We start from the raw sequence: 42,136 nt of genomic DNA, 5'->3' as shown, positions 1-42,136 counted from the left end.
ATCCGGCAACAACTGCCTGATGCGACGCAGATGCGTCTTATCAGGCCTACATACGTTTCGGCTTCGTAGGCCGGATAAGGCGTTTACGCCGCATCCGGCAATCAATGCCTGATGCGACGCAGGTGCGTCTTATCAGGCCTACATACGTTTCGTTTTCGTAGGCAGATAAGGCGTTTACGCCGCATCCGGCATTTCAAGCATTACTTAGTGATACGACCCTGTGCATCTTTCAGCGCGGCATCAACGGTCTGACGACCACTGGCTGCGTTGATTACTGCGGTACGCACGGCATACCAGAAGGCGGACATCTGCGGGATGTTCGGCATGATTTCACCGTTCTTGGCGTTATCCATAGTGGCGGCGATACGTTGATCTTTCGCCAGCTGATCCTGGTAAGACTTCAGCGCCACGGCACCCAGCGGTTTGTCTTTATTCACCGCTTCCAGACCTTCGTCGGTCAGCAGGTAGTTTTCGAGGAACTCTTTCGCCAGCTCTTTGTTCGGACTGGCCGCGTTAATGCCTGCGCTCAGCACGCCAACGAACGGTTTGGACGGTTGTCCCTTGAAGGTTGGCAGCATCGTCACACCGTAGTTCACTTTGCTGGTGTCGATGTTAGACCATGCCCACGGACCATTAATGGTCATCGCAGTTTCACCTTTGTTAAAGGCTGCCTCTGCAATGGAGTAGTCAGTATCCGCATTCATGTGTTTGTTTTTAATCAGATCAACCAGGAAGGTCAGACCCGCTTTCGCGCCAGCGTTATCCACGCCAACGTCTTTCACGTTGTATTTGTCGTTTTCATACTTGAACGCATAACCACCGTCGGCAGCAATCAGCGGCCAGGTAAAGTACGGTTCTTGCAGGTTGAACATCAGCGCGCTCTTACCTTTCGCTTTTAGTTCTTTATCCAGCGCTGGGATCTCTTCCCAGGTTTTTGGCGGGTTCGGCAGCAGATCTTTGTTATAAATCAGCGATAACGCTTCAACTGCAACCGGGTAAGCAATGAGTTTGCCGTTAAAACGCACTGCATCCCAGGTGAATGGATAAATCTTGTCCTGGAGCGCTTTGTCCGGAGAGATTTCAGCTAACAGACCAGACTGGGCATAGCCGCCAAAGCGGTCGTGCGCCCAGAAGATGATGTCCGGACCATCGCCAGTTGCCGCAACCTGGGGGAATTTCTCTTCCAGCTTATCCGGATGCTCAACGGTGACTTTAATTCCGGTATCTTTCTCGAATTTCTTACCGACTTCAGCAAGGCCGTTGTAGCCTTTATCGCCGTTGATCCAGATTACCAGCTTACCTTCTTCGATTTTGGCGAGAGCCGAGGCGGAAAACATCATCGTCGTTAAAACAGATAATGCGAGGATGCGTGCACCTGTTTTTATTTTCATAATCTCTGGTCCTTGTTGGTGAAGTGCTTGTGAAAACGCCTAAACGGACTCTAGTTTCTTTATACGGCAACCTCTTTCCATCCTCCTTGCCCCTACGCCCCACCTTCGTTTTGTGTGATCCATGTCGCAGAAACGGCAGTATTGCGGGAGGGCGCACACAAAATCGCCATGTTTTTTGCAAGCAACATCACGAATTTCCTTACTTTCCTTCGGATTAGTACGCAGACACCACCTTCTCATCCTCCCGCCTCCTCCCCCATAAAAAAGCCTGGGGGTGGAGGATTTAAGCTATCTGTCGATCAAGCATAGTCACCGCATCATGAATGTTGCTGTCGATGACAGGTTGTAACGAAGGGAGAAGGGCATGGCGAGCGTACAGCTGCAAAATGTAACGAAGGCCTGGGGTGAGGTCGTGGTATCGAAAGATATCAATCTCGAGATCCACGAAGGCGAATTTGTGGTGTTTGTCGGGCCATCTGGCTGCGGTAAATCAACGTTACTGCGCATGATTGCCGGCCTTGAGACAATTACCAGCGGCGACCTGTTCATCGGTGAGAAACGAATGAACGACACCCCGCCAGCCGAACGCGGCGTCGGCATGGTGTTCCAGTCCTATGCGCTCTATCCCCATCTGTCAGTGGCAGAAAACATGTCCTTTGGCCTGAAACTGGCGGGCGCGAAGAAAGAGGTGATCAACCAGCGCGTTAACCAGGTGGCGGAAGTACTGCAACTGGCGCATTTGCTGGATCGCAAACCGAAGGCGCTCTCCGGCGGGCAGCGTCAGCGAGTGGCGATTGGTCGAACGCTGGTGGCAGAGCCAAGCGTGTTTTTACTTGATGAACCGCTATCCAACCTTGACGCTGCGCTGCGTGTGCAGATGCGTATCGAAATCTCCCGCCTGCATAAACGTCTGGGCCGCACGATGATTTACGTCACCCACGATCAGGTCGAGGCGATGACGCTGGCCGATAAAATCGTGGTGCTGGATGCCGGGCGCGTGGCGCAGGTCGGGAAACCCCTCGAACTGTATCACTATCCGGCGGACCGCTTTGTCGCCGGTTTTATTGGTTCGCCGAAAATGAACTTCTTGCCGGTAAAAGTGACCGCCGTTGCAATCGATCAAGTTCAGGTTGAGCTGCCGATGCCAAACCTCCAGCAAGTCTGGCTTCCGGTTGAAAGCCACAACGTTCAGGTCGGAGCCAACATGTCACTGGGCATTCGCCCGGAACATCTACTGCCAAGTGATATCGCCGACGTCATCCTTGAAGGTGAAGTTCAGGTCGTCGAGCAACTCGGCAACGAAACCCAAATTCATATCCAGATCCCTTCCATTCGTCAAAACCTGGTGTACCGCCAGTCTGACGTGGTGTTGGTAGAAGAAGGTGCCACATTCGCTATCGGCCTGCCGCCAGAGCGTTGCCATCTGTTCCGTGAGGATGGCACTGCATGTCGTCGACTGCATCAGGAGCCGGGCGTTTAAGCACCCTACAAAAGACACAAAACCTGTGACAGGTGATGTGAAAAAAGAAAAGCAATGACTCAGGAGATAGAATGATGATTACTCTGCGCAAACTTCCTCTGGCGGTTGCCGTCGCAGCGGGCGTAATGTCTGCTCAGGCAATGGCTGTGGATTTCCACGGTTACGCTCGTTCCGGTATCGGCTGGACAGGGAGTGGCGGTGAACAACAGTGTTTCCAGACCACTGGTGCTCAAAGTAAATACCGTCTTGGCAACGAATGTGAAACTTATGCTGAATTAAAATTGGGTCAGGAAGTGTGGAAAGAGGGCGATAAGAGCTTCTATTTCGACACTAACGTGGCCTATTCCGTAGCACAACAGAATGACTGGGAAGCCACCGATCCGGCCTTCCGTGAAGCGAACGTGCAGGGTAAAAACCTGATTGAATGGCTGCCAGGTTCCACCATCTGGGCGGGTAAGCGTTTCTATCAACGTCATGACGTTCATATGATCGACTTCTACTACTGGGATATTTCTGGTCCTGGTGCCGGTCTGGAAAACATCGATGTTGGCTTCGGTAAGCTCTCTCTGGCAGCAACCCGCTCTTCTGAAGCTGGTGGTTCTTCTTCTTTCGCCAGCAACAATATCTATGACTACACCAACGAAACCGCGAACGATGTCTTCGACGTGCGTTTAGCGCAGATGGAAATCAACCCAGGCGGAACCTTAGAACTGGGTGTCGACTACGGTCGCGCTAACCTGCGTGATAACTATCGTCTGGTTGATGGCGCATCGAAAGACGGTTGGTTATTCACTGCTGAACATACTCAGAGCATCCTGAAGGGCTTCAACAAGTTTGTTGTTCAGTACGCAACTGATTCGATGACCTCGCAGGGTAAAGGTCTGTCGCAGGGCTCTGGCGTCGCGTTTGATAACGAACACTTTGCCTACAACATCAACAACAACGGTCACATGCTGCGTATTCTTGATCACGGTGCGATCTCGATGGGCGACAACTGGGACATGATGTACGTGGGTATGTATCAGGACATCAACTGGGATAACGATAACGGCACCAAGTGGTGGACCGTCGGTATTCGCCCGATGTACAAGTGGACGCCAATCATGAGCACCTTGATGGAGATCGGCTACGACAACGTCGAATCCCAGCGCACTGGCGACAAGAACAATCAGTACAAAATTACCCTCGCACAACAATGGCAGGCTGGCGACAGCATCTGGTCACGTCCGGCTATTCGTCTCTTCGCGACCTACGCCAAGTGGGATGAGAAATGGGGCTATGACTACAACGGTAGTTCCTCTTCCAACCCGAACTACGGTAAAGCCGTTCCGGCGAACTTCGAAGGCGGTAGCTTCGGTCGTGGTGATAGCGACGAGTGGACCTTCGGCGCCCAGATGGAAATCTGGTGGTAATAGCAATGTGTAGGCCGGATAAGGCGTTTACGCCGCATCCGGCATAAAAACACGTTGTCATTATCTATAAGGGGCGCAAGCCCCTCTGATTATCGGTTTAGCGCGCTATTGCCTGGCTACCGCTGAACTCCAGATTTTGAGGTGAAAACAATGAAAATGAATAAAAGTCTCATCGCCCTCTGTTTATCAGCAGGGTTGCTGGCGAGCGCGCCTGGAATTAGCCTCGCCGACGTCAACTACGTACCGCAAAACACCAGTGACGCACCAGCTATTCCATCTGCCGCGCTACAACAATTAACCTGGACACCAGTCGATCAATCCAAAACTCAGACTACCCAGTTAGCGACTGGCGGCCAGCGGTTGAACGTTCCTGGTATCAGTGGCCCGGTTGCGGCATACAGCGTTCCGGCAAACATTGGCGAACTGACCCTTACGCTGACCAGCGAAGTGAACAAACAAACCAGTGTATTTGCGCCAAATGTGCTGATTCTTGATCAGAGCATGACCCCATCAGCCTTCTTCCCCAGCAGTTATTTCACCTACCAGGAACCAGGCGTCATGAGCGCAGATCGTCTGGAAGGAGTGATGCGTCTGACACCAGCGTTGGGGCAGCAAAAACTGTATGTTCTGGTCTTTACCACGGAAAAAGATCTCCAGCAGACGACGCAACTACTCGACCCGGCAAAAGCCTATGCAAAAGGTGTCGGTAACTCGATCCCTGATATTCCAGACCCGGTTGCTCGTCATACCACCGATGGCTTACTGAAACTGAAAGTGAAAACGAACTCCAGCTCCAGTGTGCTGGTGGGACCGCTATTTGGTTCATCCGCTCCAGCTCCGGTTACGGTAGGCAACACGGCGGCACCAGCCGTGGCTGCACCTGCTCCGGCACCGGTGAAGAAAAGCGAACCGATGCTCAACGACACGGAAAGTTATTTTAATACCGCGATCAAAAACGCTGTCGCGAAAGGTGATGTTGATAAGGCGTTAAAACTGCTTGATGAAGCTGAACGTCTGGGATCGACATCTGCCCGTTCCACCTTTATCAGCAGTGTAAAAGGCAAGGGGTAATTACGCCCCACAGTGCTGATTTTGCAACAACTGGTGCGTCTTCGGGCGCACCTTTTTTTCTCCCCCCAGTGATTGTTGCGTGATTGTTGCGTATTAGATCACTTAATATGCTTTACATCTCCCGTTATCGCTTTTCTGCGATACAATGCCTTTACGTTATGTAACGGAGAGTTCGGCATGTCACACCCCGCGTTAACGCAACTGCGTGCGCTGCGCTATTTTGCAGAGATCCCTGCGCTGGAACCGCAACTGCTCGACTGGTTGTTGCTGGAAGATTCCATGACTAAACGTTTTGAACAGCAGGGAAAAACGGTGAGCGTGACGATGATCCGCGAAGGATTTGTCGAACAGAATGAAATCCCCGAAGAATTACCGCTGCTGCCGAAAGAATCCCGTTACTGGTTACGTGAAATTTTGCTATGTGCCGATGGGGAACCCTGGCTTGCCGGGCGTACCGTCGTCCCTGTATCAACATTAAGTGGCCCTGAGCTGGCGTTACAAAAATTGGGTAAAACGCCATTAGGACGTTATCTGTTCACATCATCGACATTAACCCGGGACTTTATTGAGATAGGCCGTGATGCCGGACTTTGGGGGCGCCGTTCCCGCCTGCGATTAAGCGGTAAGCCGCTGTTGCTGACTGAACTGTTTTTACCGGCGTCACCGTTGTACTAAGAGGAAAAAAATATGGAGTGGAGTCTGACGCAGAATAAGCTGCTGGCGTTTCATCGCTTAATGCGTACGGATAAGCCAATAGGCGCGTTACTGCTGCTCTGGCCAACGTTGTGGGCGCTGTGGGTGGCGACCCCAGGTGTTCCCCAACTCTGGATTCTGGCGGTGTTCGTCGCTGGCGTCTGGCTGATGCGCGCCGCCGGGTGCGTGGTGAATGACTATGCTGACCGTAAATTTGATGGCCATGTGAAGCGCACAGCAAACCGACCGCTTCCCAGTGGTGCGGTTACGGAGAAAGAGGCGCGAACGCTATTTGTGGTGCTGGTGCTGATTTCGTTCTTACTGGTATTGACACTGAACACGATGACCATTCTGTTGTCGATTGCCGGACTGGCGTTGGCGTGGGTGTACCCGTTTATGAAGCGGTATACCCATTTACCACAAGTGGTGCTGGGTGCGGCGTTTGGTTGGTCGATTCCAATGGCTTTTGCCGCTGTGAGTGAATCGGTGCCGTTAAGCTGCTGGCTGATGTTCCTTGCCAATATTCTGTGGGCGGTGGCTTACGACACGCAATATGCGATGGTCGACCGTGACGATGACGTGAAGATTGGCATTAAGTCCACCGCTATCTTGTTCGGTCAATACGATAAGTTGATTATTGGCATTTTGCAGGTTGGTGTGCTGGCGCTGATGGCGATCATCGGTGAGTTAAATGGCTTAGGCTGGGGATATTACTGGTCAATTCTGGTGGCTGGCGCGCTGTTTGTTTATCAACAAAAACTGATTGCCAACCGCGAGCGCGAAGCCTGCTTTAAAGCATTTATGAATAATAACTATGTTGGCCTGGTGCTGTTTTTAGGGCTGGCAATGAGTTACTGGCATTTCTGATGATGTAAAAAAGCCGGATGATCATGGTCATCCGGCTTTTTTTCTGGGAAAAGCTGCCTGATGCGCTGCGCTTATCAGGCCTACATAACACATCGCAATTTATTGAATTTGCAAGTCATTGTAGGCCGGATAAGGCGTTTTCGCCGCATCCGGCAACTCTCACCGATTACCCTTCACCCTGCGTCGCACTCTCAATTGTCAAACGTACATCTGACGTAATCAACTCCGCCAGCAACTGATAGACCTTCATCGTCTCTGCCGGTTCGGCGTCGCCGCTGTCGCTGATATACCCTTCATCACGCAGCGTCAGTACCAGGGAACTGAATACCGCCTTGTCGAAGAACTCCGGTGCGTTGATGCCGTGAAGCACGGAGAGACGTTGCGCCACGGTGCGGCTCTCTTTCTCCAGCGTACCGCGGTTGATCGACGGGTTGGCGCTCAGCAGCCAGAAAGTGATGGCATAACGTTGCAGCGTTTCGCGCGCGCCTGCGGCCAGCAGCTGAAGCGTGCGGGAATGTGCCGGATTGATATGCAGCTCGTCATTTTGCAGTGTAATCAGCCCCTGACGTTGCATCTCATTTGCCAGCGCATCAATAACGTCCGGCAACTCGTCGCGATCCCAGCGCAGGAACAGCTCCGCTTTCAGCATTGGGTAAAGCACATTGACGTGCTCCATCAATACGTCGCGGGAGATGTGGCGATGCTGGGTGACAATTGCCGCCATCAGCGAAGGCAGCACCAACATATGCGCAATGTTGTTGCGATAGTAGGTCATCAGCACTGCTTGCTCGCGCGGCAGAATGATGATGTCGCCGATAGTATCCTTCTCAACTTCAAACTTGTTCATTTGCAGCGCGTGATCGATAAGCTCGCTGGCGCTGGCTGAAGGAACGGTAGAGTCCGTGGAGTAAGGCACGTTGCGCATCAAATCCAGATAGCAGTTGAGTTGCTCGGTTAACTGCTCGCGGGTGAGTGAGCGCTGACGTGACGCCAGAAGCGCAGTACAGCACAGGTTCATGGCGTTTGCCGCGCCTGCGTTGTTAATGCGTACCATCAGATCGGCAGCAATGTTATTGACCGTCGGTGTTAACCAGGCCGGACGCACCGCTTCGATTGGGTCGATAGATTCACGCCAGTCTGGCACGTGCTGGTTAAGGTAGGTCATCAACGGCATTGGTTCACCGAAGTTGACATAGCCCTGACCGAGATTACGCAGCTTGCTTAAACCGCGCAGCATCTGCAGCAGGCTCTCTTTCTCTTTCGTCGCGCCGCGCAGTTCTTTGGCGTAAGTACCCACTTCCATGACGTGCTCATAACCGATGTAGATCGGAATCAGCGTAATCGGACGAGTGCCGCCACGCAGCATCGCCTGAATGGTCATCGACAGCGTACCGGTTTTCGGGTCCAGCAAACGGCCTGTACGCGAACGACCGCCTTCCACAAAGTACTCGACGGAATAACCACGGCTGAACAGTTCGCCGAGATACTCACGGAAAACCGTAGAATAGAGCTTATTGCCTTTAAACGTGCGGCGAATAAAGAACGCCCCCAGACGGCGGAAAATCGGCCCGGCAGGCCAGAAATTCAGGTTGATCCCGGCGGCGATATGCGGCGGCACCAGCCCCTGGTGATACAGCACGTAAGAAAGCAGCAGGTAGTCCATGTGACTGCGGTGGCAAGGCACATACACCAGCTCATGACCGTCGTGGGCCAACTGGCGAACGCGCTCGGCGTTATGGACGTTGATGCCCTGATAAAGTCGGTTCCAGGTGAAGCCCAGAATACGGTCAGTCAGGCGGATCATCTCGTAAGAGAAGTTCGCAGCAATCTCTTCCATCAGTGCAATAGCATTCTGCTGCGCTTTTTCATGGGAGATTTTTTTGCTGCGCGCTTCGTCTTCTACCGCTTTGGCAATGGCGCGGGAGGCGAGCAGTTTGTTAAACAGATCCTGACGAGCTGGCAGGCGCGGCCCTACGGCAGCCAGACGCTGGCGGGCAAAGTGCATACGCGCCACGCGTGCCAGTTTTTGGGCGATGGTTTTATCCGTGCCGTGTTCATCCGCCATACGGCGCAGCGAAACTGACGGAGAGAAGCGCACAAAACTGTCGCGACCGAGCCATAGCACGGCGAAAAATTTCTGTACGCCGTTGAGCATGCGCAGTGGCGGGTTAACTTCACCTTTTTCGCGCCCCGGCGCACGACCAAACATCACCGATACCGGCACCATCTGCACATCCAGATTTGGGTTGCTGCGGTGCAGATCGAGATAGTCGTGGAACAGCTTAATAGACTCTTCTTTCGGTGTGTAATAGGTGAAAACACGCGGCCCGCCATGAATAAACACATAGCGCGGTAGTAACGTGCCGTCTATTTCCAGCGGCTCTAATGGGTCAGGCAGGTCGTGCGCCAGGCACTGGGCGCGCAACGTCAGCAAATCCGCTTTTGAGTTGTACGGTAAAACGTACATAATTGGACGAGAGGTATCCAGTCCCAGTTCCGGGGCAGGATCTGCCGGAATAGACTTGCTTTTTACCAGGATGCTTAATGGTAAATTCAGTAATTTGTAGTAAATTCGTGGCCAGCCGGACATAAACGATGTAAAGCCTCTGGTTAATAATGCAAATGCGCGGGAAGGATAGCAGAAAGTCATGGGAAATTCTGTGGTATCCGCTCATGTTTCGCGCGACGTTACGCTAACCGTAATCTTCGGATTCAACGGTACACTGATATTGACGCTCATAATGTAAAAAGGTTCTTTCGATGGCCAATAATACCACTGGATTCACCCGAATTATCAAAGCTGCTGGCTATTCCTGGAAAGGTTTACGTGCCGCATGGATCAACGAAGCGGCATTCCGTCAGGAAGGTGTCGCGGTATTGTTGGCAGTGGTTATTGCCTGTTGGCTGGATGTAGATGCAATAACCCGAGTATTGCTTATTAGTTCTGTCATGCTGGTGATGATTGTGGAAATTCTCAATAGTGCCATCGAAGCGGTGGTTGACCGTATTGGCTCTGAATACCATGAGCTTTCCGGGCGGGCGAAAGATATGGGCTCTGCCGCGGTGCTGATCGCCATTATCGTCGCCGTGATTACCTGGTGCATTCTGTTATGGTCGCATTTTGGATAACCCTTCCAGAATTCGATAAATCTCTGGTTTATTGTGTAGTTTATGGTTCCAAAATCACCTTTTGCTGTATATACTCACAGCATAACTGTATATACACCCAGGGGGCGGAATGAAAGCGTTAACGGCCAGGCAACAAGAGGTGTTTGATCTCATCCGTGATCACATCAGCCAGACAGGTATGCCGCCGACGCGTGCGGAAATCGCGCAGCGTTTGGGGTTCCGTTCCCCAAATGCGGCAGAAGAACATCTGAAGGCGCTGGCACGCAAAGGCGTTATTGAAATTGTTTCCGGCGCATCGCGCGGGATTCGTCTGTTGCAGGAAGAGGAAGAAGGGTTACCGTTGGTGGGCCGTGTGGCTGCCGGTGAACCGCTTCTGGCGCAGCAGCATATTGAAGGTCATTATCAGGTCGATCCTTCCCTGTTCAAACCGAATGCCGATTTCCTGCTGCGCGTCAGTGGGATGTCGATGAAAGATATCGGCATTATGGACGGCGACTTGCTGGCAGTGCATAAAACCCAGGATGTGCGTAATGGTCAGGTCGTTGTCGCGCGTATAGATGACGAAGTTACCGTTAAGCGTCTGAAAAAACAGGGTAATAAAGTCGAACTTCTGCCAGAAAATAGCGAGTTTAAACCCATTGTCGTTGACCTTCGTCAGCAGAGCTTCAGCATTGAAGGGCTGGCGGTTGGTGTTATTCGCAACGGCGACTGGCTGTAATCTATCTCTGATACCGCGATGCCGCCTGGCATCGCGGTTTGTTTTTAATCTCTCTTCATCAGGCTTGTCTGCATGGCATTCCTCACTTCATCTGATAAAGCACTCTGGCATCTGGCTTTACCCATGATTTTCTCCAATATCACCGTTCCGTTGTTGGGGCTGGTCGATACGGCGGTCATTGGTCATCTTGATAGTCCGGTTTATTTGGGCGGCGTGGCGGTTGGTGCAACGGCGACCAGTTTTCTCTTTATGCTGTTGCTGTTTTTGCGTATGAGCACTACCGGGCTTACTGCACAGGCTTATGGTGCCAAAAATCCTCAGGCATTAGCGCGTGCGCTGGTGCAGCCGTTGCTGTTGGCTCTGGGGGCCGGAGCGTTGATTGCGTTACTGCGTACGCCGATTATCGAGCTGGCGCTGCATATTGTTGGTGGTAGCGAAGCGGTTCTGGAACAGGCGCGGCGCTTTCTTTCAATCCGCTGGTTAAGCGCACCGGCGTCGCTGGCGAATCTGGTGCTGCTCGGCTGGTTGCTCGGCGTGCAATATGCCCGCGCGCCAGTGATTTTGTTAGTGGTTGGCAATATCCTCAACATTGTGCTGGATGTCTGGCTGGTGATGGGGCTGCATATGAACGTGCAGGGCGCGGCGCTGGCGACGGTTATTGCGGAATATGCAACATTGCTGATTGGTCTGCTCATGGTGCGTAAAATACTCAAACTACGTGGCATCTCCGGCGAAATGCTGAAAACTGCCTGGCGAGGAAACTTCCGTCGCTTGCTGGCGCTTAACCGCGACATTATGCTGCGCTCACTGCTGCTACAACTCTGTTTTGGCGCAATAACGGTTCTTGGTGCGCGGCTGGGGAGCGATATTATCGCCGTCAACGCGGTCCTGATGACGCTACTCACCTTTACTGCCTATGCGCTGGATGGTTTTGCCTACGCGGTTGAAGCACATTCCGGTCAGGCGTATGGTGCGCGTGACGGTAGCCAGTTGCTGGATGTCTGGCGGGCAGCGTGCCGCCAGTCGGGCATCGTAGCGTTACTGTTTTCGGTGGTTTATTTGCTGGCAGGGGAACACATCATTGCGTTGCTGACGTCGTTAACCCAGATTCAGCAGCTGGCTGACCGCTATCTTATCTGGCAGGTGATTTTGCCGCTGGTGGGCGTCTGGTGTTATCTGCTGGACGGTATGTTTATTGGCGCAACGCGCGCCGCCGAAATGCGCAATAGTATGGCAGTCGCAGCAGCAGGGTTTGCTTTGACGCTACTGACGTTGCCGTGGTTGGGTAACCAAGGTTTATGGCTGGCGTTAACCGTCTTTCTGGCGCTGCGCGGGCTTTCACTGGCGGTTATCTGGCGTCGTCACTGGCGTAATGGAACCTGGTTTTCAGCAACATGACGGTTAAAAGTTCTGAATAAATAATCCTAAGCCAAATTCCTGACTACACTTAATCCCACGTTCAGAAGAAAAGTGAGCGTACACTCATTCACCACCTAACGATGAGGATTTGAATATGAATAAAGACGAAGTCGGCGGTAACTGGAAACAGTTCAAAGGTAAAGTGAAAGAGCAATGGGGCAAACTGACCGATGATGATATGACGGTCATTGAAGGTAAGCGTGACCAGTTAGTGGGTAAAATCCAGGAACGTTACGGTTACCAGAAAGATCAGGCAGAAAAAGAGGTTGATAGCTGGGAAAAACGCCATGATTACCGCTGGTAATTAATCCCTCCTGCCCGACGTGTACAAGGATGTACGCCCTCTTAGCGAGGTTTCTTTTTCACCTGAAGAGAGTGGTCATGCTGGCACTGTTCAGGATGACGACACGCTTCAACTTCCACACATGCCGCACAGAGTCCATGTGCTTCAATTACATTATGCCGCAGGGCAAAACCCATTTTTGCCGCCAGCGTATGCATGATGTCTTCCACACCTTCCGCACACTCTTCTTTCACCGCGCCGCAGCGATCGCAAATAAACATGGCTGAAGTATGGGTAGGCTGATCGAACAGATGGCAGAGCACATAGCTGTTGGTGGATTCAACCTTATGCACAAAACCTTGTTCAAGTAGAAAATCGAGCGCGCGATAAACCGTCGGCGGCTTGGCTTGCGGCTCGGCTTCGCGCAGCAAATCAAGTAGATCGTAGGCGCTGATAGCCCCTTCTTGCAGGCTCATAAGGCGCAGCACTTCGAGACGTTGCGGAGTCAGGCGCACATTACGCTGTGCGCAGAGTTTTTCAGCCTGCGCCAATAACTCCTGCGTTGTGGTCTTTTCCATTGTGCACCTCGAAAGTGGGGTTAAGAATGTCCTTACTTTACCATAATTCTCATTTAAACGCCGACAACCGGGCGTCGAAGCTGCCACATTGCCTGATCGCATATTCGTTATGCTATAGTAGCGCCCCCAATTCACCAGATGCTTAAAAAATCGCCATGTCAGCAGAATCACCAACCGCTTATCCCGCATACCGTTTCTCTATTGCTCCTATGCTCGACTGGACGGACAGACACTGCCGTTATTTCCTGCGTCTGCTTTCCCGCAATACGTTGCTCTATACCGAAATGGTGACCACAGGGGCGATTATTCACGGTAAAGGTGATTACCTGGCATACAGTGAAGAAGAGCATCCGGTGGCGTTACAGTTGGGCGGTAGCGATCCGGCGGCGCTGGCGCAGTGTGCGAAGCTGGCAGAAGCGCGCGGATATGATGAGATCAACCTGAATGTCGGCTGCCCGTCAGACCGGGTACAGAACGGCATGTTTGGCGCGTGCCTGATGGGGAATGCGCAACTGGTGGCTGACTGCGTAAAAGCGATGCGCGACGTCGTGTCGATTCCAGTGACGGTGAAAACGCGTATTGGCATTGACGACCAGGATAGCTATGAATTTCTCTGTGATTTTATCGACACTGTTTCCGGCAAAGGCGAATGCGAGATGTTTATTATCCATGCGCGCAAAGCCTGGCTTTCTGGTTTAAGTCCGAAAGAAAACCGTGAGATCCCGCCGCTCGATTACCCGCGTGTCTATCAACTGAAGCGTGATTTCCCGCATCTGACTATGTCGATTAACGGCGGCATCAAGTCACTGGAAGAGGCTAAAGCACACCTGCAACATATGGATGGCGTGATGGTCGGGCGTGAAGCGTATCAAAACCCAGGCATTCTGGCGGCGGTGGATCGAGAGATATTTGGTTCCTCGGATACCGATGCCGATCCGGTGGCGGTGGTACGAGCTATGTATCCGTACATTGAGCGTGAACTCAGCCAGGGGACGTATCTCGGTCATATCACCCGGCATATGCTGGGGCTGTTCCAGGGGATTCCTGGTGCGCGGCAGTGGCGGCGGTATTTAAGTGAAAATGCCCATAAAGCGGGCGCTGACATTAACGTGCTGGAACATGCGCTCAAACTGGTAGCGGATAAGCGTTAATTTTTCACCACAAAGTAGTCAAATTCACCACGCCCTGCGCTTCGACGCGGGGCGTTTTGTTGATAAATCAATATGTTATTTCTGGCATGATTCTTGTAAAGCCAGCAAGAGATTTCATTTTTGGGAGAACATCATGCTGGAACTACTTTTTGTGATTGGCTTTTTTGTCATGTTGATGGTCACCGGCGTTTCATTGCTGGGCATTATCGCTGCGCTGGTTGTGGCGACGGCCATTATGTTCCTCGGTGGGATGCTGGCATTGATGATTAAGTTGCTGCCGTGGCTGCTGTTGGCGATTGCGGTAGTGTGGGTGATCAAGGCGATTAAAGCACCAAAAGTGCCGAAATATCAGCGTTATGACCGCTGGCGTTACTAAGGGATTGTGCGGATGATCACAACCTCAGGTTTTATCCTTAGAACAAAATAGGAATTGATAATCAAATCTGTCACTATTGCGCGTCAAACAAATTCATCGAGCTGTACCCTACATACAGCCGAACTATAAAAGAAAGGGCTTCCCAGGTGGAAGCCCAATTTCTTTATGGAATCAGTAAGCTGGAACCCTGCGTCGCCCGGCTTTCCAGAATCTCATGCGCACGCCGCGCATCCTTCAGCGGGTATTTCTGATGTTCTGCGACATCCACTTTAATTACACCGCTGGCAATCAAAGAAAACAGTTCATTACTGGCTTCGGTTAACTCATCCCGCGTAGTGATATAGCCTTGCAGGGAAGGGCGTGTCACATACAGCGAGCCTTTCTGATTGAGAATGCCTAAGTTCACACCCGTCACTGCGCCTGATGAGTTGCCAAAACTGACCATTAAACCGCGACGTTGCAGGCAATCCAGCGACCGTTCCCAGGTGTCTCTACCCACGGAATCGTATACCACGCGCACTTTCTTGCCGTCGGTGATCTCTTTTAATCGTTCGACCAGATTTTCGTCGCGATAGTTAATCACCTGCCATGCACCCGCTTTTAATGCACTTTGCGCTTTTTGCGCGGAGCCCACAGTGCCGATAAGTTTTGCCCCTAAGGCTTTTGCCCACTGACAGGCAATTAAGCCCACGCCGCCAGCAGCCGCATGGAACAGGAACTGTTCGTCAGGTTTGATTTCATACGTTTTGCGTAGCAGATAATAAACCGTTAAGCCTTTCAGGAATGATGCAGCGGCTTGCTCAAAAGAGATCGCCGCGGGAAGAATTGCGGCTTTATCGGCATTGACGTTATGCACAGAGCTGTAAGCCCCTAACGTTGACTGTGCATAAACCACGCGATCGCCTGCTTTAATATGCTTCACGCCGCTACCGACTTTGCTTACTATGCCAGCCGCTTCTGTGCCTAATCCACTGGGCAGCGAGGGCGGCGGATAAAGGCCGCTGCGGATATACGTGTCGATAAAATTAATGCCAATGGCTTTATTTTCGACCTGGATTTCATTCTCTGCCGGATCGACAGGAATAAACTCCACGGCTTGCAGAACTTCCGGGCCACCGTGCTTGTGAAATTCGATGCGTGTTGCCATTTAAACTCCTTTACTGAGCGACATATCTGTTTTAAGCCTAACAGTAGTCGCCGGGCCGCGCGGGGATTTTTTCCGGGCAGTGGTCACAACCCGGAATATCTCTGGTCAGTATTGAAACAGCGTCGCCGCAATCCAGTTTTGCCACTGGCGCTCAAAGTTGGTTAGCGTTGATACGCCCCGCTCACGGCACAAGCGAATCCAGGCATGGCAATCATTAGCTTCCAGACAAACACAAATCATGTATTGCCGGGCATCCTGATTTTCTGGTCGAAAACGCCAGGTCAGGAGTGGCCCACCTGGCGTTTGCGGTGCGATACCGGCTTCGCCATCATAGACAGCCCTGGCACCACGGCTCCCGCCACCATTTTCGATATAGCATTGTAAAGAGCGCAGTACAGCCAGCGCCAGTTGCGCACTTTGCCGCCACTGGAAAGATTGGGCGAGGCTGTTTTCATCGCTTTGAATGCCTTCCCGGCGAATATCTTCACAAAGTGTTGCTATGGTTTGCGCGGCAGTGTTGATCCCCTGCGTATGACACAAAATTGCAGCATGGTGGCTCATGGTATTTTGTATCGTTTCTCGCACGACGTCGCGCAGCAGCCCCTGATTCAGGAACTGTTGCGCCTCATTAATCGTGCTGAGAATTTGTTGCCTCTCGAGAGGGTGGTCCTGACTTTTCTGATGAGCAATATGCAATGCACAGCGGCGGGCGAAAACTTGCCCGGCATTGAGCGCCGACCCACCAGGACGCGTCACACCATGTGTTCCGGCATTTTCTCCGGCAGCATAACAACCAGTTAGCGATGTACGCCCCCAAATATCAACATCAATTCCGCCATTAAGATGTTGATTATTTAGCGTAAATTTTAGCGGTGAGGCTGTGAGATCATAACCATGCATCTGATACAAGCGAATAGCCAGAGGATTCATCTGTGTTAATCGCGCCAGCGGTTGCGCCAGCAAGGCGTGATTTTGTTGCAGATAGTCGATGACATCATCATCCAGCTCTCGCAGGTTGAATGGCGTTCCGTCCGCTGCGGGTTCGGGTTCCCGCAGAAAATCGAGAAAAACATCGCGCCCTTTTTGTGTTTCCTCATACACCGCGACATCCAGCAGGCTGGAGCCATATTCCAGCATTCGTTCCGCGTGAAACGGCCACTGGTAACCTTTGCGAAATATCGCGGAGGCCAGCATACGAGTCGTAGGGTAATAAGCTGCCAGAAAATTATACTGACGTCCGGAGTGGTCCTGCGAGTAGATACGCGGCATCGCTTGCATGTAAGTACCGGAAAGATTCCACGGAAACTGGCTGCGCGGTGTACCGATACCAAACTGACTCTCCGTAAGATTCACCAGCCTTATACCTGCTTCCAACGCCATGCCCAACGCACTAAAACAGTTCACCGGATAGACACTGTCACGATAAAGTTCACCTGGCCCGCCCGTGGCTAAAACCAGATGTTGGCAGCGAATCACTATCATTCGCCAGGGATTATCCCGACAGGCTTTATCGATAGCGATCACCCCTACGACTCGTCTGTTTTCTCCTTCACCGCGAGTCAGGATACGAATCGCCGTTGTGTGATCGCGCAGAGGAATATTAAGGCGCATTGCCTCCAGAGCCAGAACTTTAACCATCAGGCGAGAAGTTCGTGGGCCGCAACTGGTGGCGCGACCAAACTCATCGTGATCGGTTTGATAACGCAACGTTGCGCCAAAGAGATCTTCTGGCAGATCCAGACCCAGATATTTCAGTACTTCACAGGTGTTCACTGAGCCGACGGCTTCAACATAGGCAGTGTCATGATCCATCGAACCGCCCGCCGCCAGAGTGTCACTTAATGCCAGAAAATGGTCACCATTTGCACGGGTATTGGCGGTGTGAAGAGTTTGTTTATCAGAACCAGAACAGGCGGAAGTGCCCCAGAAGGCTTTGCTGGAAGCGACCATGACATCGACATTTTGCCGTTTCAGCTCGACGGCAGCTCGCCATCCGGCAGCACCACTGCCTAGCACCAGCGTGTTGCAGCGGTACTCAGGTAAAATGGCGCCGTTAAGGTCGATACTACCGCTGGCTTGAGCCAGCGGTGCGTAATGGGGCATTTTCACGTCTGTCAGGGAATCGATAATAGATTCAGAGACATTATGCGTCATGGTAGGTGCCCGTAGTCTGGTTATGTTGGGAAACGCTGATCACTCCAGCATCAGCAAGATCATCAAGATCACGATCGCGTGTTTCCGGAGCAAAGAAAGTCGCAATGACCGTACCAACAGTCAGTAGACTAAGGTAAATCGCGATTGGCATCCAGGCAGCAATACCACTGGGATCGTTAGTGTGGATCACCCAGGAAATGATTGCGGAACCAACCAGCGGCGCGATCCCACCGGCAATAACGGCAGAAACTTCCCTTGCCAGTGCGACACCAATATAACGATGGCGAGCACCAAAGAGTTCAGGCAGAAAAGCACCTTGCGCACCGAACATACCCCAGGCACCAATCCCTAAGGCCAGAGAAAGAGAGACAATAGTGACAGGAACATTGCCGTGGCTGAAAGACCACCACACCGGAAAGGTAATCAACAGCTGAAAAATCGCCAGACTACGATAGACGAGAACCCTACCGAAGCGATCGGTCAACCAACCGGCAATAGGCACCATAATTGCACCGACTACCACCGCAGACATCAGGCATAGCGTACCAACTGATTTGTCCAGCCCAACCACACCAACGATATAACTGATAGCTAAAGCCTGGTAAATCGACGAGCCGCCGTTTTCTGCCAGGCGTAAGCCAATCCCGACGAAGACATTACGGCGTGATGTTTTCAGCAAATTTCGTAAAGGTGATTCTGTAACTTGTTGACGAGCTTCTAGTTTTGCGAATGAGGGTGACTCTTTAAGATGCAGGCGAATATAAATAGCTACCGCGATAATCACCACGCTGGAGAGGAAGGGCAAGCGCCACCACCAGGTTTCGGCAAGATTTGTCACATTATGCAGCAGGATGAAATAAACGGCGGATGCCATAAACGTACCAATCTGGATTCCGAGGAACGGCAGCGCGGCGTAATAACCCCGTTTGCCATCAGGAGCATATTCGGTCATCAGTACAGCGGCGCCCGCCTGTTCAGCCCCGGCACCAAGCCCCTGTAGCAGACGTAATGCGATAAGCATAATTGGCGCCCAGATCCCCGCCGTTTCGTAAGTGGGTAATACCCCGATCAACGTGCTGGCGATTCCCATTAACAATACCGTTGCCAACAGGACGAATTTACGGCCCAAACGATCACCTAATGAGCCGAAGAGAATGCCGCCTACTGGTCTGACGGCAAATCCGAGAAAGTAGGTACCGAAACTGGCGATCAGCGCCATTCCCGGTTCCTGATTAGGAAAAAAGAGCGGACCAAAAATAATGGCGGATGCCAGGCTGTAAAGTGCGAAATCGTAGTATTCCAGGGCACTGCCGAGAGAGCAGGTCCACGCCGCGCGACGCAGATCTGCCGATGAAACATTCGCTTTCTCAGCTGGTTGTGAAGGTTGCATGATGTGTCTCCTTTCAGACGGATAAAAGAAGTCCGCCCAAAATCAATGGGATTCTTGCGTTATTGTTAAAATCCAAAATGAAACGCTAAGTTATCGGGCACGAAAGTGCGGTTGACGCTTCTCGGCAAATGCCTGGCTGCCTTCACGAGCATCTTCAGTCGTGGCGGAAAAAGCGCCAGCCAGTGCTTCAAGCGTCGAGGCCACAGCAATACCTTCTCCGGCATCAATAACCTGCTTGGCGATCTGCACAGCAACGGGAGCACGCTGGGCGATACGTTGTGCCAGTTGCAGCCCGGCGTCGTGTAATGCTTCCCTGGCGACAACACGATTCACCAGCCCGCAGGACAATGCCCGCTGTGCATCCAGTGGTTCGCCGGTAAATACCAGTTCTTTCACCAGTGAGCGCCCAAGCAGTGCCGTCAGCCGCTGCGTACCTGACCAACCAGGCACTGTCGCCAGTCCGGTTTCTGGTAGCGCCATCCGTGCCTCGGCGCTACAAATACGGATATCGGCGGTAGCAGCCAGTTCCAGACCACCGCCATAAGCCAGTCCGTGCACCAGGGCGATTACGGGTTGTGGCAGTTGTGCCAGAGCGTCAAATGCCTGATGACCGCGGCGGATCCAGTTACGCCACATATCAAGTGCAGAAAGAGAGGTCCAGCGATGAATATCCGCACCGACACAAAACGCTTTTTCACTGGCACTGGTCAGAAGTACTACGCGGATCTCCGAATCCGTTTCCAGCGCGTGGCAATGTGTCAGCAGCTGTTCAAGCATCTCTGGGGTTAATGCGTTGAGTTTCGCCGGACGATTAATCACCAGAGTGGCAATGAAACCGTTGCGCTGGAGGTCAATGGTGCCGTTATTCATAGTGACGTCCTTGTTGAAAATAGAGGGGATTCATTAGATTGAGATCGTCCGCCAGACGGAGTGGGGCATCGCTTTGGGCGAGAATGTCGCGTTCAGGATCAATACCTGGGGCAATTTCTGTGACCAGTAGCCCGTCTGGTGTTAATTCCAGAACGCAGCGTTCAGTGATGTACTGCACTTGTTGCCCGAGTCTTATTGCGCGTTTGCCGGAGAACGTCACGTGGGCGACGTCCTGTACCAGTTTTTTGGCTTTGCCTTCTTTAATGATACGCAGCTGACCCTCTTCCAGTTGCAGCTGGGCACCAGCATTGAAAAAGCCAGAGAAAATAATTCGCTTCGCATGTGAAGTGATATCAATAAACCCACCGCATCCGGCAGTGACATGTGGACGGGCAGGCAGATGCGAGACGTTTACTGAGCCATCTGCGCCGATTTGTAAAAATGACATCAGAGTGAGATCAAAACCCCCGCCCTGGAAATAGGTGAACTGCTGGGGAGAGGGCAAAAATGCTTCTGCATTAGAGGCGCAGCCGAACTGAAATTCCAGTAGTGGAACTCCGCCAATTGCGCCCTGTTCCAGCAGCCAGGTGACATCACCGTGGCGACCTTGTTCCAGTAAAATACGCGGTACATTGGCAGAAATACCAAAGCCAATATTTACCGCATCTCCACTTTGTAGTTCTTGCGCGACTCGCTGGGCAATAACCCGCGCCGGGCCATGTTCCATATAACGAAAGGCGGACAGCGGACGACTGATTTCGCCGGAAATGGCAGGTTCGTATTGTGTTTGCGTGGTTTGTGTTTGTTCCGGTGCAATTACGATGTAATCCACCAGTACACCGGGAATACGCACCTCTTTTGGTTTCAGACTTCCGGCGGCAACCTGCCGTTTTACCTGCGCAATTACGATGCCACCGTTATTGCGAACGGCGGTGGCCTGTTCCAGTGGCCCAAGATAAGCCCCTTCATGTTCATAAGTCAGGTTGCCGCGTTCATCAGCAGTGGTAGCGCGAATGATTGCCACCTGCGGCACGATACTGGGGAAAAACAGCCAGTCGTCGTTGGCAAATCGAACGCGTTCAACCAGAGATTGTTGCGCCGCTTTTTCATTCATTGCGCCGCCTTGCAACAGGGGATCCACATAGGTATCCATGCCTGTTTGTGTCAGCACGCCAGGACGATGAGCCGCCGCTTCCCGGTGCATATCAAATAAGATCCCGGAAGGCAGATTCCAGGCGGGGATCGCGTTGTCATTGATCATTTGCCAGATTAACGGAGGCGTCATTGATGATGGCCCGGAGGGGTAGGAGCCAGCGATCACTTTTGCCAGTAAACCCGATTGCGCCAGATGATCGATGCCTTTTACGCCATACATATCACCTGCGGCGATAGGGTGGATGCTGGTGATGTTTTGCGGATGTCCGGCACGTTGAAAGCGTTCACCTATTGCTGCCAGCACGGCATCCGGACACCCCATTCCACTGGAGGAGGAGACGGTGACAACTGCGCCATCAGCAATCAAATCTGCAGCTTCCGATGCAGTGATCGTGCGTACAGAGCACATAATAATTTCCTTATTTCGATACAAAAATAATTAAAAATATGCATGTAAAACAACAAAGTAGTGATTATAAATTAATTGGAACGATCTAATTTATGCGTAATTTGTACGATTGGCGTGCAAAAAACACAACAAGGGAAGTATGAATCTGTGATCGAAACGACGATCTCCTGCGATCCCCGACGTTAACGGATCGCATGAGTAAAAGGAGATTATGATAAAGTAAATGCCTTGATCTTATGGGGGTTTGGAGTAGTCATGGCGAAGTCGGATACAGGAAGAAAGCGGGTAACATTAACCGATGTTGCACGTGCGGCTGGCGTTTCGAAATCGACCGTGTCGCTGGTACTCAACGACAGTCCGCTTATCAAAAAAGAGACGCAACAAAAAGTCCAGCAAGCCATTGAGCAGTTAGGCTATGTCTATAACCGTTTTGCTGCCAATCTGCGTTCGCAAAAATCGCTGACTATCGGCGTGGTGATTGATGATTTGACCAACCCTTTTTTCGCTGAATTTACAATGGGCCTTGAGATCACGCTGGCGGAGCACGGTTTTATCACCGTAATGTCCAATACCTCCCAGCGTAGCGATCGGCAAAAACAGGTACTTGATACCTTGCTGGAACACCACGTCGCGGGCATTGTCCTCTGTCCAGTAAACAGCACCTCAGAAGCCGATTTACAGCGTTATGCCAACAGTTCCACACCCTTATTAATCACAATGCGCCCTCTGGACTGGCAACAATTGCCCGTCGATTACGTTGGCGTGGACAGCCACGCAGGCGTCCGGGAAGCTACGGAATATCTCATTCAACAAGGGCACAGAGACATCGTGTTTATTGGGGGACTTACGCACCATATGCGTTATCAGGGATACCTGGAGGCGATGAACCATCATGATTTACAGCCGTGGAGCACTGATGCTTTTTCGCTGCGCGCTGAACCGACTCAGGCCAACGGTTACCAGTTGATGCAACAACTGTTGGATATGCCTTCGCCACCCACAGCGGTGATTTGTTATAACGATTTAATGGCTTTTGGCGCGGAGTCGGCACTAGGCGAAAGAGGATTATTTGCCGGGGAAGATATTTCGTTGATTGGTAATGATGGCGTGGCGGCTTGTGCTTACAGTAACCCGCCGTTAACCACAATTGCGGTAGAACCATTGGCTCTGGGGAAACAGGCGGCGCAGCAAATTTTACGGCGTATTGCGCAGCCAGACGCACCGCTCAGCCATTACGTCTATCGCCCAACCCTGCAAATTCGCGCTTCTACCGGAAGACGGGGGCGTTAAATGCTGTAGCGAGAAACCGTTTCTCGCTATACTCTCTAGTCCTTTTTTAACAGCAGGTAACTCCATTCACTATGGCTGGAAATAAACCCTTCAACAAACAGCAGGCTGAGCTTCGCGAACGCGATCCACAAGTTGCCGGGCTGAAAGTGCCTCCGCACTCGATCGAAGCGGAGCAGTCGGTGTTGGGCGGTTTAATGCTGGATAACGAACGCTGGGACGATGTGGCCGAGCGTGTAGTGGCAGATGATTTCTACACCCGTCCGCACCGCCATATCTTTACCGAAATGGCGCGTTTGCAGGAAAGCGGTAGCCCGATAGACCTGATAACTCTGGCGGAATCGCTGGAGCGCCAGGGGCAACTTGATAGCGTCGGTGGTTTCGCTTATCTGGCAGAGCTGTCAAAAAATACGCCAAGTGCGGCGAACATCAGCGCTTATGCTGACATCGTGCGGGAACGTGCTGTTGTCCGTGAGATGATCTCGGTTGCTAACGAGATTGCCGAAGCCGGTTTTGATCCGCAAGGGCGCACCAGCGAAGATCTGCTGGACCTGGCTGAATCCCGCGTCTTTAAAATTGCCGAAAGTCGCGCCAATAAAGACGAAGGGCCGAAGAACATCGCCGATGTGCTCGACGCTACCGTGGCGCGTATTGAGCAACTGTTCCAGCAGCCGCACGATGGCGTTACTGGCGTAAACACCGGCTATGACGATCTCAACAAAAAAACCGCCGGTTTGCAGCCGTCGGACTTGATTATCGTCGCGGCGCGTCCGTCGATGGGTAAAACGACATTTGCGATGAACCTCGTCGAAAATGCGGCGATGTTGCAGGATAAACCGGTGCTTATCTTCTCGCTGGAGATGCCATCAGAACAGATTATGATGCGTTCTCTGGCATCGCTGTCGCGCGTTGACCAGACCAAAATCCGTACCGGGCAACTGGATGATGAAGACTGGGCGCGTATTTCCGGCACGATGGGCATTTTGCTCGAGAAACGTAACATCTATATTGATGATTCCTCCGGTCTGACGCCAACGGAAGTGCGCTCGCGCGCGCGTCGTATTGCCCGTGAGCACGGCGGCATCGGGCTTATCATGATCGACTACCTGCAGTTGATGCGTGTGCCGTCACTTTCCGACAACCGTACGCTGGAAATTGCGGAAATCTCCCGCTCGCTGAAGGCGCTGGCAAAAGAACTGAATGTGCCGGTGGTGGCCCTGTCCCAGTTGAACCGTTCTCTGGAACAACGTGCCGACAAACGTCCGGTCAACTCCGACTTGCGTGAATCCGGCTCCATCGAGCAGGATGCGGACTTGATCATGTTTATCTATCGTGATGAGGTTTATCACGAGAACAGTGATTTGAAAGGCATCGCGGAAATTATTATCGGTAAACAACGTAACGGCCCAATCGGGACGGTACGCCTGACCTTTAACGGTCAATGGTCGCGCTTCGACAACTACGCGGGGCCGCAGTACGATGACGAATAATAATTATTTTATGTATTAGGTAATTAAAGCAAACACTTATCAAGGAATACAAATGCAAGCGGCAACTGTAGTGATTAACCGCCGCGCTCTGCGACACAACTTGCAACGTCTGCGTGAACTGGCCCCCGCCAGTAAACTGGTTGCGGTGGTGAAAGCGAACGCTTATGGTCACGGTCTTCTTGAAACCGCGCGAACGCTTCCTGATGCCGACGCCTTTGGCGTAGCCCGTCTCGAAGAAGCCCTGCGGCTTAGAGCAGGGGGCATCACGCAACCTATTTTGTTACTGGAAGGCTTTTTTGAAGCAGACGATCTGCCGACGATCTCCGCTGAACATCTGCATACCGCCGTGCATAACGAAGAACAGCTCGCTGCTCTGGAAGAGGCCAGTCTGGAGGAGCCAGTTACCGTCTGGATGAAACTCGACACCGGTATGCACCGACTGGGCGTTTTACCGGAACAAGCCGAGGCGTTTTACCAACGTCTTACGCAATGTAAAAACGTCCGTCAGCCGGTGAATATTGTCAGCCACTTTGCTCGCGCTGATGAGCCAAAATGCGGCGCGACTGAGAAACAACTCGATATCTTCAATACCTTTTGCGAAGGCAAACCCGGCAAGCGTTCAATCGCCGCATCGGGTGGAATTTTGTTATGGCCGCAGTCGCATTTTGATTGGGTGCGCCCGGGCATCATTCTATACGGTGTGTCACCGCTGGAAGATGGCTCCACCGGTGCTGATTTCGGTTGCCAGCCAGTGATGTCACTGACCTCCAGCCTGATTGCCGTGCGTGAGCATAAAGCGGGTGAACCGGTAGGCTATGGCGGCACCTGGATTAGCGAGCGCGATACCCGCCTTGGCGTGGTGGCGATGGGCTATGGCGATGGCTACCCGCGCGCCGCGCCGTCCGGTACGCCAGTGCTGGTTAATGGTCGTGAAGTACCGATTGTTGGTCGCGTGGCGATGGATATGATCTGCGTAGATTTAGGTCCACAGGCGCAGGATAAAGCCGGGGACCAGGTCATTTTATGGGGTGAAGGTTTGCCCGTAGAGCGTATCGCAGAAATAACAAAAGTGAGTGCTTACGAACTTATCACGCGCCTGACGTCAAGGGTCGCGATGAAATACGTGGATTAATCGTTCTGTAATAGTTGATCGTCTGTGCCGGATGCGGCGTGAATGCCTTATCCGGCACGTAATATCTTGTAAATTCAATAAATTGATTTTCTCGCATGGCTCTTATAAAGGCCGTGCATCTGGCGATTGTGCGTTTGTCATGAGTCTCACTCTGTTGCTAATTGCCGTTCGTCGCTGAACATCCTCTCGATCTTCGCCATCTTCCGGTTTATTGTGTTTTAACCACCTGCCCGTAAACCAGGAGAACCATCGCGTGTTTCAAAAAGTTGACGCCTATGCTGGCGACCCGATTCTTTCGCTTATGGAGCGTTTTAAAGAAGACACTCGCAGCGACAAAGTGAATTTGAGTATCGGCCTGTACTACAACGAAGACGGGATTATTCCGCAACTAAAAGCTGTCGCGGAAGCGGAAGCGCGTCTGAATGCACAACCTCATGGCGCTTCGCTTTATTTACCGATGGAAGGGCTGAACAGCTATCGCCATGCCATTTCGCCGCTGCTGTTTGGCGCTGACCATCCGGTGCTACAACAAAAGCGTGTGGCGACCATTCAGACGCTCGGTGGTTCGGGAGCATTAAAAGTAGGCGCTGACTTCCTGAAACGCTACTTCCCGGAATCAGGCGTCTGGGTCAGCGATCCCACCTGGGAAAACCATGTGGCAATATTCGCGGGGGCTGGATTCGAAGTGAATACTTACCCCTGGTATGACGAAGCGACTAACGGCGTGCGTTTTAATGACCTGTTGGCGACGCTGAAAACATTACCTGCCCGCAGCATTGTGCTGTTGCATCCGTGCTGCCATAACCCAACGGGCGCCGATCTCGCCAACGACCAGTGGGACGCGGTGATTGAAATTCTCAAAGCACGCGAGCTTATTCCATTCCTCGATATTGCCTATCAAGGATTTGGTGCCGGTATGGAAGAAGATGCCTATGCCATTCGCGCGATCGCCAGCGCCGGATTACCTGCTCTGGTGAGCAATTCATTCTCGAAAATTTTCTCCCTTTACGGCGAGCGTGTTGGCGGTCTTTCTGTGGTGTGTGAAGATGCCGAAGCCGCAGGCCGCGTACTGGGGCAGTTGAAAGCAACAGTACGTCGTAACTACTCCAGCCCGCCAAATTTTGGTGCGCAGGTGGTGGCTACGGTGCTGAATGATGCGGCGTTAAAAGCTAGCTGGCTGGCAGAAGTGGAAGAAATGCGTACCCGTATTCTGGCGATGCGTCAGGAACTGGTGAAGGTATTGAGTAAAGAGATGCCAGAACGCAATTTTGATTATTTGCTTAAGCAGCGCGGCATGTTCAGCTATACCGGTTTAAGCGCTGCTCAGGTTGACCGACTGCGTGACGAGTTTGGTGTTTACCTGATTGCCAGCGGCCGCATGTGTGTTGCCGGACTTAATGCGCAAAATGTGCATCGCGTGGCGAAGGCGTTTGCAGCCGTGATGTAATGTCGTTAGCAGGTGGTTGAACAGCCGCCTGCTCAATTTTAACTCGTTGATATAATTAGTATCATTGAGAATAGAGAGAAGGAAATATTCTACCCCTCATATAAAGCCGCTCACTTCTGGTAAGCGATATTAACCACGGACAAAATGGATATACCTACGCCACGGCTAGACATTAAGCTATTAAAAAACACGAACTTCTCTCATGTGATCCTGCTCCCTTTCTCTAACAAAACCGCAGATAATCCTTTCTTTCCCCCGCTGCTGGCGTTATGGTCAGATGGTTTTTTCAACAAATCTCACAATAAAAAGTTTTAACTTACTGACTATTTAGGGAAAAATATGCGCAAGATCACACAGGCATTGAGTGCCGTTTGCTTATTGTTCGCTCTAAACAGTTCCGCTGTTGCCCTGGCCTCATCACCTTCACCGCTTAATCCGGGTACTAACGTAGCCAAACTCGCTGAACAGGCGCCAATTCATTGGGTTTCAGTCGCCCAAATTGAAAACAGTCTGGCAGGACGTCCACAGATGGCAGTAGGGTTTGATATTGATGACACTGTTCTGTTTTCCAGCCCTGGATTCTGGCGCGGCAAAAAAACGTTCTCGCCAGAAAGCGAAGATTATCTAAAAAACCCGGCATTCTGGGAAAAGATGAACAACGGTTGGGATGAATTCAGTATTCCAAAAGAGGTCGCGCGTCAGCTAATTGATATGCATGTCCGCCGTGGCGACACCATTTTCTTTGTGACAGGTCGTAGCCCTACGAAAACTGAAACAGTGTCAAAAACGCTAGCTGATGACTTTCACATTCCTGCAACCAGTATGAACCCGGTGATTTTTGCGGGCGATAAAGCAGAACAAAATACAAAAACGCAGTGGCTACAGGATAAAAATATCCGAATTTTTTATGGTGATTCCGATAACGATATTACCGCTGCGCGTGATGTTGGCATCCGTGGCATCCGCATTCTGCGAGCCTCTAACTCTACCTACAAACCCTTGCCACAAGCGGGTGCATTCGATGAAGAGGTGATCATCAATTCAGAATACTGATAAGTCGGGAGAGCGCCTGACTCTCCCGAATGCTGTTTTTTTAATCGCACCTTTATCCTTTCGCTGTCTTGCTGCAAACTGATTAAGAGAGTTTTATCAAGGAGCAGCACATGTGGTTTCAAAAGACGCTCACGCTTAGCGCTAAATCTCGTGGGTTTCATTTGGTAACGGATGAAATCCTGACTCAACTAGCTGATATGCCGCGTGTTAATGTCGGTTTACTGCACCTGTTGCTGCAACACACTTCCGCCTCTCTGACACTTAATGAGAATTGCGACCCCACAGTACGCTATGACATGGAGCGTTTTTTCCTACGCACCGTTCCCGACAACGGAAACTATGAGCATGACTATGAAGGGGCAGACGATATGCCTTCTCATATCAAATCCTCGATGCTGGGGGTATCGCTCGTATTGCCAGTGCATCAGGGGCGTATTCAGACCGGCACCTGGCAGGGAATATGGCTTGGGGAACATCGCATCCACGGCGGTTCGCGTCGCATTATCGCGACACTACAAGGGGAGTAAAAAATGACCATTTCGGAGTTGCTACAATATTGCATGGCAAAACCAGGCGCAGAACAGAGTGTGCATAGTGACTGGAAAGCAACGCAAATCAAAGTGGAAGATGTGCTGTTTGCGATGGTGAAAGAAGTGGAAAATCGCCCAGCGGTTTCGCTGAAAACCAGCCCTGCGCTGGCCGAGCTTTTGCGACAGCAGCATAGCGATGTTCGTCCCAGTCGGCATCTGAACAAAGCGCACTGGAGCACCGTATATCTCGACGGCTCGTTGCCAGATTCGCAAATCTATTATCTGGTCGATGCGTCGTATCAGCAGGCGGTGAATTTGCTGCCGGAAGAAAAACGTAAATTGCTGGTGCAACTCTGAAAGGAAAAGACCGTTCAGCAAGCGGCCTGAGAATGATGACAAACGCAAAATTGCCTGATGCGCTACGCTTATCAGGCCTACGCAATCCCTGCAATATATTGAAATTGCATGTTTTTGTAGGCCGGATAAGGCGTTCACACCGCATCCGGCAAGAACAAAGCGCACTTTGTTAATAATCTGAGGCCGCTCAGAAAGCGGCCTTAACGATTACAGCATCGGCTTGAGGAAGCGTGCCGTGTGTGATGCTTCGCACTCCGCGACGGTTTCTGGCGTACCGGAGACGAGGATTTCGCCGCCGCCACTGCCGCCTTCTGGTCCCAGGTCGACAATCCAGTCAGCGGTTTTGATCACGTCGAGATTGTGCTCAATCACCACAATGGTGTTGCCCTGATCGCGCAGTTTATGCAGCACGTCGAGCAGTTGCTGAATATCGGCGAAGTGCAGGCCGGTAGTCGGCTCGTCGAGAATATACAGTGTCTGCCCGGTGCCGCGTTTTGACAGCTCACGCGCCAGCTTCACGCGCTGGGCTTCACCGCCGGAAAGCGTGGTTGCGGACTGCCCGAGGCGGATATACGTCAGGCCAACATCCATCAACGTTTGCAGCTTACGTGCCAGCGCCGGTACGGCATCGAAGAACTCACGCGCTTCTTCGATGGTCATATCCAACACTTCGTGGATGGTTTTGCCTTTGTACTTAATCTCCAGCGTTTCACGGTTATAACGTTTACCTTTGCACTGGTCGCACGGTACGTAAATATCCGGCAGGAAGTGCATCTCCACTTTGATCACGCCATCGCCCTGACAGGCTTCGCAACGACCGCCACGGACGTTAAAGCTGAAACGTCCTGGCGTATAACCGCGCGCGCGGGATTCCGGTACGCCCGCAAACAATTCACGTACAGGCGTAAACACGCCGGTATAGGTCGCCGGGTTAGAACGCGGAGTACGACCAATCGGGCTTTGGTCGATATCGATGACTTTATCGAAATGCTCCAGTCCCTGAATATCGCGATACGGTGCCGGTTCGGCGATGGTCGCACCATTCAACTGACGTTGGGCAATCGGGAACAGTGTGTCGTTAATTAGCGTCGATTTACCGGAACCTGAAACACCTGTAATGCAGGTAAACAGACCGACTGGCAGTGTCAGCGTTACGTCTTTCAGGTTGTTGCCACGCGCGCCTGTCAGCTTCAACACTTTTTCTGGATCCGCCGGAACGCGTTTCTTCGGCACTTCAATCTTGCGTTTGCCGCTCATGTACTGCCCGGTCAACGACTCCGGCACCGCCATAATCGCTTCCAGTGGACCTTCCGCGACCACTTCACCACCGTGTACACCAGCGCCCGGGCCAATGTCGATCACATGGTCAGCGGCGCGAATAGCGTCTTCGTCGTGCTCCACCACAATCACGGTATTACCGAGATCGCGCAGGTGGATAAGCGTACCCAGCAGGCGTTCGTTATCGCGCTGGTGCAGGCCGATAGACGGTTCGTCCAGCACGTACATCACACCAACCAGGCCCGCACCAATCTGGCTCGCCAGACGGATACGCTGGGCTTCACCGCCAGAAAGCGTTTCTGCCGAGCGGGAAAGCGTCAGGTAATTCAGGCCGACGTTAACGAGGAATTTCAGGCGATCGCCGATCTCTTTGAGGATTTTTTCCGCAATCTTCGCCCGCTGACCAGCGAGTTTGAGATTGTTGAAAAACTCCATCGCATGACCAATGCTCATGTCGGAGATAGCAGGCAGCGGCGTATTCTCGACATACACGTGGCGCGCTTCCCGACGCAGACGTGTTCCGTCGCAGCTTGTACACGGGCGATTGCTGATAAACTTGGCTAACTCTTCGCGTACCGCGCTGGATTCCGTCTCTTTATAACGGCGCTCCATATTATGCAGCACGCCTTCGAACGGATGACGACGAATGGAGGTATCGCCACGATCGTTCATGTATTTGAATTCAATATTTTCTTTGCCAGAACCGTACAACACCACTTTATGCACGTTCGCGCTCAGGCTGCCCCACGGCGCTTCGACGTCGAACTTATAGTGGTCTGCCAGCGATTTCAGCATCTGGAAGTAATAGAAGTTGCGGCGATCCCAGCCACGGATCGCACCACCTGCCAGCGACAGTTCCGGGTTTTGGATCACACGGTCAGGATCGAAATATTGCTGTACGCCGAGGCCGTCACAGGTTGGGCAGGCCCCCGCCGGGTTGTTAAATGAAAACAGACGCGGTTCCAGTTCACGCATACTGTAGCCGCAAATCGGACAGGCGAAGTTGGCGGAGAAAAGCAGCTCTTCCGCTTTTGGATCGTCCATATCAGCGACGACCGCCGTACCGCCAGAAAGCTCCAGCGCCGTTTCAAACGACTCAGCCAGACGTTGGGTGAGATCGTCGCGTACTTTGAAACGATCAATAACCACTTCAATGGTGTGTTTCTTTTGCAGTTCCAGTTTCGGGGGATCGGAAAGATCGCAGACTTCGCCATCTATACGCGCACGGATGTAGCCCTGACTTGCCAGATTCTCCAGCGTTTTCGTGTGTTCGCCTTTGCGCTCTTTAATAATCGGCGCCAGCAGCATCAGACGTTTGCCTTCCGGCTGCGACAGCACGTTATCCACCATCTGGCTGACGGTTTGCGCCGCCAGCGGAACATCGTGGTCCGGGCAGCGCGGCTCACCGACGCGAGCGTACAGCAGACGCAAATAGTCGTGGATTTCGGTGATTGTCCCCACCGTAGAGCGCGGGTTATGAGACGTCGATTTCTGTTCAATGGAGATGGCAGGAGAAAGCCCCTCAATATGGTCGACATCCGGCTTTTCCATCAGTGACAGAAATTGCCGCGCGTAGGCGGAAAGGGATTCAACGTAACGACGCTGCCCTTCGGCATATAAGGTGTCGAAAGCGAGCGAGGATTTGCCAGAACCCGAAAGCCCGGTCACGACAATGAGTTTGTCGCGGGGGATAACGAGGTTGATGTTTTTTAGATTATGGGTGCGGGCGCCCCGAACTTCGATCTTATCCATTCACCTTTCCCGGATTAAACGCTTTTTTGCCCGGTGGCATGGTGCTACCGGCGATCACAAACGGTTAATTATGACACAGAATGACCTGAATGAATATACAGTGTTGGAATGCAAAACCCAGAGCGCTATGTAACAATGTTTGACCAGAATTGTTTAGCGGAACCGAGGTCACAACATAGTAAAACCGCTATTGGTAATGCTACAATCGCGCGTTTACACTTATTAGAACGTTTTTTTTTCAGGAGACATGAACATGGCCAGCAGAGGCGTAAACAAGGTTATTCTCGTTGGTAATCTGGGTCAGGACCCGGAAGTACGCTACATGCCAAATGGTGGCGCAGTTGCCAACATTACGCTGGCTACTTCCGAATCCTGGCGTGATAAAGCGACCGGCGAGATGAAAGAGCAGACTGAATGGCACCGCGTTGTGCTGTTCGGCAAACTGGCTGAAGTGGCCAGCGAATATCTGCGTAAAGGTTCCCAGGTTTATATCGAAGGTCAGCTGCGTACCCGCAAATGGACCGATCAATCCGGTCAGGATCGCTACACCACGGAAGTGGTGGTGAACGTTGGCGGCACCATGCAGATGCTGGGTGGCCGTCAGGGCGGTGGTGCACCGGCAGGCGGTAACGTCGGTGGCGGTCAGCCGCAGGGCGGTTGGGGCCAGCCTCAGCAGCCGCAGGGTGGCAATCAGTTCAGCGGCGGCGCGCAGTCTCGCCCGCAGCAGTCCGCTCCGGCAGCGCCGTCTAACGAGCCGCCGATGGATTTCGATGACGATATCCCATTCTGATTTTGTTTTAAAACAATAGATTATATTGTTTTAAGGTAGATGATTAACGCATCTGCCAGGGATAAAAAAGAAGCCTCCATAATGGAGGCTTCTGCATATCACACCAAAATCATCGGCCATTGTGGCGGTGCCTGATTTGTGGCTTCCACTATTACCGACTCAATATTGTGCCAGATTGCGGCAATATCCATCATTGTGATTCCGAGCAGTCCCATCGCGAACCAGCAGGCGGAAATAACGCCCAGGCCACTACTGATCACCGCGAGCCCTACGTAATCAGACCGCCGAAAACGGATGTTGAGCGTACTTGCCATAAACATCAGTACGGCGCTAAGAAGCTGCCAGCGAAGAAGAACCACGCCAGTGGTGAGGGTAGCCATCGAACATTTCCTCTGAAAATAACCGATGCCCTGGACAGCACGGTGTTGTTCACGGGAGGTGTGATGCACTCTGGCTATCATGGGGCTTACAAAATACCAAAATGAAACAATTAGTGTGTTTCATTATTTTTGTGAACTATATCACAATTGGTTGTTTGTTAGCCAGATAGAGTCACTATTTTTATTAGCGTGCTTATTTTGTGGTTTTTCAGTGGCGTCGTGGAAATACAAAATATCGTACATTCCTGACTGACCCGCATTTTTTAGTAAATTCTTTTTGATATCAGCGTGTTATTTTTATTAAAACAACGATTATAAAGGTATCAATTTCAAATCAGGCAAAAGTGCTATTTATACCGTAAGATTTATCTAACGTCGTCGGTGGCCAGGGTTTTCACCTTGCAATGACCAGCTATAACCAGACAGGGAATTGATAGAAATGAGTCATCGTGCACGACACAAATTGCTGGCGTTGCCGGGCATTATCTTTGTAGCACTTCTTCCCATCATCCTGTCACTATGGATTGCCTTCATTTGGGCAAAATCAGAAGTGAACAATCAGCTTCGTGTCTTTGCCCAACTGGCGCTGGATAAATCCGAGCTGGTCATTCAACAGGCAGATTCAGCGAGCGATGAAGCGGAACGCTATCAGGGGCAAGTTTGCACTCCGGATCATCAGAAGCGAATGTTGAATATTATTCGTGGCTATCTTTATATCAATGAACTGATATATGCCCAGGATAACCGTTTTTTATGTTCTTCGCTTATCGCTCCCGCTGACGGATATATAATTGCCCCCGCGGATTATAAGCGTGACCCTGACATTTCTATCTATTATTACCGCGATACCCCTTTTTTCTCCGGTTATAAAATGACTTATATGCAGCGGGGTAATTATGTGGCGGTCATCAATCCTTTATTCTGGAGCGAGGTGATATCTGACGATCCGACGCTGCAATGGGGCGTGTATGATACGGTGACGAAAACCTTTTTTTCGTTAAGCAACCAGGCCTCGGCTGAAACGTTTACTCCGTTAATTCATCTGAATGATTTAACGGTGCAACGAAATGGTCATTTGTATGCAATGGTACATTCAACAAAACGCCCAATAGCGGCCATTGTTGCCACTTCAAATAAACGTCTTATCGCTCATTTTTATAATCATCTTATCTTTGCTTTGCCCGCAGGTATTTTTTGCAGTCTGGTACTACTGTTACTCTGGTTGCGGATTAGCCAGGAGTACCAGTCACCCAAACGCAAATTGCAACGCGCCCTCGAAAAAAGACAGCTTTGTCTTTATTACCAGCCAATTATCGATATCAAAACAGAAAAATGTATTGGCGCTGAAGCGTTGCTACGTTGGCCAGGTGGTCAGGGGCAAGTGATGAGTCCGGCAGAGTTTATCCCATTGGCGGAAAAAGAGGGGATGATTGAGTTAGTCACTGATTATGTTATTGATAATGTATTCAGCGATCTGGGGGCGTATCTGGCAACACATGCCGATCGCTATGTTTCTATTAACCTGTCGGCCTCCGACTTTCATACATCGCGTTTAATTGCGCGAACCAATCAGAAAATAGAGCAATACGCGGTGCGTCCGCAGCAAATTAAATTTGAAGTTACTGAACATGCGTTTCTTGATGTCACCAAAATGACGCCGATTATTCATGCTTTCCGTCAGGCCGGTTATGAAGTTGCGATTGATGACTTCGGTATTGGCTACTCCAACTTACACAACCTTAATTCATTGAATATCGATATTTTGAAAATCGATAAATCGTTTGTTGAGACGCTGACCACGCACAAAACCAGCCATTTGATTGCGGAACACATCATTGAACTGGCGCACAGTCTGGGGCTAAAAACGATAGCGGAAGGGGTAGAAACGTCGGAGCAGGTTAATTGGCTGCGCAAACGCGGCGTGCGTTATTGCCAGGGCTGGTATTTTGCAAAGGCGATGCCGCCGCAAATGTTTATGGAATGGACAGGGAAATTACCCGCACATGAGTTAATGTGCGGGCAATAATTCTAGATACGGTGGCGATAATCGCTGGGAGTGCGATCAAACTGCCGACGGAAAACGCGGGAAAAGGTCTGCTGCGAGACATACCCAAGATCCATTGCGATATCAAAAATAGGGCGCTCGGTGGTGCGCAACTCAACGGCAGCCAGTAACAGGCGGCGTTGACGAATGTAATCACCAAGTGTCTGGTGCGTTACCGTGCGGAACATCCGCTGTAAGTACCACTTTGAATAACCTGATTTTTTTGCGACGACATCAATGTTCAGTGGCTGGTCAATATGCTCGTCAATCCATGCGATAAGATCCTGAATAATTTTCTGATGGGACATAAATCTGCCTCTTTTCAGTGTTCAGTTCGTTAATTCATCTGTTGGGGAGTATAATTCCTCAAGTTAACTTGAGGTAAAGCGATTTATGGAAAAGAAATTACCCCGCATTAAAGCCTTGCTCACCCCAGGCGAAGTGGCGAAACGCAGTGGGGTAGCGGTATCTGCACTGCATTTCTATGAGAGCAAAGGGCTGATTACCAGTATTCGAAATAGCGGCAATCAGCGACGATATAAGCGTGATGTGTTGCGATATGTGGCGATTATCAAGATTGCTCAACGTATTGGCATTCCATTGGCGACTATTGGTGAAGCATTTGGTGTGTTGCCTGAAGGGCATACATTAAGCGCCAAAGAGTGGAAGCAGCTTTCTTCGCAATGGCGAGAAGAATTAGATCGGCGCATTCATACCTTAGTGGCTCTGCGAGATGAACTGGACGGTTGTATTGGCTGCGGCTGCCTTTCGCGTAGCGACTGCCCGTTGCGTAACCCGGGCGACCGCTTAGGGGAAGAAGGTACTGGCGCGCGTTTGCTGGAAGACGAGCAAAACTAAAGCGCCACAAGGGCGCTTTAGTTTGTTTCCGGTCTTTGTCTTTCACTCTATCCCGCTGGTACACAGGAGGGTTTCCCCCGACGTCAACACACCTCATTCGAGCACGTGGTGGAGGTTCCGGTTGGTGTTGATAGTTTAATTGTATGCCGCCTCCGTATCTTCGCCAGTGCAAAAAGACGTTTTTTAGCCGCAATATTTTTGCCATCTTGCACGATTTTTTACTGCAACCCTTTGCTACAAGCTACCTACAAATGCCGTAATTTTGCGCATCGACGATAACGTTTGCGCATCAATTGCCTGGTTTTTAATCGTCAATACAAGAAAAGGGAAAAAAGCAGCAAACTTCGGTTGAAAAAGCCGCTATGATCGCCGGATAATCGTTTGCTTTTTTTTACCACCCGTTTTGTATGCGCGGAGCTAAACGTTTGCTTTTTTGCGACGCCCCACATTGTCGCAAACCTGGAGCAGGAAGATAACGTTTCGCTGGCAGGGGATTGTCCGCCACGCATCTTGACGAAAAATAAACTCTCAGGGGATGTTTTCTATGTCTACGCCATCAGCGCGTACCGGCGGTTCACTCGACGCCTGGTTTAAAATTTCACAACGTGGAAGCACTGTCCGTCAGGAAGTGGTTGCCGGGTTAACAACGTTTCTGGCGATGGTCTACTCGGTCATCGTCGTTCCGGGCATGCTGGGTAAAGCGGGCTTCCCACCAGCAGCAGTTTTCGTTGCGACCTGTCTGGTTGCCGGAATTGGTTCTATCGCGATGGGGCTGTGGGCCAATTTGCCGCTGGCTATCGGTTGCGCCATCTCCCTGACCGCATTTACTGCATTCAGCCTGGTGCTGGGGCAGCATATTAGCGTTCCGGTCGCGCTGGGCGCCGTGTTCCTGATGGGGGTGCTGTTTACAGTCATTTCTGCAACGGGTATCCGTAGCTGGATTTTGCGCAACTTGCCACACGGTGTGGCGCACGGTACGGGGATTGGTATCGGCCTGTTCCTGCTGCTGATTGCTGCGAATGGTGTTGGCCTGGTCATTAAAAATCCGCTCGACGGTCTGCCGGTTGCGCTGGGTGATTTCGCCACCTTCCCGGTTATTATGTCGCTGGTAGGTCTGGCGGTGATCGTCGGTCTGGAAAAACTGAAAGTGCCGGGCGGCATTCTGCTGACCATTATCGGTATCTCGATTGTGGGCCTGATCTTCGATCCTAACGTTCATTTCTCCGGCGTTTTCGCTATGCCGTCATTGAGCGATGAAAATGGTAACTCGCTGATTGGTAGCCTGGACATTATGGGCGCGCTGAATCCGGTGGTACTGCCGAGCGTACTGGCGTTGGTGATGACGGCGGTCTTTGATGCGACCGGAACCATCCGTGCAGTCGCCGGTCAGGCGAACCTGCTGGATAAAGACGGGCAGATCATTGATGGCGGCAAAGCGCTGACCACCGACTCCCTGAGCAGCGTTTTCTCAGGCCTGGTGGGGGCGGCTCCGGCTGCGGTATACATCGAGTCTGCGGCGGGTACGGCAGCGGGTGGTAAAACCGGTCTGACGGCAATCACCGTTGGCGTGCTGTTCCTGCTGATTCTGTTCCTCTCTCCGCTCTCTTACCTTGTTCCAGGTTACGCAACGGCTCCGGCGCTGATGTATGTTGGCCTGCTGATGTTGAGCAACGTGGCGAAAATCGACTTTGCTGATTTTGTCGATGCGATGGCGGGGCTGGTGACGGCGGTATTCATTGTACTGACCTGTAATATCGTGACCGGCATTATGATCGGTTTCGCTACCCTGGTTATTGGGCGTCTGGTTTCTGGCGAATGGCGTAAGCTGAACATTGGTACGGTTGTTATCGCCGCGGCGCTGGTGACCTTCTACGCGGGTGGCTGGGCTATCTAATCTTTAATAAGATTCTGAAAACGGGTGGCAATGGCTGCCCGTTTTTATTTTCTCCGTACATTGTGTGAGCTTTTGCGATATTCTGAAAAAACTGAGAATTCAGGCATAGCGCCTTTCTCAAACCATAAAACATCGCAAACAGGGAACGCATGGAAATCTTCTTTACCATACTGATAATGACCCTCGTGGTTTCGCTGTCCGGGGTGGTCACTCGTGTCATGCCCTTTCAGATCCCGCTTCCGCTTATGCAAATCGCCATTGGTGCGCTACTGGCGTGGCCGACGTTTGGTTTGCATGTGGAGTTTGATCCTGAACTCTTTTTAGTTTTGTTTATCCCGCCGCTGCTGTTTGCTGATGGCTGGAAAACGCCGACTCGTGAATTTCTCGAACATGGTCGGGAGATCTTCGGTCTTGCGCTGGCGCTGGTGGTAGTCACCGTAGTCGGCATTGGCTTCCTCATTTATTGGGTGGTGCCAGGCATTCCGCTAATTCCGGCCTTTGCGCTGGCGGCGGTGCTCTCTCCGACCGATGCCGTGGCGCTCTCCGGGATTGTTGGCGAAGGGCGAATACCGAAAAAAATCATGGGCATTTTGCAGGGCGAAGCGTTGATGAATGACGCCTCAGGCCTGGTGTCGCTGAAGTTTGCCGTGGCAGTCGCGATGGGGACCATGATCTTCACTGTTGGCGGTGCGACGGTCGAATTTATGAAAGTCGCGATCGGCGGTATTCTCGCGGGGTTTGTGGTGAGCTGGCTATATGGTCGCTCGCTGCGCTTCCTGAGCCGCTGGGGCGGCGATGAACCCGCGACGCAGATCGTTCTGCTGTTCCTGCTGCCGTTCGCCTCTTATCTGATTGCCGAACATATTGGCGTTTCCGGTATCCTTGCGGCAGTTGCTGCCGGGATGACCATTACCCGTTCAGGCGTGATGCGCCGTGCGCCGCTGGCGATGCGTCTGCGTGCGAACAGCACCTGGGCGATGCTGGAGTTTGTCTTTAACGGCATGGTGTTCTTGCTGTTGGGCCTGCAACTGCCGGGCATTCTGGAGACGTCGCTGATGGCGGCAGAGATCGACCCGAACGTCGAAATCTGGATGCTGTTTACCGACATCATCTTGATTTACGCAGCGCTCATGCTGGTCCGTTTCGGCTGGCTGTGGACGATGAAAAAGTTCAGTAACCGCTTCCTGAAGAAGAAACCGATGGAGTTTGGTTCGTGGACCACACGAGAAATTCTTATCGCGTCTTTTGCCGGGGTTCGCGGGGCTATCACCCTGGCTGGTGTGCTCTCTATTCCGCTGCTGTTGCCGGATGGCAACGTCTTCCCGGCGCGTTATGAGCTGGTGTTTCTGGCGGCTGGCGTCATTCTCTTCTCGCTGTTTGTTGGCGTGGTAATGCTGCCTGTTCTGCTGCAACACATTGAAGTCGCAGATCATTCTCAGCAGCTGAAAGAGGAACGCATTGCGCGCGCGGCAACGGCAGAAGTGGCGATTGTGGCGATCCAGAAAATGGAAGAGCGACTGGCGGCGGACACTGAAGAGAATATCGACAACCAGCTGCTTACCGAAGTCAGCTCTCGCGTCATCGGTAACCTGCGTCGTCGCGCCGACGGCCGAAACGACGTTGAAAGTTCTGTCCAGGAAGAGAATCTGGAGCGTCGCTTCCGTCTGGCGGCGTTGCGTTCTGAACGTGCGGAACTTTATCACCTGCGCGCCACGCGGGAGATCAGCAACGAAACGCTGCAAAAGTTGCTACACGATCTCGATCTGCTGGAAGCGTTGTTAATTGAAGAGAACCAATAACGCTTTGGCGGTGTAATCGGTAAAAAGGTGCAGTACATCGCACCTTTTTACCGTTGGTCAGGTGACCAGAGGTTCGTGGAGATTAATGCGCGCGGCCCTGCTCAACGCCAAAGCCGGTCTGTGAACGGATAAATTGCGCACGGAACAGTTCACGCTCGCGCGCCCCTTCCGCTGAATTATCGGTTGCCGAGAAGAACCAGATGCCGAGGAATGCCACGCTGATTGAGAACAGCGCCGGGTATTCGTACGGGAAGATGGCTTTTTCGTGACCGAGGATCTGTACCCAAATCGTTGGGCCGAGGATCATCAGCACCACAGCAGTAATCAGCCCTAACCAGCCGCCCATCATTGCGCCACGAGTAGTCAACTTCGACCAGTACATGGAAAGCAGAATGATTGGGAAGTTGCAGCTCGCGGCGATGGCAAACGCCAGGCCCACCATGAACGCGATGTTCTGATTCTCAAACAGCACGCCGAGGATAATGGCAATCACGCCGAGGATCAGCACGGTGATTTTCGATACTCGCAGCTCTTCACGTTCGGTCGCGCCTTTTTTGAAGACGTTGGCGTACAGGTCGTGAGAAACCGCGGAAGCGCCTGCCAGCGTCAGACCCGCAACCACCGCGAGGATAGTGGCGAAAGCAACCGCTGAAATAAAGCCGAGGAACAGGTTGCCGCCCACCGCATTGGCCAGGTGAACTGCCGCCATGTTGTTACCACCAATCAGATGGCCCGCCGCGTCTTTATATTCCGGATTTGCACCGACCAGCATGATCGCGCCAAAGCCGATAATAAAGGTCAGGATGTAGAAGTAGCCCATAAATCCGGTGGCGTAGAACACGCTCTTACGTGCTTCGCGGGCATCGCTGACCGTAAAGAAGCGCATCAGAATATGCGGCAAGCCAGCCGTACCAAACATCAATCCAAGCCCCAGAGAGAGCGCGGAGATCGGATCTTTCACCAGTCCGCCCGGTTTCATGATGTCGACACCTTTTGGGTGTACCGCCATCGCTTCGCTGAACAGATTGTTGAAGCTAAAGCCGACGTGTTTCATCACCATAAAGGCCATAAAGCTGGCACCGAACAGCAACAGAACGGCTTTGATAATCTGTACCCAGGTGGTCGCCAGCATGCCGCCGAACAGAACGTACATCATCATCAGCACGCCGACCAGTACCACGGCAATGTGATAGTTAAGGCCAAACAGCAGTTCAATCAATTTACCGGCGCCGACCATCTGGGCGATAAGGTAAAGCGCCACCACCACCAGAGAACCACAAGCCGAAAGAATACGAATCGGCCCTTGTTTCAGGCGGTAAGAAGCCACATCCGCAAAGGTATAGCGGCCCAGGTTACGCAGACGTTCAGCAATCAGGAACAGAATGATTGGCCAGCCCACCAGGAAGCCCAGCGAGTAGATCAGCCCGTCATAGCCGGAAGTAAACACCAGCGCGGAGATCCCCAAAAATGAGGCGGCAGACATATAGTCCCCGGCAATCGCCAGCCCGTTCTGGAAGCCAGTGATATTGCCGCCTGCGGTGTAGTAGTCATTACGAGAACGTACGCGTTTTGACGCCCAGTAGGTAATGCCGAGCGTGAACACGACGAAAATCAGGAACATAATAATCGCCTGCCAGTTCGTTGGCTGGCGCTCTACGGCCCCGCTAATAGCATCCGCGGCGTTAGCTGCGAAAGGGAGTGTGGCGGCAAGCGCCGTCAGAACTCTTTTCATGATGCTTGTACCTCATGCAGGACTTCATTATTTAGACGGTCGAATTCGCCGTTCGCCCGCCAGATGTAGATACCAGTGAGAACAAAGGAGATAACAATGACCCCAACGCCAACGGGAATACCGCGTGTAACGCTGGTGTTCGGATTCAGCGGGGTGCCCAGCCAGCCGGGCGCGAAGGCGATCAGTAAAATAAAGCTGATATAAACTGCCAGCATAATAATCGACAGGATGGTGGCAAACCGTTGCCGTTTTTCGACTAACTCCCTGAAATGCGCATTGTCTTCTATCCGCTGATAAATCGTACCATTCATCACAGATTCTCCAGAGGTAATGTAGGGATTGTTTTAATTCCCGCTCCCTTATGGGAGAAGGTTAACGCTCGAGTAACCCTTGCCGAATGTAGGCCGGATAAGGTGCTTGCACCGCATCCGGCAATCAATGCCTGATGCGCCGCTGTCGCGTCTTATCAGGCCTACAGCCGTTGCCAGATGTAGGCCGGATAAGGCGTTTACGCCGCATCCGGCAATCAATGCCTGATGCGCCGCTGTCGCGTCTTATCAGGCCTACAACTGTTGCCGAATGTAGGCCGGATAAGGCGTTTACGCCGCATCCGGCAATCA

At 51.9% G+C, this 42,136-nt stretch carries 36 protein-coding genes and 1 pseudogene; 23 read left to right on the top strand and 14 right to left on the bottom strand.

Annotated elements, in window-relative coordinates:
* Positions 1–200: 200 nt before the first annotated feature.
* Entirely contained in the window at positions 201–1,391 is a 1,191-nt protein-coding gene (malE, locus tag FFT88_RS21095) for a maltose/maltodextrin ABC transporter substrate-binding protein MalE (RefSeq protein WP_130205779.1), read from the bottom strand.
* A gap of 364 nt (positions 1,392–1,755) precedes the next feature.
* Between malE and malK the strand changes: the two genes are divergently transcribed.
* The 5 genes from malK to ubiA all read left to right on the top strand — a co-directional run bounded on the left by malK (position 1,756) and on the right by ubiA (position 6,914).
* Positions 1,756–2,871, top strand: a complete 1,116-nt coding sequence (malK, locus tag FFT88_RS21090; protein WP_064525541.1) for a maltose/maltodextrin ABC transporter ATP-binding protein MalK — start codon at positions 1,756–1,758, stop codon at positions 2,869–2,871.
* A gap of 71 nt (positions 2,872–2,942) precedes the next feature.
* Positions 2,943–4,283, top strand: a complete 1,341-nt coding sequence (gene lamB, locus FFT88_RS21085) for a maltoporin LamB (protein ID WP_135405639.1) — start codon at positions 2,943–2,945, stop codon at positions 4,281–4,283.
* A gap of 150 nt (positions 4,284–4,433) precedes the next feature.
* Entirely contained in the window at positions 4,434–5,354 is a 921-nt protein-coding gene (gene malM, locus FFT88_RS21080) for a maltose operon protein MalM (RefSeq protein WP_135405640.1), read from the top strand.
* A 177-nt stretch (positions 5,355–5,531) separates the two neighbouring features.
* Entirely contained in the window at positions 5,532–6,029 is a 498-nt protein-coding gene (gene ubiC / locus FFT88_RS21075) for a chorismate lyase (protein ID WP_000019214.1), read from the top strand.
* A gap of 12 nt (positions 6,030–6,041) precedes the next feature.
* A complete protein-coding gene (ubiA, locus tag FFT88_RS21070; protein ID WP_135405641.1) occupies positions 6,042–6,914 on the top strand; it encodes a 4-hydroxybenzoate octaprenyltransferase in 873 nt (290 codons plus the stop codon).
* A gap of 166 nt (positions 6,915–7,080) precedes the next feature.
* Here ubiA and plsB read toward each other — a convergent pair whose 3' ends face one another.
* Entirely contained in the window at positions 7,081–9,504 is a 2,424-nt protein-coding gene (gene plsB, locus FFT88_RS21065; RefSeq protein WP_130218630.1) for a glycerol-3-phosphate 1-O-acyltransferase PlsB, read from the bottom strand.
* Between the two features lie 170 nt (positions 9,505–9,674).
* On the opposite strand from plsB, the gene dgkA reads away from it, so the two are divergent.
* The 4 genes from dgkA (at position 9,675) to FFT88_RS21045 (ending at position 12,484) form a co-directional block, all read left to right on the top strand.
* Positions 9,675–10,043, top strand: coding sequence for a diacylglycerol kinase (gene dgkA, locus FFT88_RS21060; RefSeq protein WP_000002907.1), 369 nt, complete (start codon positions 9,675–9,677; stop codon positions 10,041–10,043).
* 109 nt (positions 10,044–10,152) lie between these two features.
* A complete protein-coding gene (lexA, locus tag FFT88_RS21055; protein WP_064525560.1) occupies positions 10,153–10,761 on the top strand; it encodes a transcriptional repressor LexA in 609 nt (202 codons plus the stop codon).
* Between the two features lie 72 nt (positions 10,762–10,833).
* A complete protein-coding gene (gene dinF, locus FFT88_RS21050; protein WP_135405642.1) occupies positions 10,834–12,159 on the top strand; it encodes an MATE family efflux transporter DinF in 1,326 nt (441 codons plus the stop codon).
* A gap of 115 nt (positions 12,160–12,274) precedes the next feature.
* Positions 12,275–12,484 (top strand): CsbD family protein, encoded by a 210-nt coding sequence (locus FFT88_RS21045; protein WP_001030602.1) that lies wholly within the window; start codon positions 12,275–12,277, stop codon positions 12,482–12,484.
* A 41-nt stretch (positions 12,485–12,525) separates the two neighbouring features.
* Here FFT88_RS21045 and zur read toward each other — a convergent pair whose 3' ends face one another.
* Positions 12,526–13,041 carry a zinc uptake transcriptional repressor Zur gene (gene zur / locus FFT88_RS21040; protein ID WP_135405643.1) on the bottom strand — a complete coding sequence of 172 codons (516 nt, stop codon included), beginning with the start codon at positions 13,039–13,041 and terminating at the stop codon, positions 12,526–12,528.
* 155 nt (positions 13,042–13,196) lie between these two features.
* On the opposite strand from zur, the gene dusA reads away from it, so the two are divergent.
* Entirely contained in the window at positions 13,197–14,192 is a 996-nt protein-coding gene (dusA, locus tag FFT88_RS21035; protein ID WP_135405644.1) for a tRNA dihydrouridine(20/20a) synthase DusA, read from the top strand.
* 133 nt (positions 14,193–14,325) lie between these two features.
* Entirely contained in the window at positions 14,326–14,568 is a 243-nt protein-coding gene (gene pspG, locus FFT88_RS21030; RefSeq protein WP_000891404.1) for an envelope stress response protein PspG, read from the top strand.
* A gap of 163 nt (positions 14,569–14,731) precedes the next feature.
* On the opposite strand, the gene FFT88_RS21025 is transcribed toward pspG, so the two are convergent.
* The 5 genes from FFT88_RS21025 to FFT88_RS21005 form a co-directional block, all read right to left on the bottom strand.
* Positions 14,732–15,715 (bottom strand): quinone oxidoreductase, encoded by a 984-nt coding sequence (locus FFT88_RS21025; protein WP_135405645.1) that lies wholly within the window; start codon positions 15,713–15,715, stop codon positions 14,732–14,734.
* A 105-nt stretch (positions 15,716–15,820) separates the two neighbouring features.
* Positions 15,821–17,869 (bottom strand): FAD-binding protein, encoded by a 2,049-nt coding sequence (locus FFT88_RS21020; RefSeq protein ID WP_135405646.1) that lies wholly within the window; start codon positions 17,867–17,869, stop codon positions 15,821–15,823.
* On the bottom strand, positions 17,859–19,259 hold the full coding sequence (locus FFT88_RS21015; RefSeq protein WP_135405647.1) for an MFS transporter: 1,401 nt from the start codon (positions 19,257–19,259) through the stop codon (positions 17,859–17,861). The genes FFT88_RS21020 and FFT88_RS21015 overlap by 11 nt, the downstream gene beginning before the upstream one ends.
* A 90-nt stretch (positions 19,260–19,349) precedes the next feature.
* Complete coding sequence (locus tag FFT88_RS21010; protein ID WP_135405648.1) at positions 19,350–20,129, bottom strand: enoyl-CoA hydratase/isomerase family protein; 780 nt, start codon at positions 20,127–20,129, stop codon at positions 19,350–19,352.
* A complete protein-coding gene (locus FFT88_RS21005; RefSeq protein ID WP_135405649.1) occupies positions 20,122–21,693 on the bottom strand; it encodes a malonate decarboxylase subunit alpha in 1,572 nt (523 codons plus the stop codon). The genes FFT88_RS21010 and FFT88_RS21005 overlap by 8 nt, the downstream gene beginning before the upstream one ends.
* A gap of 255 nt (positions 21,694–21,948) precedes the next feature.
* On the opposite strand from FFT88_RS21005, the gene FFT88_RS21000 reads away from it, so the two are divergent.
* The 7 genes from FFT88_RS21000 to FFT88_RS20970 all read left to right on the top strand — a co-directional run bounded on the left by FFT88_RS21000 (position 21,949) and on the right by FFT88_RS20970 (position 28,989).
* On the top strand, positions 21,949–22,983 hold the full coding sequence (locus FFT88_RS21000; RefSeq protein ID WP_130205808.1) for a LacI family DNA-binding transcriptional regulator: 1,035 nt from the start codon (positions 21,949–21,951) through the stop codon (positions 22,981–22,983).
* Between the two features lie 71 nt (positions 22,984–23,054).
* Positions 23,055–24,470 (top strand): replicative DNA helicase, encoded by a 1,416-nt coding sequence (dnaB, locus tag FFT88_RS20995; RefSeq protein WP_135405650.1) that lies wholly within the window; start codon positions 23,055–23,057, stop codon positions 24,468–24,470.
* A 52-nt stretch (positions 24,471–24,522) separates the two neighbouring features.
* Positions 24,523–25,602, top strand: a complete 1,080-nt coding sequence (gene alr / locus FFT88_RS20990) for an alanine racemase (protein WP_130218569.1) — start codon at positions 24,523–24,525, stop codon at positions 25,600–25,602.
* 253 nt (positions 25,603–25,855) lie between these two features.
* Complete coding sequence (gene tyrB / locus FFT88_RS20985) at positions 25,856–27,049, top strand: aromatic amino acid transaminase (RefSeq protein WP_135405651.1); 1,194 nt, start codon at positions 25,856–25,858, stop codon at positions 27,047–27,049.
* A gap of 339 nt (positions 27,050–27,388) precedes the next feature.
* Complete coding sequence (gene aphA / locus FFT88_RS20980; protein WP_130224290.1) at positions 27,389–28,102, top strand: acid phosphatase AphA; 714 nt, start codon at positions 27,389–27,391, stop codon at positions 28,100–28,102.
* A 110-nt stretch (positions 28,103–28,212) separates the two neighbouring features.
* Positions 28,213–28,629, top strand: a complete 417-nt coding sequence (locus tag FFT88_RS20975) for a secondary thiamine-phosphate synthase enzyme YjbQ (RefSeq protein ID WP_130205818.1) — start codon at positions 28,213–28,215, stop codon at positions 28,627–28,629.
* Between the two features lie 3 nt (positions 28,630–28,632).
* Positions 28,633–28,989 (top strand): MmcQ/YjbR family DNA-binding protein, encoded by a 357-nt coding sequence (locus FFT88_RS20970; RefSeq protein ID WP_130218565.1) that lies wholly within the window; start codon positions 28,633–28,635, stop codon positions 28,987–28,989.
* 51 nt (positions 28,990–29,040) lie between these two features.
* On the opposite strand, the pseudogene FFT88_RS25870 reads toward FFT88_RS20970, so the two are convergent.
* Both FFT88_RS25870 and uvrA read right to left on the bottom strand, forming a co-directional pair.
* Positions 29,041–29,148, bottom strand: a pseudogene (locus FFT88_RS25870) (hypothetical protein); the annotation flags it as partial.
* Between the two features lie 48 nt (positions 29,149–29,196).
* Positions 29,197–32,019, bottom strand: coding sequence for an excinuclease ABC subunit UvrA (gene uvrA, locus FFT88_RS20965; protein WP_130205822.1), 2,823 nt, complete (start codon positions 32,017–32,019; stop codon positions 29,197–29,199).
* A gap of 253 nt (positions 32,020–32,272) precedes the next feature.
* Between uvrA and ssb1 the strand changes: the two genes are divergently transcribed.
* Positions 32,273–32,809, top strand: coding sequence for a single-stranded DNA-binding protein SSB1 (gene ssb1 / locus FFT88_RS20955; protein ID WP_000168309.1), 537 nt, complete (start codon positions 32,273–32,275; stop codon positions 32,807–32,809).
* A gap of 98 nt (positions 32,810–32,907) precedes the next feature.
* Here ssb1 and FFT88_RS20950 read toward each other — a convergent pair whose 3' ends face one another.
* Positions 32,908–33,189, bottom strand: coding sequence for a YjcB family protein (locus FFT88_RS20950; RefSeq protein ID WP_135385191.1), 282 nt, complete (start codon positions 33,187–33,189; stop codon positions 32,908–32,910).
* A 439-nt stretch (positions 33,190–33,628) separates the two neighbouring features.
* Between FFT88_RS20950 and FFT88_RS20945 the strand changes: the two genes are divergently transcribed.
* Entirely contained in the window at positions 33,629–35,215 is a 1,587-nt protein-coding gene (locus FFT88_RS20945) for an EAL domain-containing protein (RefSeq protein WP_130218561.1), read from the top strand.
* 2 nt (positions 35,216–35,217) lie between these two features.
* Here the strand turns inward: FFT88_RS20945 and soxS are convergent, their stop codons facing one another.
* A complete protein-coding gene (gene soxS, locus FFT88_RS20940; protein ID WP_000019357.1) occupies positions 35,218–35,541 on the bottom strand; it encodes a superoxide response transcriptional regulator SoxS in 324 nt (107 codons plus the stop codon).
* Between the two features lie 85 nt (positions 35,542–35,626).
* On the opposite strand from soxS, the gene soxR reads away from it, so the two are divergent.
* The 3 genes from soxR to FFT88_RS20925 all read left to right on the top strand — a co-directional run bounded on the left by soxR (position 35,627) and on the right by FFT88_RS20925 (position 39,784).
* On the top strand, positions 35,627–36,091 hold the full coding sequence (gene soxR, locus FFT88_RS20935) for a redox-sensitive transcriptional activator SoxR (RefSeq protein ID WP_000412428.1): 465 nt from the start codon (positions 35,627–35,629) through the stop codon (positions 36,089–36,091).
* A 544-nt stretch (positions 36,092–36,635) separates the two neighbouring features.
* Positions 36,636–37,985, top strand: a complete 1,350-nt coding sequence (gene ghxP / locus FFT88_RS20930; protein WP_130205830.1) for a guanine/hypoxanthine transporter GhxP — start codon at positions 36,636–36,638, stop codon at positions 37,983–37,985.
* A gap of 149 nt (positions 37,986–38,134) precedes the next feature.
* On the top strand, positions 38,135–39,784 hold the full coding sequence (locus FFT88_RS20925) for a Na+/H+ antiporter (protein ID WP_130205832.1): 1,650 nt from the start codon (positions 38,135–38,137) through the stop codon (positions 39,782–39,784).
* 82 nt (positions 39,785–39,866) lie between these two features.
* On the opposite strand, the gene actP is transcribed toward FFT88_RS20925, so the two are convergent.
* Positions 39,867–41,516: a cation/acetate symporter ActP gene (gene actP / locus FFT88_RS20920; RefSeq protein WP_000832550.1), complete on the bottom strand. Its 1,650-nt coding sequence runs from the start codon at positions 41,514–41,516 to the stop codon at positions 39,867–39,869.
* Entirely contained in the window at positions 41,513–41,827 is a 315-nt protein-coding gene (locus tag FFT88_RS20915) for a DUF485 domain-containing protein (protein ID WP_001337746.1), read from the bottom strand. The genes actP and FFT88_RS20915 overlap by 4 nt, the downstream gene beginning before the upstream one ends.
* Positions 41,828–42,136 lie beyond the last annotated feature (309 nt).

This window comes from Escherichia sp. E4930 (assembly GCF_005845405.1).
Classification (GTDB): Bacteria; Pseudomonadota; Gammaproteobacteria; order Enterobacterales; family Enterobacteriaceae; genus Escherichia.
Note: the sequence above shows the minus strand (reverse complement) of the source record. Positions and strands in the feature narration are given on the sequence as shown.

Coding starts and splice junctions, on each gene's coding strand:
- malE (WP_130205779.1), bottom strand. CDS start 1,391: ATGAAAATAAAAACAGGTGCACGCATCCTCGCATTATCTGTTTTAACG.
- malK (WP_064525541.1), top strand. CDS start 1,756: ATGGCGAGCGTACAGCTGCAAAATGTAACGAAGGCCTGGGGTGAGGTC.
- lamB (WP_135405639.1), top strand. CDS start 2,943: ATGATGATTACTCTGCGCAAACTTCCTCTGGCGGTTGCCGTCGCAGCG.
- malM (WP_135405640.1), top strand. CDS start 4,434: ATGAAAATGAATAAAAGTCTCATCGCCCTCTGTTTATCAGCAGGGTTG.
- ubiC (WP_000019214.1), top strand. CDS start 5,532: ATGTCACACCCCGCGTTAACGCAACTGCGTGCGCTGCGCTATTTTGCA.
- ubiA (WP_135405641.1), top strand. CDS start 6,042: ATGGAGTGGAGTCTGACGCAGAATAAGCTGCTGGCGTTTCATCGCTTA.
- plsB (WP_130218630.1), bottom strand. CDS start 9,504: ATGTCCGGCTGGCCACGAATTTACTACAAATTACTGAATTTACCATTA.
- dgkA (WP_000002907.1), top strand. CDS start 9,675: ATGGCCAATAATACCACTGGATTCACCCGAATTATCAAAGCTGCTGGC.
- lexA (WP_064525560.1), top strand. CDS start 10,153: ATGAAAGCGTTAACGGCCAGGCAACAAGAGGTGTTTGATCTCATCCGT.
- dinF (WP_135405642.1), top strand. CDS start 10,834: ATGGCATTCCTCACTTCATCTGATAAAGCACTCTGGCATCTGGCTTTA.
- FFT88_RS21045 (WP_001030602.1), top strand. CDS start 12,275: ATGAATAAAGACGAAGTCGGCGGTAACTGGAAACAGTTCAAAGGTAAA.
- zur (WP_135405643.1), bottom strand. CDS start 13,041: ATGGAAAAGACCACAACGCAGGAGTTATTGGCGCAGGCTGAAAAACTC.
- dusA (WP_135405644.1), top strand. CDS start 13,197: ATGTCAGCAGAATCACCAACCGCTTATCCCGCATACCGTTTCTCTATT.
- pspG (WP_000891404.1), top strand. CDS start 14,326: ATGCTGGAACTACTTTTTGTGATTGGCTTTTTTGTCATGTTGATGGTC.
- FFT88_RS21025 (WP_135405645.1), bottom strand. CDS start 15,715: ATGGCAACACGCATCGAATTTCACAAGCACGGTGGCCCGGAAGTTCTG.
- FFT88_RS21020 (WP_135405646.1), bottom strand. CDS start 17,869: ATGACGCATAATGTCTCTGAATCTATTATCGATTCCCTGACAGACGTG.
- FFT88_RS21015 (WP_135405647.1), bottom strand. CDS start 19,259: ATGCAACCTTCACAACCAGCTGAGAAAGCGAATGTTTCATCGGCAGAT.
- FFT88_RS21010 (WP_135405648.1), bottom strand. CDS start 20,129: ATGAATAACGGCACCATTGACCTCCAGCGCAACGGTTTCATTGCCACT.
- FFT88_RS21005 (WP_135405649.1), bottom strand. CDS start 21,693: ATGTGCTCTGTACGCACGATCACTGCATCGGAAGCTGCAGATTTGATT.
- FFT88_RS21000 (WP_130205808.1), top strand. CDS start 21,949: ATGGCGAAGTCGGATACAGGAAGAAAGCGGGTAACATTAACCGATGTT.
- dnaB (WP_135405650.1), top strand. CDS start 23,055: ATGGCTGGAAATAAACCCTTCAACAAACAGCAGGCTGAGCTTCGCGAA.
- alr (WP_130218569.1), top strand. CDS start 24,523: ATGCAAGCGGCAACTGTAGTGATTAACCGCCGCGCTCTGCGACACAAC.
- aphA (WP_130224290.1), top strand. CDS start 27,389: ATGCGCAAGATCACACAGGCATTGAGTGCCGTTTGCTTATTGTTCGCT.
- FFT88_RS20975 (WP_130205818.1), top strand. CDS start 28,213: ATGTGGTTTCAAAAGACGCTCACGCTTAGCGCTAAATCTCGTGGGTTT.
- FFT88_RS20970 (WP_130218565.1), top strand. CDS start 28,633: ATGACCATTTCGGAGTTGCTACAATATTGCATGGCAAAACCAGGCGCA.
- uvrA (WP_130205822.1), bottom strand. CDS start 32,019: ATGGATAAGATCGAAGTTCGGGGCGCCCGCACCCATAATCTAAAAAAC.
- ssb1 (WP_000168309.1), top strand. CDS start 32,273: ATGGCCAGCAGAGGCGTAAACAAGGTTATTCTCGTTGGTAATCTGGGT.
- FFT88_RS20950 (WP_135385191.1), bottom strand. CDS start 33,189: ATGGCTACCCTCACCACTGGCGTGGTTCTTCTTCGCTGGCAGCTTCTT.
- FFT88_RS20945 (WP_130218561.1), top strand. CDS start 33,629: ATGAGTCATCGTGCACGACACAAATTGCTGGCGTTGCCGGGCATTATC.
- soxS (WP_000019357.1), bottom strand. CDS start 35,541: ATGTCCCATCAGAAAATTATTCAGGATCTTATCGCATGGATTGACGAG.
- soxR (WP_000412428.1), top strand. CDS start 35,627: ATGGAAAAGAAATTACCCCGCATTAAAGCCTTGCTCACCCCAGGCGAA.
- ghxP (WP_130205830.1), top strand. CDS start 36,636: ATGTCTACGCCATCAGCGCGTACCGGCGGTTCACTCGACGCCTGGTTT.
- FFT88_RS20925 (WP_130205832.1), top strand. CDS start 38,135: ATGGAAATCTTCTTTACCATACTGATAATGACCCTCGTGGTTTCGCTG.
- actP (WP_000832550.1), bottom strand. CDS start 41,516: ATGAAAAGAGTTCTGACGGCGCTTGCCGCCACACTCCCTTTCGCAGCT.
- FFT88_RS20915 (WP_001337746.1), bottom strand. CDS start 41,827: ATGAATGGTACGATTTATCAGCGGATAGAAGACAATGCGCATTTCAGG.